The organism is Pseudomonas maioricensis (genome assembly GCF_022790535.1).
Classification (GTDB): domain Bacteria; phylum Pseudomonadota; class Gammaproteobacteria; order Pseudomonadales; family Pseudomonadaceae; genus Aquipseudomonas; species Aquipseudomonas maioricensis.
Genome location: NZ_LOHG01000007.1, coordinates 176,840 through 234,510 on the forward strand (window position 1 = coordinate 176,840; position 57,671 = coordinate 234,510).

The 57,671-nt window shown below is 56.0% G+C and carries 38 protein-coding genes, 4 tRNA genes and 1 riboswitch (1 of these 43 cut by a window edge); of the genes, 28 read left to right on the top strand and 14 right to left on the bottom strand.

What is annotated here, in order from left to right; genetic code table 11:
* Positions 1–91 precede the first annotated feature (91 nt).
* Complete coding sequence (locus AUC61_RS13290) at positions 92–601, bottom strand: 6,7-dimethyl-8-ribityllumazine synthase (protein ID WP_243246690.1); 510 nt, start codon at positions 599–601, stop codon at positions 92–94.
* Positions 602–727: 126 nt separating this feature from the next.
* Positions 728–873: riboswitch (FMN riboswitch) on the bottom strand.
* A gap of 181 nt (positions 874–1,054) precedes the next feature.
* Here AUC61_RS13290 and ltaE point away from each other — a divergent pair.
* The 7 genes from ltaE to AUC61_RS13325 all read left to right on the top strand — a co-directional run bounded on the left by ltaE (position 1,055) and on the right by AUC61_RS13325 (position 7,002).
* Positions 1,055–2,059 carry a low-specificity L-threonine aldolase gene (gene ltaE, locus AUC61_RS13295; protein ID WP_243246691.1) on the top strand — a complete coding sequence of 335 codons (1,005 nt, stop codon included), beginning with the start codon at positions 1,055–1,057 and terminating at the stop codon, positions 2,057–2,059.
* Between the two features lie 144 nt (positions 2,060–2,203).
* Positions 2,204–4,828 (top strand): alanine--tRNA ligase, encoded by a 2,625-nt coding sequence (gene alaS / locus AUC61_RS13300; protein WP_243246693.1) that lies wholly within the window; start codon positions 2,204–2,206, stop codon positions 4,826–4,828.
* 96 nt (positions 4,829–4,924) lie between these two features.
* Positions 4,925–6,157 carry an aspartate kinase gene (locus AUC61_RS13305; protein ID WP_122665721.1) on the top strand — a complete coding sequence of 411 codons (1,233 nt, stop codon included), beginning with the start codon at positions 4,925–4,927 and terminating at the stop codon, positions 6,155–6,157.
* A 169-nt stretch (positions 6,158–6,326) separates the two neighbouring features.
* Positions 6,327–6,515, top strand: a complete 189-nt coding sequence (gene csrA, locus AUC61_RS13310; RefSeq protein WP_002554426.1) for a carbon storage regulator CsrA — start codon at positions 6,327–6,329, stop codon at positions 6,513–6,515.
* 62 nt (positions 6,516–6,577) lie between these two features.
* Positions 6,578–6,668: transfer RNA gene (locus AUC61_RS13315), tRNA-Ser, on the top strand.
* A gap of 108 nt (positions 6,669–6,776) precedes the next feature.
* Positions 6,777–6,853 (top strand) — tRNA-Arg (locus tag AUC61_RS13320).
* A 72-nt stretch (positions 6,854–6,925) separates the two neighbouring features.
* A tRNA-Arg gene (locus tag AUC61_RS13325) sits at positions 6,926–7,002 on the top strand.
* Between the two features lie 43 nt (positions 7,003–7,045).
* Here the strand turns inward: AUC61_RS13325 and bamE are convergent.
* Positions 7,046–7,549, bottom strand: coding sequence for an outer membrane protein assembly factor BamE domain-containing protein (gene bamE, locus AUC61_RS13330; RefSeq protein ID WP_243246695.1), 504 nt, complete (start codon positions 7,547–7,549; stop codon positions 7,046–7,048).
* Between the two features lie 319 nt (positions 7,550–7,868).
* On the opposite strand from bamE, the gene mgtE reads away from it, so the two are divergent.
* On the top strand, positions 7,869–9,311 hold the full coding sequence (gene mgtE, locus AUC61_RS13335; RefSeq protein ID WP_122665719.1) for a magnesium transporter: 1,443 nt from the start codon (positions 7,869–7,871) through the stop codon (positions 9,309–9,311).
* 156 nt (positions 9,312–9,467) lie between these two features.
* Here the strand turns inward: mgtE and AUC61_RS13340 are convergent, their stop codons facing one another.
* The 3 genes from AUC61_RS13340 to AUC61_RS13350 form a co-directional block, all read right to left on the bottom strand.
* Entirely contained in the window at positions 9,468–9,797 is a 330-nt protein-coding gene (locus AUC61_RS13340; RefSeq protein ID WP_027900088.1) for an Arc family DNA-binding protein, read from the bottom strand.
* Positions 9,798–10,221: 424 nt separating this feature from the next.
* Complete coding sequence (locus tag AUC61_RS13345; RefSeq protein ID WP_243246697.1) at positions 10,222–10,407, bottom strand: PA3371 family protein; 186 nt, start codon at positions 10,405–10,407, stop codon at positions 10,222–10,224.
* Between the two features lie 56 nt (positions 10,408–10,463).
* Entirely contained in the window at positions 10,464–10,715 is a 252-nt protein-coding gene (locus tag AUC61_RS13350; RefSeq protein ID WP_243246698.1) for a hypothetical protein, read from the bottom strand.
* Between the two features lie 314 nt (positions 10,716–11,029).
* Between AUC61_RS13350 and AUC61_RS13355 the strand changes: the two genes are divergently transcribed.
* A tRNA-Arg gene (locus AUC61_RS13355) sits at positions 11,030–11,106 on the top strand.
* Between the two features lie 264 nt (positions 11,107–11,370).
* Here AUC61_RS13355 and AUC61_RS13360 read toward each other — a convergent pair.
* From AUC61_RS13360 to AUC61_RS13390, 7 genes are all read right to left on the bottom strand, one after another.
* Entirely contained in the window at positions 11,371–14,973 is a 3,603-nt protein-coding gene (locus tag AUC61_RS13360; RefSeq protein ID WP_243246699.1) for a hypothetical protein, read from the bottom strand.
* Complete coding sequence (locus AUC61_RS13365; RefSeq protein ID WP_243246701.1) at positions 14,970–16,946, bottom strand: hypothetical protein; 1,977 nt, start codon at positions 16,944–16,946, stop codon at positions 14,970–14,972. The genes AUC61_RS13360 and AUC61_RS13365 overlap by 4 nt, the downstream gene beginning before the upstream one ends.
* Positions 16,946–21,766 (bottom strand): DUF6603 domain-containing protein, encoded by a 4,821-nt coding sequence (locus AUC61_RS13370; RefSeq protein WP_243246703.1) that lies wholly within the window; start codon positions 21,764–21,766, stop codon positions 16,946–16,948. Before AUC61_RS13370 ends, AUC61_RS13365 begins: the two co-directional genes overlap by 1 nt.
* Positions 21,767–21,773: 7 nt before the next feature.
* On the bottom strand, positions 21,774–24,389 hold the full coding sequence (locus AUC61_RS13375) for a hypothetical protein (protein ID WP_243246704.1): 2,616 nt from the start codon (positions 24,387–24,389) through the stop codon (positions 21,774–21,776).
* Positions 24,390–24,510: 121 nt separating this feature from the next.
* Positions 24,511–27,645 carry an autotransporter domain-containing protein gene (locus AUC61_RS13380; RefSeq protein ID WP_243246705.1) on the bottom strand — a complete coding sequence of 1,045 codons (3,135 nt, stop codon included), beginning with the start codon at positions 27,643–27,645 and terminating at the stop codon, positions 24,511–24,513.
* A gap of 645 nt (positions 27,646–28,290) precedes the next feature.
* Positions 28,291–29,370 carry an alkene reductase gene (locus AUC61_RS13385; RefSeq protein ID WP_243246706.1) on the bottom strand — a complete coding sequence of 360 codons (1,080 nt, stop codon included), beginning with the start codon at positions 29,368–29,370 and terminating at the stop codon, positions 28,291–28,293.
* 73 nt (positions 29,371–29,443) lie between these two features.
* On the bottom strand, positions 29,444–30,283 hold the full coding sequence (locus tag AUC61_RS13390; protein ID WP_243246707.1) for a pirin family protein: 840 nt from the start codon (positions 30,281–30,283) through the stop codon (positions 29,444–29,446).
* Between the two features lie 246 nt (positions 30,284–30,529).
* Here AUC61_RS13390 and AUC61_RS13395 point away from each other — a divergent pair, with 246 nt between their 5' ends.
* Positions 30,530–31,456, top strand: a complete 927-nt coding sequence (locus AUC61_RS13395) for a LysR family transcriptional regulator (protein ID WP_243246708.1) — start codon at positions 30,530–30,532, stop codon at positions 31,454–31,456.
* A gap of 86 nt (positions 31,457–31,542) precedes the next feature.
* On the opposite strand, the gene AUC61_RS13400 is transcribed toward AUC61_RS13395, so the two are convergent.
* Positions 31,543–32,709 (bottom strand): MFS transporter, encoded by a 1,167-nt coding sequence (locus AUC61_RS13400; protein WP_243246709.1) that lies wholly within the window; start codon positions 32,707–32,709, stop codon positions 31,543–31,545.
* A gap of 94 nt (positions 32,710–32,803) precedes the next feature.
* Here AUC61_RS13400 and AUC61_RS13405 point away from each other — a divergent pair, with 94 nt between their 5' ends.
* Positions 32,804–33,697, top strand: a complete 894-nt coding sequence (locus tag AUC61_RS13405; RefSeq protein ID WP_243246714.1) for a LysR family transcriptional regulator — start codon at positions 32,804–32,806, stop codon at positions 33,695–33,697.
* Between the two features lie 66 nt (positions 33,698–33,763).
* Here the strand turns inward: AUC61_RS13405 and AUC61_RS13410 are convergent, their stop codons facing one another.
* Positions 33,764–36,166: a TonB-dependent receptor gene (locus AUC61_RS13410; RefSeq protein WP_243246716.1), complete on the bottom strand. Its 2,403-nt coding sequence runs from the start codon at positions 36,164–36,166 to the stop codon at positions 33,764–33,766.
* Positions 36,167–36,731: 565 nt separating this feature from the next.
* Between AUC61_RS13410 and AUC61_RS13415 the strand changes: the two genes are divergently transcribed.
* The 17 genes from AUC61_RS13415 to AUC61_RS13495 form a co-directional block, all read left to right on the top strand.
* On the top strand, positions 36,732–38,336 hold the full coding sequence (locus AUC61_RS13415; RefSeq protein WP_243246718.1) for a response regulator: 1,605 nt from the start codon (positions 36,732–36,734) through the stop codon (positions 38,334–38,336).
* A complete protein-coding gene (locus tag AUC61_RS13420; RefSeq protein ID WP_243246719.1) occupies positions 38,333–39,025 on the top strand; it encodes a sensor histidine kinase in 693 nt (230 codons plus the stop codon). The genes AUC61_RS13415 and AUC61_RS13420 overlap by 4 nt, the downstream gene beginning before the upstream one ends.
* A 308-nt stretch (positions 39,026–39,333) precedes the next feature.
* Positions 39,334–40,104, top strand: a complete 771-nt coding sequence (rfbF, locus tag AUC61_RS13425; protein ID WP_243246721.1) for a glucose-1-phosphate cytidylyltransferase — start codon at positions 39,334–39,336, stop codon at positions 40,102–40,104.
* Positions 40,086–41,159 carry a CDP-glucose 4,6-dehydratase gene (gene rfbG / locus AUC61_RS13430; RefSeq protein ID WP_243246722.1) on the top strand — a complete coding sequence of 358 codons (1,074 nt, stop codon included), beginning with the start codon at positions 40,086–40,088 and terminating at the stop codon, positions 41,157–41,159. Before rfbF ends, rfbG begins: the two co-directional genes overlap by 19 nt.
* Positions 41,152–42,474: a lipopolysaccharide biosynthesis protein RfbH gene (gene rfbH / locus AUC61_RS13435; protein WP_243246724.1), complete on the top strand. Its 1,323-nt coding sequence runs from the start codon at positions 41,152–41,154 to the stop codon at positions 42,472–42,474. Before rfbG ends, rfbH begins: the two co-directional genes overlap by 8 nt.
* Positions 42,474–43,166 (top strand): sugar phosphate nucleotidyltransferase, encoded by a 693-nt coding sequence (locus tag AUC61_RS13440; RefSeq protein ID WP_243246726.1) that lies wholly within the window; start codon positions 42,474–42,476, stop codon positions 43,164–43,166. The genes rfbH and AUC61_RS13440 overlap by 1 nt, the downstream gene beginning before the upstream one ends.
* On the top strand, positions 43,163–44,533 hold the full coding sequence (locus AUC61_RS13445) for a GHMP family kinase ATP-binding protein (RefSeq protein ID WP_243246728.1): 1,371 nt from the start codon (positions 43,163–43,165) through the stop codon (positions 44,531–44,533). Before AUC61_RS13440 ends, AUC61_RS13445 begins: the two co-directional genes overlap by 4 nt.
* Positions 44,530–46,446 carry an N-acetylneuraminate synthase family protein gene (locus AUC61_RS13450; protein WP_243246730.1) on the top strand — a complete coding sequence of 639 codons (1,917 nt, stop codon included), beginning with the start codon at positions 44,530–44,532 and terminating at the stop codon, positions 46,444–46,446. Before AUC61_RS13445 ends, AUC61_RS13450 begins: the two co-directional genes overlap by 4 nt.
* Positions 46,439–47,626, top strand: a complete 1,188-nt coding sequence (locus AUC61_RS13455) for an FkbM family methyltransferase (RefSeq protein WP_243246739.1) — start codon at positions 46,439–46,441, stop codon at positions 47,624–47,626. The genes AUC61_RS13450 and AUC61_RS13455 overlap by 8 nt, the downstream gene beginning before the upstream one ends.
* Positions 47,627–47,649: 23 nt before the next feature.
* Entirely contained in the window at positions 47,650–49,440 is a 1,791-nt protein-coding gene (locus tag AUC61_RS13460) for a thiamine pyrophosphate-binding protein (protein ID WP_243246740.1), read from the top strand.
* A complete protein-coding gene (locus AUC61_RS13465; protein ID WP_243246741.1) occupies positions 49,440–50,309 on the top strand; it encodes a sugar phosphate isomerase/epimerase family protein in 870 nt (289 codons plus the stop codon). Before AUC61_RS13460 ends, AUC61_RS13465 begins: the two co-directional genes overlap by 1 nt.
* A 16-nt stretch (positions 50,310–50,325) precedes the next feature.
* Complete coding sequence (locus AUC61_RS26495) at positions 50,326–51,381, top strand: Gfo/Idh/MocA family protein (protein WP_243246742.1); 1,056 nt, start codon at positions 50,326–50,328, stop codon at positions 51,379–51,381.
* Positions 51,374–52,213 (top strand): SDR family oxidoreductase, encoded by an 840-nt coding sequence (locus AUC61_RS13475; protein ID WP_243246747.1) that lies wholly within the window; start codon positions 51,374–51,376, stop codon positions 52,211–52,213. The genes AUC61_RS26495 and AUC61_RS13475 overlap by 8 nt, the downstream gene beginning before the upstream one ends.
* A 66-nt stretch (positions 52,214–52,279) precedes the next feature.
* Positions 52,280–53,359 carry an NAD-dependent epimerase/dehydratase family protein gene (locus tag AUC61_RS13480; protein ID WP_243246748.1) on the top strand — a complete coding sequence of 360 codons (1,080 nt, stop codon included), beginning with the start codon at positions 52,280–52,282 and terminating at the stop codon, positions 53,357–53,359.
* The gene (locus AUC61_RS13485) at positions 53,359–53,991 is read left to right on the top strand and encodes a class I SAM-dependent methyltransferase (RefSeq protein ID WP_243246750.1); all 633 of its coding nucleotides are present in this window, start codon (positions 53,359–53,361) and stop codon (positions 53,989–53,991) included. The genes AUC61_RS13480 and AUC61_RS13485 overlap by 1 nt, the downstream gene beginning before the upstream one ends.
* A 42-nt stretch (positions 53,992–54,033) precedes the next feature.
* On the top strand, positions 54,034–54,954 hold the full coding sequence (locus AUC61_RS13490; RefSeq protein ID WP_243246752.1) for a LicD family protein: 921 nt from the start codon (positions 54,034–54,036) through the stop codon (positions 54,952–54,954).
* Between the two features lie 144 nt (positions 54,955–55,098).
* Positions 55,099–57,671, top strand: the 5' portion of a protein-coding gene (locus tag AUC61_RS13495) for a glycosyltransferase (protein ID WP_243246753.1). The gene runs 886 nt beyond the window's last position; the window shows 2,573 of its 3,459 coding nt (coding positions 1–2,573); the start codon lies at positions 55,099–55,101; its stop codon lies beyond the right edge, outside the window.

The window sequence follows — 57,671 nt, forward strand, 5'->3', positions numbered from 1 at the left end:
TCGGCAGCTCCTACAGGTCTAGCGTTTGGCGCGAGACTGCGCGGCAGCTCCCACAGGTTCATCGCCAACCAGTGAGAGCGATACCAGTCAATCAGCCGACTTTCTTCTGCCCCTCAACGCGACGAATCGCACGTACTTTGGCGACGGTGTCAGCGCAGGTTTTCGCCGCTTCCTGGCCTTTGTGCAGGAAGTGCTCGAAGAAGAATTTCAAATGCTCTTCACCAGCATGGAAGTGGTGTGGGGTCAGGACGACCGAGAACACTGGCACTTCGGTTTCCAACTGGACTTGCATCAACGCGCTGACCACCGACTGGGCGACGAACTCGTGGCGATAGATTCCGCCGTCGACCACCAGCGCTGCGCCTACGATGCCCGCGTAACGGCCGCTGTTGGCCAGCAGTTTGGCGTGCAGTGGGATTTCAAAGGCACCGCCGACTTCGAAGAAGTCGATGTCCGCTTCGGTGTAGCCATGGTTAGCCATTTCAGCGATGAAGCCGATTTTGCTTTGATCGACAATATCCTTGTGCCAGCAGGCCTGGATAAAAGCGATACGCTCGTTCGCGTGATTCTTGGTTTTGCTATCGATTGCGGTGGGTTGCATCTGTTCTGTCTCCTGTCTATAAAAAAACAGGGCGCTTTGGATCGAATGGGAAGGTCAGGCTAAGCCCGGCAGTGATACGAACGAAATCCGGTCGTGACGATGCGCGATGCGTTGCGGTGGTGCCAATCCCGTTCTCTCTTCATCCGGACTATGACCGTCGGCCCTGGGATCACACCAGGTCTGCTGACCTCGCTTTCGCGAGCGCTCGCGGGCTAAACGCATTGCGCGTCATTACCGCCGGTGGGGAATCGCACCCCGCCCTGAGAACGTTGCCACCGAAACATTTCGGCGGCGGGCATTTTTTAACACAGTTTCTCTGAATGTGCTTGGACGTATTCCTACAGTTGCCCTGACTTTTTCTTATAAGTAAGCCTTGGAATTGCACATCAACGCCTTGATTATTCTCATTCCACACCTCACAACTGAGGTTTGTCCTTATCAGGGAGCTTTATCGTGACGGCTATCGACTTGCGCAGTGACACAGTGACTCAGCCAACGCCCGGCATGCGTGCCGCCATGGCCTTGGCGCCGCTGGGCGACGATGTCTACGGCGAGGACCCGACGGTCAATCGTCTTGAGGCCTGGATGGCTGAGCAGCTTGGGTTTGCGGCTGCGCTGTTTGTCCCGACCGGCACGATGAGCAACCTGTTGGGCTTGATGGCTCATTGCGAGCGGGGTGACGAATACATCGTCGGCCAGCAGGCCCATACCTATAAATATGAAGGTGGCGGTGCCGCGGTGCTTGGCTCCATTCAGCCGCAGCCGCTGGAAAACCAGGCAGATGGCTCGCTGGATCTGGATCAGGTGCTGGCGACCATCAAGCCGGACGATTTCCATTTTGCCCGCACCCGTTTGCTGGCTCTGGAAAACACCATGCAAGGTAAAGTGCTGCCGTTAAGCTATCTGGCGGCCGCCCGCAAATTTACTCGCAAGCATGGTCTGGCGCTGCATCTGGACGGGGCGCGTTTGTACAACGCCGCAGTCAAGCTGGGTGTAGACGCGCGGGAAATTACTCAACACTTCGATTCCGTGTCGGTCTGCCTGTCCAAAGGTCTGGGGGCGCCGGTGGGGTCGGTGTTGTGCGGTTCTCAGGTGTTCATCGACAAGGCTCGTCGCTTGCGCAAAATGGTCGGTGGCGGCATGCGTCAGGCCGGCATGCTGGCGGCGGCGGGGCTGTATGCGCTTGAACATCATGTTGAACGCCTGGCTGATGACCACGCCAATGCGGCGTTTCTCGGTGCTGCCCTGGCAGAGCTGGGCTACCCGGTTGAGCCGGTGCACTCCAATATGGTCTACGTGCAGGTCGGTGAACGTGCTCAGGCACTGAAGACGTTCTGTGCCAAGCGAGGGATCATGCTCAGCGCTGCCCCCCGTTTGCGCATGATTACTCACCTGGATGTTTCCCGCGAACAACTCGAGACGGTAATCACAGCATTTGCTGACTTTTCCCGCACTTGAGGTGCCGATAGTCCAGTAGCTTTGTTCTATCGTACAAACACACTGTACCGTTGACGCAACGCCTATATAATGCGGCCCTTTGCCGTCGCTACGTCACATGACGTTTTGCACTTGCCTCTGGCCGCAGTCTCCGTGGAAGAACCTATGAAAAGCGCAGAAATCCGTGAAGCCTTCCTTGGCTTCTTCGAAGAGCAAGGCCACACCCGTGTAGCCTCAAGCTCCTTGATTCCGGGCAACGACCCGACCCTGCTGTTCACCAACGCAGGTATGAACCAGTTCAAGGACTGCTTCCTGGGCCAGGAAAAGCGAGCCTATACCCGTGCAGTGACCAGCCAGAAATGTGTGCGTGCCGGTGGCAAGCACAATGACCTGGAAAACGTCGGCTACACCGCGCGGCACCACACATTCTTCGAAATGCTGGGCAACTTCAGCTTCGGTGATTACTTCAAGCGTGATGCGATCACTTACGCCTGGACCTTCCTGACTTCGGAAAAATGGCTGAACCTGCCCAAGGACAAACTCTGGGTAACGGTCTACGCCAGCGACGACGAGGCCTACGATATCTGGACCAAGGACATCGGCGTACCGGCCGAGCGTATGGTTCGTATCGGTGACAACAAAGGCGCGCCGTACGCGTCCGACAACTTCTGGACCATGGGCGATACAGGGCCGTGTGGTCCTTGCACCGAGATTTTCTTCGATCACGGTCCTGAAATCTGGGGTGGTCCACCGGGCTCGCCGGAAGAAGACGGCGATCGTTACATCGAAATCTGGAACAACGTTTTCATGCAGTTCAACCGCACCGCTGACGGCGTGTTGCACCCGCTGCCTGCGCCCTCAGTAGACACCGGTATGGGCCTTGAGCGTGTCAGTGCTGTTCTGCAGCATGTGAACTCCAACTACGAAATCGACCTGTTCCAGAGCTTGCTGGCCGCAGCAGCGAAAGCCATTGGTTGCAGCAACGACAATCAGGCATCGCTGAAAGTTGTGGCCGACCACATTCGTTCTTGCGGCTTCCTGATCGCTGATGGCGTGCTGCCGTCTAATGAAGGCCGCGGTTATGTGCTGCGTCGCATCATTCGTCGCGCCTGCCGTCACGGCAACAAGCTGGGCGCCAAAGGCAGCTTCTTCTACCAGATCGTCGCTGCGCTGGTTGCCGAGATGGGTACTGCGTTCCCTGAGCTGGTTCAGCAACAGGCGCACATCGAGCGGGTACTCAAGGCCGAAGAAGAGCAGTTCGCCAAGACTCTGGAACAGGGCCTGAAAATCCTCGAGCAGGATCTGGCTGAGCTCAAAGGCAACGTCGTACCGGGTGACGTAGTGTTCAAACTCTACGACACCTACGGGTTCCCAATGGACCTGACCGGTGACATCGCTCGTGAGCGTAACCTGACTCTCGACGAGGAAGGTTTCGAGCGCGAGATGGATGCTCAACGTGTTCGTGCCCGTTCCGCCAGTTCGTTCGGTATGGACTACAACAGCCTTGTCAAAGTCGACGTGGCAACAGAGTTCACCGGCTACACCGCAACTCGTGGCGAAGCCAAAATCGTCGCGCTCTATAAAGAAGGCCAGAAAGTTGAGCAACTGAACGAAGGCGAAGAGGGCGTCGTAGTCCTTGATAAGACCCCGTTCTACGCTGAGTCCGGTGGCCAGATTGGCGATGGCGGCTCCCTCCTCGCTGGCGCGACGCGTTTCGACGTTCGTGACACCACCAAAACCGGTGGTGCATTCCTGCATCACGGCGTTGTGGCTGCCGGCACATTGACGGTTGGCGCGTCGGTCGATACCGAAGTGGACGCCGAGGTACGCAACGCGACGGCGTTGAACCACTCCGCGACTCACTTGCTGCACGCAGCCTTGCGTCAGGTGTTGGGCGAGCACGTCCAGCAGAAAGGTTCGTTGGTTGACAGTCAACGCCTGCGCTTTGACTTCAGCCATTTTGAAGCGATCAAGCCTGAGCAACTGAAAGCGCTGGAAGACATCGTCAACGCCGAAATCCGCAAGAACACCGCAGTCGAGACGGTCGAAACCGATATCGAAACGGCAAAGGCGCGTGGTGCCATGGCACTGTTTGGCGAGAAGTACGGCGACAGCGTGCGCGTGCTGAGCATGGGCGGTGATTTCTCCGTCGAGCTGTGCGGCGGCATTCACGCCAATCGCACTGGCGACATCGCGGTATTCAAGATTGTCAGCGAAGGCGGCGTGGCCGCTGGCGTTCGACGCATTGAGGCAGTCACCGGCGCAGCGGCGCTGGGTTATCTCAATGCAGCGGAAGATCAGCTCAAGGACGCCGCGACACTGGTCAAAGGCAACCGCGAGAATCTGTTGGACAAGCTGACGGCTGTGCTTGAGCGCAACCGTCTGCTGGAAAAACAACTGGAGCAATTGCAGGCCAAGGCGGCCAGCGCAGCGGGCGACGATCTGTTTTCCTCGGCACTGGATGTCAAAGGCGTGAAAGTGCTGGCCGTGCGCCTGGACGGTCAGGATGGCAAAGCGCTGCTGGCGCTTGTCGATCAGTTGAAGAACAAACTCGGTCGCGCAGTGATCCTGCTCGGCAGTGTGCATGAAGACAAGGTCGTACTGGTTGCGGGCGTAACCAAGGACCTGACTGGCCAACTCAAAGCCGGTGATTTGATGAAACAGGCTGCTGCGGCCGTAGGTGGTAAAGGCGGCGGTCGTCCTGACATGGCGCAAGGTGGCGGTGTGGATGCAGGTGCGCTGGATGCAGCGCTGGCGTTGACCGTGCCTTTCGTCGAGCAGGGTATTTAAGTCGACCTTCCGGAGCTGCCGCGTACCGATGCGGCAGTCCGGCGCTTGGATTTAACGTTTAATGGGCGCCCTTAATCGGGCAGAGGCGGCTTTGAGATGGCTTTGATCGTACAGAAATTTGGAGGCACCTCGGTGGGCTCTGTAGAGCGTATCGAGCAGGTTGCCGACAAGGTTAAGAAATTCCGTGAGCAGGGCGACGACCTGGTGGTTGTGCTTTCTGCCATGAGTGGTGAAACCAATCGTCTGATCGACCTTGCCAGGCAGATCAGCGATCAGCCGGTTCCTCGCGAGCTGGACGTGATCGTTTCCACGGGTGAGCAGGTGACGATTGCCCTGTTGGCCATGGCGCTGATGAAGCGTGGCGTGCCAGCAGTGTCTTACACCGGTAATCAGGTTCGTATTCTGACGGACAGCGCGCATAACAAGGCGCGTATTCTGCAGATCGACGATCAGAAAATTCGTGCAGACCTGAAGGCTGGCCGTGTTGTTGTGGTCGCCGGTTTCCAGGGTGTGGACGAGAACGGCAATATCACGACCCTGGGTCGTGGCGGTTCGGACACCACCGGCGTGGCGTTGGCCGCTGCGCTGAAGGCCGATGAGTGCCAGATCTATACGGATGTTGACGGTGTTTACACCACCGACCCGCGCGTGGTTTCCCAGGCACAGCGCCTGGACAAGATTACCTTCGAAGAGATGCTGGAAATGGCCAGCCTCGGTTCCAAGGTATTGCAGATCCGTGCGGTGGAATTTGCCGGCAAGTACAACGTCCCGCTGCGCGTATTGCACAGCTTCAAGGAGGGTCCAGGGACCCTCATTACCATTGATGAAGAGGAATCCATGGAACAGCCGATCATTTCCGGCATCGCTTTCAACCGCGATGAAGCCAAGCTGACCATCCGTGGCGTGCCAGACACCCCGGGTGTGGCGTTCAAAATTCTCGGCCCAATCAGTGCCGCGAACATCGAAGTCGACATGATCGTGCAGAACGTTGCGCACGATAACACTACCGACTTCACCTTCACCGTACACCGCAATGACTACCAGGCTGCCTTGCAGGTGCTGGAAACGACTGCGCGTGAAATCAGTGCGCGTGAAGTGATTGGCGATACCAAGATCGCCAAGGTGTCGATTGTGGGTGTTGGCATGCGTTCTCACGCAGGTGTAGCCAGCCGCATGTTCGAATCGCTGGCCAAGGAAAGCATCAATATCCAGATGATCTCGACGTCGGAAATCAAGGTTTCCGTGGTAATCGAGGAGAAGTACCTGGAGCTGGCAGTGCGTGCACTGCATACGGCCTTTGAGCTGGATGCCCCTCGACAGGGTGAGTGATGTATCGGCCGGGGGCGCAGTCTGACTGCGCCCCTTGCGTTTTTACCGGGCGCAAACTGTTCTTTTGCTTTCGCCGGTCGATACTCTGGTTACAACCGCGATGAACTCGCGGGCGTCGCCTTTGGTTTGCAGACTGTTGTCCCTGAATGTATTGCTTGAGGAGAAAGGTATGCTGATTCTGACTCGTCGGTGCGCAGAGAGCCTGATCATTGGTGATGGAGAAATCACCGTGACCGTGCTTGGCGTCAAAGGTAATCAGGTGCGTATCGGTGTCAACGCACCCAAGGAAGTCGCTGTCCATCGTGAAGAGATTTACCTGCGCATCAAGAAAGAGAAGGACGAAGAACCAAGCCATTAATTTTTATTGAATTTTTGGTTTGCAAACGGGGAAAAGGGTGGTTATTATACGCCCCGTGTTGCGGAGAGCTGGCCGAGTGGCCGAAGGCGCTCCCCTGCTAAGGGAGTACACCTCACAAGGGTGTCGGGGGTTCGAATCCCCCGTTCTCCGCCATTATTTGCGTAGTACGTTTTATCTGGCTTTAATCGGTAAGTTGTTGAATTTACTAGAAAAAAGTTCTTGACCAAAAGATTAGACGGCCTATAATGCGCGGCAACAAATGCACTCGTAGCTCAGCTGGATAGAGTACTCGGCTACGAACCGAGCGGTCACAGGTTCGAATCCTGTCGAGTGCACCATTTAAGAGTTGTTTGCAGTAATGCAAGTGACTTTGTTGTAACCAGCGGTGATCTGGTTTATCAAGCGCTAATGCACTCGTAGCTCAGCTGGATAGAGTACTCGGCTACGAACCGAGCGGTCACAGGTTCGAATCCTGTCGAGTGCACCAAACACCAAAAAGCCCGTATCGTCTGATACGGGCTTTTTGCTTTCTAGCGTTTGCCCTTCACGCAATCATGTTCGTCAAAGGTCACCTGGCTGCTACGACCTTTCTTCTCGTGATAGACATATCGCGTCTCGCCATTTCTGCTCACCACTTTGTCAGGTCTGCCCAGTAAGCTTTCAACATCCTTGCGCGTCATGCCGGGTGGCGTCTGCTGATTGATGATCGCTCGTCGGCGCTGCTCGGCATTCAGGCGGTTGCCGCACCCGTCGTCGCGCTGGCCCACGACCACCAGTTCTTTCTCTCGTGCAGCCTGTGCTGGCTTGCGATTGGTGTTGTCGGGTTGTCCGGCGCCTGGAAGCAGGGGGATGACAGTGCCAGGCGGGGCGTTGTATGCCTTTTGCCATTGCACGTTGTGATCACTTGGGCAGCCCAGGGACGTGAAGGTAATGTTGCCATCCGCGTCCTCGCAGCGCTGAACGCTGGATGCCTGGATAAGCGCGGATGAGCAGAGCAGGGCGAACCCCAAAAGAACGGCGGACCTGTATCGCATTCTGGTGTCTTCCTTGACGGGGGTTGAACAAGCCTAGCCGAGTCATTTCACTGGATGACGTGTTTTCTTGGCGGGATGTGTCGTCCCAGCTCTATTGCCGCATCAATGATTAACTTTGTGTTGCAACCGCTTGTTCTAGCCAGAATTTTGTAGCGTGCAATGTGGCCAAGCGGTGTATGATTGCGCCCGTCAGCCCCGCCGGGGCTTATGGAATACCTCCATGGACTTACCCAGTAGTTACTCAACAGTTTCTTTCAGCAATCATGCATTAACTGATTGATCTCCCGGCGTGCTCCGCTGCTGGGAGTGGAGTTCGCCTATGTCCGAAATCGAAGTAAAAAAAACGCAGGATAGTTTGCAGGATCGTCTGGCTCAGGTTATCGAGCTCCTGCAGCGCCAGCGTGTTGTTGAAGATCTGACCCATCGTCAGGAAGGTCAGAATCAAGACCGTGTAGAAAATCTGGTTCACCGGCAGAACCTTGTCGAGTTGCAACGCAAGCTCGATGACCTTCACTCCGCCGACGTCGCCTACATCCTGGAAGCATTGCCACTCGAAGATCGTCTGACGGTCTGGCAGTTGGTCAAGGCTGAGCGCGACGGCGACATCCTTCTGGAAGTATCCGACTCCGTTCGGGAAACGCTGATCGCCGACATGGACGATCACGAGCTGCTGGCTGCTGCCAAGGAAATGGACGCCGACGAACTGGCCGACCTTGCACCCGAGCTGCCGCGCGATGTCGTCCATGAACTGATGGAGGCTCTGGATACCCAGCAGCGCGAGCGTGTCCGTTCTGCCCTGTCGTATGAAGAAGAGCAAGTCGGCGCCCTGATGGACTTCGAGATGGTCACCATCCGTGAAGACGTCAGCCTGGAAGTCGTACTGCGTTACCTGCGTCGTCTGAAAGAGCTGCCGGGGCATACCGACAAGTTGTTCGTGGTTGACTACGATGGCGTGCTGAAGGGTGTGCTGCCCATCAAGCGCTTGCTGGTCAATGACCCTGATAAACAGGTTTCGGAAATCATGGCCAATGATCCGGTGAGTTTTCACCCGGATGGCGATGCCTATGAAGCTGCGCAGGCGTTCGAGCGATATGACCTTATTTCCTCGCCGGTGGTGGATAAGAACGGCAAGCTGATCGGCCGTCTGACCATCGACGAAATGGTTGACCTCATTCGTGAGGAGAGCGAAACCGAAGTCCTCAACATGGCGGGTTTGCGCGAAGAGGAAGATATTTTCGCCTCCGTCTGGCGTTCGCTTCGCAACCGTTGGGCGTGGCTGGCAATCAACCTGATCACCGCCTTTCTGGCGTCGCGTGTCATTGGTCTGTTTGAAGGCTCTATCGAGAAGCTCGTGGCGCTGGCTGCGCTGATGCCGATCGTTGCCGGTATTGGCGGTAACTCCGGTAATCAGACGATTACGATGATTGTGCGCGCCATGGCACTTGACCAGGTCAATACCGGTAACACCAAGCGACTGCTGCGCAAGGAGTTGGGTGTGGGCCTTGTCAACGGCCTGGTGTGGGGTGGGGTAATTGGTGTGGTGGCCTATTTGCTCTACGGCAGCTGGTCGTTAGGCGTGGTCATGACCGCTGCAATGACACTCAACCTGCTGCTCGCGGCCTTGATGGGGGTGACCATACCGATGGCGCTTTCCAAATTCGGGCGCGATCCGGCGATGGGTGCAAGCGTCATGATTACTGCGGTGACCGACAGTGGTGGCTTCTTCATTTTCCTCGGCCTCGCGACAATCTTCCTGCTTTAGTTGCTTTTGCTGCATAAAAAAACCGCCCCTTGAGGCGGTTTTTTTATGATTCGCGGAAATGTCTTACAGCAAAGCACTACAAATAAAAAAGCAAATAAAAAGCCGCGAATAAAAAAAGCCAGCAATTATGCTGGCTTGAAAACTTCGATCTAGTGATCAGTCTTCGTTGTCAGCAGCCAGCTCGGTGTCGTGTGCAATCAGTGACACCAATGCGTTCTGTTGACGGTGCGACAGCTGACGAAAACGCTGCAGCAATTCACGCTCATGCAGTGACAGCTCAGGGCTATCAAGGCGCAGGCTAGGTTCGTCGCCCAGAGCACCTTCCTGAATCAAGCTTTGTTCGAGGCGAGCAATGATTTCTGAGTTCATGCTGCGATGGTGGTTTTTAGCTACCTCTTGCACACGATTACGCATGCCATCTGGTAGACGTACAACGAACTTGTCAGCCGTGCGGCTGGAATAAGTAGCCTGTTTCATAGGGCTCATATATTTAACCGGTTAGTTCAGGGGAGCGGTTCTTGCAAGTCGCCGCATGGATGTCAATCTGTGACAGCCGTTTTAACGAAATGTTCAACCGTATTCTCAAAGAGGCCAGCATCATGCCCCAATCTGCCGGATCCTTGGCGTCAATTCTGTGACAAATATTGACCCAGATAAAGGCGATTAGCCAGCACCGATTATCAGAATTGCGAACAAATTTGCAAAGTCCTTATCTGCCCGCTCATCTGTAAGATTCGAATTCGTGCCGATACTGCACAGGTGCAAACTGCCATGATGGCTATTTGTCAGCGTAGAAGGTTATCCGCGAAATACGAATGCTGGCCGACGGACGTCACGGGAGGCACGTCATGGCTGTTCAGGGCGTATCACAGAATTGCGGATCGAACGATCCGCCAGGAGGGTGCGCAGGTCAGCGCAGGACAGGATCAAACTTGAAGCGGCGTCCGAGAATCAGTGCTACCACGAACAAGACGCTGAAGATCCCGGCTACGATTTTTGCTGCACTGCTCAGACCTTCAGCGGTTGCAGGCAGCTGGTAATCGACCACTACAGCCAGCAGGGCCAGGATGATGAACGATAAAGCTGACTTGGACATGGCGATTCTCTTTTTCGTGGTTTCTTTGGGGCTAGAGGCTCAGAGAGAGGGGGCTTTTAGAAGACCCAGCGAGGCTCGGCTCTCACGTTGGCTGAGTTCGAGGCAGGTGCCTCGTTGTCGTTGGCGAGGGTTACCGCCTGGGGATGGCTGCTGCGGTCGGTCATGATCGCCAGTTGCGGAGCCTGACGTAGCAGGTGGTGTGGCTGAGCCTGCAGTGCTGTTTGCTCTGCTTTGCCGTCGTCTTGAAAATGAAAAGCCACCAGTGCAACCAGAGCTGCAGCATTCAACACTGAAAGGGCTATGTTCATTTTCAATTACCTCCGACGGAACTTTCTTTAAGAAGGGTCTCTAGCGCATGAGGTATTGCAGTCTGCATGCCAAGTCAGATGATATAAAAATCCCTTATAAATCAATGGCTTGAATTTGAATGTGTGGCTGCTGAGCATGCGTTTTGCAATGGTGGCCATGTGGTGCATTGCAAAATGCATGGTCGTGCAGGTTCCCTGCAAAATAAACGGATATGGACCACAGCCGTGTAAGCCAAAGACGACATGACAAAGTGCCCATGTGCCGTTAACATGCACGCCGTCCTCGCTGGCACCAATCGGTGTGCTGGCCCGTTGTCTCAGTAGCTCAATTGGATAGAGCATCCCCCTCCTAAGGGGAAGGTTGGCAGTTCGAACCTGCCCTGGGACACCATATTATTCAAGGCTTCCAGCGATACTGGCTCACGCCGTATACCTTAAGGGTGCAGTGTTGTCGGCTGAGCGTTTCCTCATCGCACCGGATGTGATGGGCCTGCCGACCCGTATCAAGGATGAGAACGGAAATCGTCCTTGGAACGAGGGCGTCTAAGGCTCGATCTTTAGCTTTATATGCTCCAGAAACGCCGCTCTGAGAGCGGCGTTTGTGTTTTTGACGATTCGCGTCATGCTTCGGGAGTATCTTGACCCTGTGTACGACCTACTCCTGGAGAGCGATCCAGCCGTCGATTATCTCCTGCCGAACGGGTTGTAATTGATCGTTATTGTTCACATTGCGTGAAAGCTGCTGCGTCGTGCTGTCAGCGGAATGCCAGACCCATTTACCATGCGTGGTATCGGGAAGCGTCAACGATAACTGGGCGCCAATCGCTTTCAAGAGGGGGCCGGTGCGCAGGAAAACTTTCATTCGACTCAACGCGCTGGTGAAGTGAACGGCAGGCAGCGTGATGGCCTTAACAGGTAAAACGCCGGTCGTGGCGTGCACTACGGCTCGCGGATCAATCAACATGGTCACGGTCACCGGTTGCTCTGCCTCGGCTCGTATTACCAGCGATCGCTGAGCGGGAGAGCCCGCCAACGCATGTGCTGAGACGTACGGTGCATTGAAATCGGTGACGCCGTTTGCCACTGGCCAGTAGTTCACCAAACCATCCTTGATGTGATCGGATGCGCCCAAATGAACAGGAAACTCCACGGCACGAATGCTCTCGTTCTGCTGGTTGACGGTGCCTTCAATACGGCGTCGCAACGCATCCCACGAATGATCGACTGCCGGGCCGCCTTTGAGCTCAAGTGCAATTGTGGCGCGCACCAAGGCCAAAGGGCGCCCCAACAACAGGGCGATGGCGTCATCAGCATTGTTCGAGTCAGGCTGGATCTTATGCAACTGTGCCTTGGTCTCTATACGAAACCTGCGGATGCCTTCCACGCCACTTTCGCGAAGTGTGTGTACGAACGCAGTTAGCTCAGGGTGAGCAGGCTTGAGGAATTCCTCTGGATCGTCGAGCAAACGGGCATTCGGCGGCGGTGATTGCCACAGCACCTGAGCATCTGCGCCAGCACTGCAGCGAAGTGTGCCCAATGACTCACCATTCTCTTGGAAGAAGGAAATACCGCCGTCGACATTGTCGAGTACCACCCAGCCCATGACGGGTGAAGTGGAGGGGTGGGAGTTGCTTTGTACGGTGCCTGACCTGGCGCTTATCCATCGAAACTGAAGCCTTGCGGGGCGCGTGATTCTGACGGGAAGTGAGGCGACAGGCAGGGCATCATCTGATTGTGTTTCTGGCAGCAGACGTTTGCAGATCAGAACCTCCAGCGAATCAGGATTGCAGGCCGAGTGATCCTGAAAGCGTCCGAATCGGTCAACGATTCGCAATCTCTGTAACGTAAGCGCACCCGCTCGTAACGGGTTCATCGGGTTGTCTTGCAAGGGAGCGAACCAGTTTTCCCTGCCAACGGCCTCGGCGATCTGACTGATGTCTTCACGGCGCTTGAGGGTGCCATCCGTATCCTGATAAGGGTCGTAGACCGGTAGTTGCCCGGAGGGCCTGATCATCAATAACCCGGCGCCGAAATCACTCATTGTCTGGGTGGCCAGTGGTAGTGTGCCAATCCAGTCAAGCAGGTCTGCGAGCCCCGGTGCGTCGGGTTGACGACTGAGCACTGCCTGCACTGTGTTGATTAACTGAAGAGTGCCATGGTGGGCGAGCATGCCAGTCCCCCTGTATTGCCAGGCCGGGGCGTCCTTGACCAGATCATTGTCGATACGGAGATCGTGCTCTTGGTTCCACCCAAGATGATCAATCAGCGCCGGCTGACCGAAAGCTTCCGCGCCGGGTTGCTTGAGACTGACTTCATACTGGAACTGCCAGGGAAGCCAGGATGTCCACAGTGTGCCCATCTGCTTGGGCGATTGGGGTGGTAATTTCGATCGAAAACTGACGGAAGCTGCCGTAGCGTTGAGCAAAAAGGCTTGGGCCTGCTCGCCAAACAGTTTAGAGGCCGCCTCAGCGAAGCCTGGTGTTTCACCTTGCTGCTCTGTCAGATGTGTACGAACAAGAGACGGAGCCTCGGAAGAAAACAAAACAGCCTCTGCTGCCAGAGCATCAATCGGTGCCGCCAGCTCCTTTGGCAGACCCGGGCTAGCCGCCAGTGCGAGCCATTGTTGAGTTTCAAGGTGTAATTCTTTCTCCTCAACGGACAAGGTAGCTCCGGTGACAATCTGATCGCCCAGGCGACAAGGCAGCTGTCGACCCTCCGTATAGTCGAAGGGAGTAGACAACGACCGGGTTGCCAGTTCATGGCCGAGCAGCATCAACGACGGGTCCTGAGCTCGCCAGAATCGCGGCGCGGCCTGGCTTTCCAGCCGATACCCGGAAGGCAATCGTTGCTTGATGTGTTGCATGCTTTCACGAAGCTGCGTTTTCTCCTGATCAACTTGCCGGGATTCGAGCAAGATCTGCTTCGCCTGTGCCATGAGCACGGGGAATATTGTCTCGGCACTCAAGTGGCCCGTCGGCGCGTAGAGGGCAAGCTGGTATGTGTGCCAATCCGCGTACAACTGGCGTCGCGCGCGGGTTAGTTCGCCGCGGCGGCGATCCAGTGCCTGCTGTTCAATGCAGAGATCATCCAGCAACCTGGAGATTTCCTCGGACAAAGAAGCGATGGTCTGTGTCGCGTTATCGGTTTGTTTGGGAGGGAGGATCGCCCACAAACTGCCGCCGGAGCTGCTGGTAAAACCCGCCTCGTGCATCTGATTGGCATAGATGTCCGCGCCGTCGGGGCGCTCGACAGACTCTTGCACCTGGCCAAATTGCAACGCATTGAGACCGCCCTCAAGCTCAGGGGTACTGGCTACTGTCGCCACCAATACAGACAGGGCTTCGGGTACCGATGTGCCAACCGAACAGCTCAGTGGCTGTTGTTTAAGCGTCTCGAAATAACGGTTTCTCAAATCCCACTCAACTTCCTGTAGCGCGCTGTTGCACAACATCTGGTGGGGACGTGCGTTTCCTTTTTCGTAGCCCTGCCACGTGCAAAAGCGTTTGATCAGGCCAAGCCCGGAATCCGTTGAAAGAGGGCTGCTGATTTCCGGGCTGTACCAACCCACTACGTGATAAGCGAGTTTGTTTTTACCGGCGGGCAGGCCTTTCACATCGTCATAGAAGCCAAATACGCTAGCGCTGTTGGGATAGAAGGATGCGAATGTCGGATCGCCATAACCCAGCGCGGTCAGCGGAGCGTAACGTTTAGCCCCCGTGGCCTCGCGCCAGTCGTCAGCTGGAAAATGTTGACCGATGTATTGATTGCGTTGAGTGCGCGTCGCCATGTCGACGGGTACTGACGGGTGGATGAGTCCAAGACCAGCAGGCGGCGCATCATTGAGGCGGTCACTTTCAACCACCCAGCGCCGCGACTCGCAGGTTCCGTCCGGCTTGAACAACACACGTGTGATCAACCAGCGGTTTGGCGTGTTCGGAAATCCGCCGCCCTTGCGGGCTTTCCCTGTCGGGGCCGCATCCTGCTCTGCATGACGCAGCGCCTCAGGCAAGGTCCAGTGAAGGTGGATGCCCACCAGTGCCCCTTTGCCCTGCGCAAAGGGGTGTCCGCTATCGAGCACGGACTGCGTGAGGTTTGGGCGTCGTTGGCCTGATGGTTGAGAGGGGCCGGATAAATACATGAAGTCATACGTCGGGCCCAGCACCTCGTACTTGCTGTCGAACTGCCCGACGCGCAGCAGTTCCAGATCCATGGGGACAATCAACGTAGATAGATTAGAAGTAGGATTGTCCTGGCTCATGCTCTCTGATCCTTGATTCTGAACGTGACGATGCCGTTATTAGTTGCGAGCCTGGCGGCGAAATCGGCTGCGTTTTGTGCGCCCAGGCATTTAGCCAATTCGGCGGCAGCCAGGACGGGACCGCGCAGTACAGGATTCTTCGGGAAATTGAAGCCTTGGCTTTCGGCAGGCTCGATCAGGTCAACGCGACGCATTTGGCCATCGAACAGACACAAAAGAAGGTCAGGCGTCAGGTTCTCCGCCCGAAGCAGGGGCAGCGATTCGGTACTGTCGGCTGATGAGAAGCCTTTGACCTCAATGCCAGGCCAGGCGGATACCACACGAGAGCGAAGGATGAAGCCACTGATGACATCCGTCGAGGTGTCGGAACCATCCTCGCCCGTGCTTTCGTCGATCAGCGAGCGCCGAATCTTGTAAACCTCTTGCAGCGCATTCTCGATCAAGACAGTGCGCAGGCTTTTCTCTCGAGCGGGATCATCGCCCCCCAGACTTAAAGCCCCATCCAGCAAGGCTCGGAGCCAGTTGCGATCAACCCTGAAACAACGCAGTGACTCCTGCGGCACCATCGCCGGCTCCGGAATGAGGTAGCCGAGCGGTACGCCATAGAGCAGGAGCCAACGGCTGAGCCAGTTCTGGACGATGATCTGATCCGCGCTGATGCCTTGTTCGGTACTCGCATTGGTCGGAGCGCGCAGCCAGCAACTGAGTTGTTTTGCATCGAATGTCACATCGTAGATATTCGCGGCTATCGAATATCGGGGCGAAGCTACATTGCTTGCTGTCTCGCCTGACTCCATGCCCGGCATCTGCGCAGGCGATTCAGTCGGCTGTGTCTGAAAAGCGCTGAGATCGGAGTTCTGATACCACTGGATTTTGCAGCGATGCAGGGCGTTGCTGAACGCCTTGTTCGCCAAGCCCAGGTGTCGGCCCAACTGCCAGGCCGCAGCGTATCCGGTATCAAACATGCCAAGCTCAGGGTCGTAGCGCAGCAGGGCGTCAGCGCTGTTGGTCGAGACGGCAACTTCAAGGGGATTGGCCCGTAATGGCAGCAGCGGCCCGCGATACCAGGAAACCGTGTTGATCCCATCGCGAAGCTGATGATCCAGCGCGCAGTACCCTGTGGCGTAGGACTCCTTGACCAGGCTGACATCTGGCGAGTCATCCGCTTGCGGTACGCTGACAGGCTGCGCCATTGGGCCGTGATCGACGTTCTTGAGCAGGCTGGCAAAATCGTGATCGTTGTCCGTACAACCAAAACTCCAGGACAACAAGCTTGATAATTCGACTTCACCGTCTTGTGTTTCACCACCCGGCAAGATCTTGCCAAGACCATTGAGCGCAACCAGGTGGACAACGTAACGGTGTCCGGTCTGACAGGGTCGGTTACCGACGACTACCGCATATTCGCTATCGGGCGAATCATCGCTGGCAGCCGCCTTATCGGAGATTGAAACCCGTCGCACATGTGCCAGCCAAGGTAGGTCATCGAGTGTCGGCGCCAGACTCTCGAACTGACTTCTTGAAAGGCTGATGATCTGTCCGGACGGTTTGATTTCGGCTTCGCCAGCTTCAGCTTTTACCGGGTTTTCAGGCACTGCAAGGCGTGTCAGAGGTGGCGGATCCAGTTCGTCGAACACCAACAGTGCGAGCCAGGGCGGGCTGTCAGGGCCGGGCCGGGCGTCGGCACTTAATTGCCAGGGCAGGGTTGCCTGATTCAACAGCACATACGGAAGCGTTCCTTCAAAACGCCCCTGATGTCCGTCCGGTGGGTAACAGGCGTGCACCCCTTGCGGATCGATCTGGTGTGTAAGCGTCTGCACGATGATGGTTTGCGAGCGTTCGAAAACTTCCAGTTGTTTGACCGATCCTCGCTTGTCCTTGACGGTTTGCCGAATGCTGATTGTGTGTGTGCCCGACACAAGCGTTGGCCGGATAGAGGGCAGGTAAACCGTTTTTTTCTTTGAATTGTCCATTACTGACTCCTCCAGCGGCATATGCGCGGTGCATCGACCAGCAGACGTGATGGCGTGGCGGCTGCGTTGTCCGCAAGGTTGGGCATCTTGCGCATCGGGATGCTGGCTTGCACGATGGCGCCTTCATGAGAGGCCCGTTCGGACAGGTCATTGGCGACCTGCTGATCCACAACGGCAATGGCTTCAAGCAGCTCCATGCGTCGAGTTCCAACGTTTGGTGCATGGATCGAATCAGTCAGTTGGCTCATGTCAGGGTTTGCAACGACAGGACGGCGCACGGGGCGTACCCAGAAGGCTTGCTTGTCGTGCTGGCAGAGATCGCTCACAACAACAGGTGCATGCTCGGCCGCAGGCATCTTTTCAAGCGTCAACAGTGCACCGGTAAGCAAATCTGCCAGGGTTTGGTCTTTGGGTAAGGTTCCGGGGGCAGGGCGGCCTGATGGATTCCACAAGCCTATCGCGACCGAAGTGAGTGTCGGGCAAACCACCCAGTGGCCGGCATTCGCTGTCTGTACCGTGACAACGACTTCCAGATCCTGCGCGGTGATGTTCATCGGGCCGATGCCGAATTCACGACCTGGCCCGTGTGTCTGCCCGTCGACATCAAGGATCCTGGTGGGAATGCACAACGTAAGATCAATCTCCAGCGTCCCTGGATCTACCAGCCAGTGGGCAGCAGCGCTTTGTTCGGCATTTGCATCCGGGCTGAGCGGCAGATTTGTGAGCGGATCGATTTTGCCCAATAGCCCGGAACGCGCGGTGAGTGTTATCAGGCTGTCAGTAACGGTCGTCGTCCCGGCCACCTCGGGCTTTTCATTTTGCCGTTCTCCAGCGTTGGCTAATGGCAGGAAGCTGCCGCGAAAATCGCTCCAGCTTACCTCGGGCAGGGCAAGAGCTTTAGATTCACCGATCAGAATGTCTTTGCTCAGTCCATAAAAACTGACCCTTGCCAACGCGCCAAAAGGAGGCCCCCAAATCTCCATGGACACCGCAAGATCCAGGGCCAGTTTAAGCGTGATGGGCCAGACTTCGACTTCTGCCTCTACATGCACGGCGATCCTGACATTAGCGGCGTATGCGAAGGGTTGGAAGAAGATGATGAAATCCGCCTGCGCCTTGAACGTTGCTGTGCCCCAACTGGAGCGATAGTCGACTTGCAACAGTCCGCCGGCCATTACCGCTGAAGGCGTGAGTGCGAAGTATTGCTCGCCTTTGATCTGTACCTGATCGGAGACTTGCCAGTTGAGCGCCAGTCGCCCTACCCGAGGGTAATGGGCCGGAATTTTGAAGCCAGGGTGGTACCCGCCCAAGGTCATTACGAAGTCGCCAGCGTACTGACTGGGCTGCATCCAGCAATACAAGGCGAAGCCACCACTGATGACCGCATCCTTGCTTAGCAGGAAGGAGCCGGGCGCAAGCATCCCGTCGACCTTCAGCTCGCCCACTGCAGGGTGGTACTGGGCCTGCATCAGGATCTCAGCATGCACAAGGGGCGTGAGACTTAAACCAGCGGTTTTGGCCGGGGGGAAGTTGAGGTCAAGCTTGGCCATCACATTGACCTGGGTTTGCTCACTCAGCGACAACACCAACAGTCCCTTGCCCTCGAGGATCTTGAACGAGGTGAACCTGACACCGACTGCCACCCAGTGGTCGCCCCTGGAAGGACTGCTGATTTTTTCAAAACGGTCGATGGCGCTGCTATCGACGGTGCCGCTTTCCAGGGCGGTAATCATTGGGTGGGTGGCGACCTGCGCCAGACTCACGTTCTTCCAGTCTCGGTTGTAGCCAATACCGCCGGCCAGTCCGGTCACGTAAAACATGGGCGGACCGCCCAAGGGCGTGTCGAGTACGGTAAAAATGGCCACGTGAGTCGTTGCCGGTTCCTTGTCAGTGGCCGGTGTCTGGCAGTAGGAGCCGATTGCGCTGAGTGTGACTTGGCCGAAACCGATCATCACAGTGCCCGCGTAGTCGTTCTCTTGCCTTTTCACCAGCCCGCCGGACACCCTCAAGGCGTCGGTCGTGCAACTGACTGTCATCCCTCTGAGGTCCCAGTCTGGTTTTATCGGCAAACCGATCCGGGTTTTCATCTCAAGACCCAGCAATCCCAGTTTGAGCGGGCCGAGGCGGGCGGAGGCATCAAGCATGAAGCTGACGCTCGCGATATCAGTCGCAATCCCCAGACGCTCGAACGTGACGGGTCCCAGGTTTCGCCCCAATGGCAGCCACCATCCCCGGTCGGCTCCCACGGGTGGCGCAAACCCCGGGGCTGTGACGGATTTTGATGGATTGGTGGGTATCTCCGGGTCCGGCAGGGCAGTGGCTGGCGTTGCCGATACGACGGGCACTTTCGCAGCTTTGTTCTCTGGTACAGGGGGCAACGATTCTGACGGGGGCTTTTCTTTCACCGCGGGGTAATCGATCACTTTTTTGTAATCGATCAGCGTCAGATTCGCCCGCACTGAAGCTTTGCCTCCCAGCTTTTTCGGGGCGGGAAACACGTGGTCGTCGAGTCCTTTGAACAAGGTACCGAGTTCGACGTCGTTGCAAGTGCTGGACAGGCGCAAGCTCAGGTCATCAATGGCGGCCACATCGACCTTCTCAGCCTCCTGAGTGATGGACCGAACTGCGTGAGTCGCCGCTTTCATCGGGCCACCCACCAGAGGCAGCTTGAACAGATCCAGGGTAGGCACATCCAGTTGCAAGAAGTGTTGCCAAACAGTCGTCGCACCGTTTTCGGCAATCGGCTTGGCCGCGATCAACACCAGCGAGTATCGGGCGTCATTGATATCGACTTCGCAACGAATCCCCAAACGAGTGCCGGCTTTTCCGAGGCGGATGTCGAGGTAGAGTGAGCTGACCGTGACCGTGCTCTGTCCCAGCGGTGATTGGAAGCCAATCTCGCTCGCCATGTCATTGAGCAAGGCAGCCAGGTCGATGCGGGTTTTGATATCGCCGGTCAGGTGCCAGGTTCCCGCCTGGTAGACAAGGTCGAGGTCGGCACTCGTTTCACCTGTCTGGATCGCGGCCTTACCGTTCAGCTCGAATGAATGACTCGGGTTTCGCGTGTAATTGACTTCAAGGCTTTTCAAATGGACGGCGGCACCGCCTATCTTCACGACGGCATTTGAAGTCGCTGAGAGCTTGAATTGGGTATCAGCGCCAATACTCAGGCTCATCATAAAAGCGTTGATTTGCGCGTCGGCGAGTTCAGCGGGCAATTCGATCTTGAAGAGATCGTTGGCCAGATCCGAAAGAAACACGCTTGGAATTTCGACCATGAAATTCGCGGTCTTATCGAAGTGTGCCGACAGCAAGAACGTATATGGACCGATGGCCAGTGTGGCCTGAAGTCGGCTGTACCAGTGCCCATCATCAATCTCGAGCGCCAGCTCGACATCTCCCACCTCAAACGCGCTGTCATTGATTTTGAATGCAAGAAACCCCATCGTCAGGATTTCCAGCGAGAAAAACTTATCCCTCACACTGCCCTCAAGTTCCAGATGCGCAATGTGCAGCGTTTCCTGATCTTGTCGAAGCGGGGAGAGCAATTGAGTGATCTTCTCGGGCAGATGCAGCGTGCAGCCAGGGGCCAACGCCATGTACGCATCACCCACAGGTAAGGTAATTGAAAGGTCGAATACGGCTTCATCATCCTCCGGGCCGATGATCCACTGGCTGTCCAAAACAATCTGGGTTCCCTTGGCCGTGAAGTCCGTGCGCAGTATGAGAGAGGGTTTCAGATTGACCATCCCGTCGAACAGAATGAGATCGTCGTTGAAGCCAAGTTCGATGGTCGCCGAGGTGCGTTCTTCGCCTTTGATGGGTTGGCGAGTGTGAAAACTCCGCAAGTTGGGTATCCAGCCCTCAGCCCCTGCTGTCAGACTGCTTAAATCAAGGGCGAAGTCCGGGATTAGGCTTGTTAGCCAACCTTTACAGGGGTGGTCGGGGCTCTCTGTGTCGATGAAGAGATCCAGCATTTTGCCGTTGCTTGAGATATCCAGCGTGACATTGGCTTTATTGCCCTCGACCTGCAATTCACCCATCAACGAAAACTGCAGCACCGGCAGGCTGTCAGCCTCATCGAGACCACTGGCTCTTACGCGCAAAGCAGTCAAACTGGCTTTCAATTTTCCACTGAGCATCGAATACTCGAAGGTCCTGATCCTTCCTTCCAGCTCAATGAATACCCCATCTTCGTCAACGCCGACAGCGCCATTGACCCGCAGGTTGTCACTCAGCCCGAAGTGCTGGCGCACCTGCTGATCAAGGGAGTCTAGAAGCGTCGCGCTCGCAGTGAAATTGACCCCGGCTCGCATTAATCCGAGCTCAGTTGGCCAACCGCGTGCTATGTCTTGAGCCCACGATCGAACCAGCAGCCTCTCGTCCCTGGATCGTGCGGACCAGCTTTGCGCCTCAAAATCCACAGAGGAATACCAGAGTTTGATATCCGTCAACCCAAGCGCTGAGGCCAGAACGCTTTCATCGCAGTCGATAACTGGATAGGCCGATTTGGGTGTCCATCCAGCAGGCGCCTTGCCAAATTCAATGACCCAGTCAACCACGTCAGGGTCGGACGGGTCGCAGTTGAAGAGTCGAATGAACGGGGCATCGAAGAATGAAATACTTGAGGCCAGGTCTCGAATAAGCTCGCAGTTCTCATCCATAAGATTGTGAGCACGCAAAAATGCATCATCAAGGCCACTGTGTTCAGTGGGGAAGTCAGGAAGATGTGCAGTATCCAGAAATTTAAATTCCATTTTTGCTCCCCCAGTAGCTATTGCCGTCGACTGAATAAATACCTTGAATCTGTTATTGGTCACACGTTGGCTACGTTAAGTGTTTCTGTTTTGATCTTTTTTTTGCCGTTGATATTTTGGTTGAGTATTTTGTATGGGTTGTTTTTGTTATCTTTTCTATGGTCTTTTTTCCAATTTTTTTGTTTTCAGTCCCATCGGTCTTGCGAGGGCGATTACCTCCCGCATCCATGTCGGTTTCTTCAGAGACAAAATCAGATTCTTCGATGTCTTCGTATTCGTTGAGTTCATCCTGATCGTCTTTGAGAGCGGTACTAATGAGCCAGCGTGTAAGTCGATACTCATTGACATCAAACTCGTCACGCATGGCATCGACCACATAGTCGATTTTGCGGACTCTCCCAACGAAAATGCGATACCTGATAAAAGCAGCGGCAGGAGGGTGTAGGTAGTATTGACTGCTGAGGTCGTCAAATACGCTTCTTAGCGCATTTTTAATAATGACGTTTTCATATTTCTTTTCAAGGTAATAATTAAATAAATGTTCACCGGTGACCTCTTTTCTTCCTCGACGCTGCAGCTCTCCCAAAATGGCATGGACAAACTCACATTGATCGTTGTTTGTGTTGGGTAGAGGTTCGCCGTACATTATTAATTTGTAGAGATTTTCGGGCAGAATTGAATCGCTTTGCATCTTTGTTTTATCATCTTTTTCCTCCTCTATCGCATTTTCATTTTCATTTTCATTTTCATTTTCCATTGCATCAGTTTTTTCTACTTCCATAGGAGCGGTGTTGGCGTTTTTTATCTCAACGGCATGGGGAATTTGAGCCCCTATGTTCAAGGGAGAATGTTCTTGAAGGTAGCTATTAAGCTCCCCCGTGGGAAAAGACCTTACCCATAGTTCGTTTGGCACGAGGTAAGCAGTGATTTTTAACCCGATCGAATCGTAGTATTTACTCGCACGGATAGCACTTTCAATTGCGCACTGCTCGGTATTGGCATGGTAGCTGCCTGCAACCAGATTTTTGGCGCTGTTGTTTCCCAAACTGTCTTTATGAGCAATGAGGTGGCACCACTCTTGATCGGCGCTCGGGAAGTCGGGAAAAATATCCGGCACCGTTCTGAGGCACTCAGTTTTATACGCCTGATAAAAGTCTTTCGCTACAGGAATAGAATAGGCGTGTCTAATCATATTCGTAGCACTTAGTTCCTTCAGGTGATCCCCTAGTTCGAGAAGGCTCTCACGGATGATTTTGCTGAGATTTACACTTTCTCGAGCCCTGTCCAGATATTCAAGGGCGACTTCACGTTTCTGGGTGTGCCTGTCTATTGGTTTTTGCCGGGCAATGTGAGCATGTGCTTTGTTTAAAAAAGCTCGCACGCCGATAGCGTCATCCTTGTAATTATGGCTTGGAAAAGAGGGCAAGGGATTATCCGTTGGTTTGTTTCTTCTTTTGGCTGAAACGGAATTTTTTGCATAATAAATGAGCGTGTGGCGTGCTTCGTTCTGTAGGTCGGTTTCGTAGCGTTTAATTCGCGTCGAGTCGGTCAGGAAATATTCAAGGTTTGGTTTTGTTCTGAGACGGGTGAGAATGTCTGCTCGATCATGGGGCGCTTCATTTGGAAAAATGCTGTGGCCTATGTAAGTATCAAGATCGCGGATTGTTTCGTCATCCAGTCGACAAAAGTTATCTCTGCTTATTTTCAAATCCTTCGGAAGATCATCGAAACTTCGCGAAAAAAATCGATATTCGACCTCCTCTAAAGGGTCAGCCCGGCCTATAAGGTTGAAACCTCCACCCTTGTTCATCACGGCAGCGGGCATCAAGAAACTCTCGATTGTGTTTTTTTTTAAACGTAAAACTTCTAAAAAAGTGGGGCCATTTTCACTGGATATTATAGAGGGGCGGGAGGCATGCTTAATGGGGTCGTAATGTTGGCGAGATTTTGGCTCGTAAGTCAGAAAATTATTAAGGAATAGTCTGAAGGGCTTTTCGTCTTGTTCTTTATTGTCCGATATATAATCTGACTTCAGCTGAATTTTGTTGCCCTTGACAGCAAACAGTATCGGGCAATTTCCAACGTTTAGTTTAAGGACGCCATTTTTTTTGAGGCCTCTGATGTTTTCACGATTAAAAATATCAAAAACCTTAAAGCCAGATCCGTTAAGCCCCATTAGACCGTAGAATGGAATGTGTACAATGTTTTCAGCGTTAAATGAGGACGGATTGTTTGCACTCATTTGAGTGATAAGGGTCATGCGACAGGCTTCGATGCTGGCTTTATAATGATCGTCAACTTCTTTTGCTATTTTCGCAAAAAGCGTCAGTAAATCGCCTTTATTACGTTTGGAGGGAAATGTTAATTTTACAGGTGTATAGGCGTACGGAAAATCACTGGTGCAGTATGCTCTTGTCGCATTGTCGAGCTTTTTAGCGAGTATCCAGGTGCCGAGCGGATCACTGCAGTTGATTTTCAGTGATGTCAATTTTGAATTAAGATCACTTGTATCGTCAGGGGCTTTTAGTTTGCAGCTTTTGTACAGGGCTGATATGTCGTCTGCCCATAAAGAATCATGGCCAGAGCCCTTGTTTTCTTTCTCGCCTTCGCGAAGTATAGGTTCGTCTGTTTCCTTATCGAGCACGCGCCTCAGACAATCTATAATGGTTTTAGCCTCGTACTCCATGGCACCCCCTGGTTATCTTTACTTATTGATCGCCGCACTCTATTTTCTGCGTTCCTGTCTGCGATTCTCTGGCTAAGTCTTTCACTCCTGGTCAAATTTTTTAAGCAGCGAATTGTCGTCTTCAGAATCGACTGCCCAGCCTGAGCATCAGCGCATGAGATCTGGATTCGTCACCCATCCCGTAAGAGCCTTGATAGGTAAAGCCAGTCGTTATGCCACCGGGCAGGGCGAAATCAGCTCCCAGTGCAACGGTCATCAGGTTCTCGCTTTGCCCCTGAGTAGAAACGCCGTAGGTGGAGTCACTGATGTCGACGTAACCCATTCTTGCCGTACTGTCACCGCTGAAGGTGTGGCTGTATTCGATGCGACCGCGCAGGGTCACTTCGGCAGGCTTCAGCGACAGGCCATATTGCCCCCGCAGACCACCGCTTCCGGACATGACGGTCATGCGTTGTTCGGCATACGCCAGGTTGAATGCGCCGCTGCCGGACTCGCGGAAACCATCGAGTTTTGTCGATGAAACATCGACACGGCCATAGGGAGCGACGCGCCAGGCTTCTTCTCTGAACTCATAACCCGAACTGAGCGAGCCGAACAACTGATTGCCGTCACGCGAGCCCTTGGCGTATCCGCCGTTATCGGTGACGTAGCGGCGGCTGTCGAACGACAGGTTGCTGTAGCCGAGCAAACCATCGATGAACACGCCTCCCGGGTGAAAACTGCCGTATAGGGCGCCACTGAAGGAATCGCCCTTGCTGTGGCTGCCTTCGGAGCCGATATCGCTGGAGTCCCTGCCATAGCCAAAGCCGATGCCGGCGGTGAACGTGTCGAAGAAGCGATAATCGACACCGGCACTCATGCCGACCATGGTGCTATCGAGTTTTACGTCGTCACGGCGGGTATCGCTGACGTTGACGTAGCCACCGCTCCAGAAAGACAGATTGTCGTCTCCCAGCCAGCCGGAGTCGGAAACGGGTGCTGCGGATAATTGCGGGGAGGCTGAACGATCGGAGCCACTGAGTGACGACAGTGCCTGATACATGTCCGACGCGCTGGTATTACCGATGCGAGATTGGCGCGATTGCGGCAAACCGAGTTGCAGGTTGAAGTTGCTGCCGCGGCGACGCTGATTATCGTGCAGTTGTTCAAGGCGATCATTGAAGTTGTCGATCTGCGCGCGAGCAAAACGTGCGGCACTTTGTGCCTGGGCGCCGAGCATACCGACCACTTCCTGGTCATTGCTGGGATCAGAACGCCCCGCAACCTGAATTGTCAGGGTGATGGGTTGCGAGGCGCCCGAGGTATTGCTCAGGGTGTAGCGGATGATTGCTGCACCCGAAGCTTCTGCGGCTGCCACGAACGTCAGACTCGTGCCGCTAAGAGTGGTTTGACCCATGGATCTGGAAGGTATATCCAGCAAAGTCGCGCCAGTGAAAGGCCCTGCGCTGATGCCATCGGCCAGTTCCACGGTGACGGTCTGTCCAGCATACAAGGCGGCGCTGCGAGCGGCGCCGTTTGGCAGTGTGCCTGCGATGCTCAGGTTGTAGGTGACATCGAGCGTTGCACTGGAGGCGTCCCTGATCTGCACCGTAAAGGTCGCCGACCCGGCATTCGAAGGTATACCGGAGATCGTTCCGGAAGAGGCGTCAATGTTCAGCCCCGACGGCAGACCGGTGGCATTGAAACGATAGGGGCTGCTTCCACCACTCACGCTCAGCGCTTGTGCATAGCGCACACCGACCGTTGCCGCCGGTAACGAACCTGGGACAGGAGATACGACGAGGGAAGGGCTAGAAATCGTGATGTTGACCGTTGCTGCTGGCGAGGTGCCCGAGGCGTTGCTGGCAGTGTAGGTGAAAGAGTCTGTGCCTGAGTAACCTGTCATGGGTGTATAGGTAATGGTAGTGCCACTGGCGATCGCTGAACCATGGAGCGGGGCAGAGGCAATAGCAACCGAGCTGGCGGCCCCCCCAGACAGGGCCAGAGTCACCGGCGTGCTTGCGTTGGCAGCAACTGTGGCAGACACAGCACCTGCAACGGGCAACGCCCCTGCGGCAATATTGACCGAATAGGCCGTACTGCCCGTCGCGCCGTGATGGTCAGTCACTGTAATTGTGAAGTTGTAGCTGCCGACGCTGGTGGGCGTTCCGTTCAACACTCCGTTGGCTGAATCGAAATTCAACCCTGTTGGAACTGTGCCCGAACTCGCGTAGCTGTAAGGTGCAGTTCCGCCTGCTGCGCTGAACGATTGACTGTAGGCAGTGCCAATCTGGCCGCCAGGCAAGGTCGAAGGTGTTAATGCCAGCGTTGGCTGCGTCACGGTGATAGAAACTGTCGCGGGCGAAGAACTGCCCGTCGCGTTACTCGCCGTGTAAGTAAAGCTGTCTGTGCCCGAGTAACCTGCGGTCGGTGTGTAAGTCATTGACGTGCCGTTAGCCGTAGCGACCCCATGCAAGGGGCTGGATGCGACGGCGACGGATGTTGCTGTCCCACCGGTCAGCGCGAGCGTGATCGGGTTGCCGGAACTGTTGGCGGCCACGGTTGCGGTTGCATTGTTCGCACCGGGTGCAGCGAGCGCCCGGGTGACCGTGATCGTGTACAGTTGGGTAGTGCTGCCGTCCTGGGCGGTACCTGTCACGCTTATCGTGTTCTGGCCAGTAGTTAAACTGATCGCTGGCGATGTGGCGCCCGAGGCGACGGTGATTCCGTTGACCGTAATCGTCGCGTTGCTATCGCTGGCAGTCGGCGTAAAAGTGATCGACGATACGTTGCTGGCGACCGCCACACTGTAGGTGCTGGTGCCCGATGAAAATGAAGGCGAAAGCGTGCCGGATGACGCGATCAAGTTAGACAGAGTGGCATCACTGGAGACTGCTGCACCGCAGTTGATGGTCACTGTGCTGAGATAGGTGCCGACCTTGGTGCTGATGAACAAGCCATTGGTCAGATTCGCAGCCGAGGCACTGCCAGCGTGGCTGCCCGCGCTGCCGGTGTTGCTGCGGTAATCGAAATAAGGCGTGAACGTGGTCGGATTGCGCATGAGCACGCTATCGGCAGACAACGGATTGTTGTTGCCTACGTTGCCGCCGTTATCACTGAACGTCACCGAGACACTTTCACCGGCGGCGAAGGATCCAGCAGCAAAGGAGCGGGAAAAGCTGCCCGAGCCACTCAATCCATTAAGCGTCGCACAGCTCGCAGACAGCGCATAGGCTGTAGACGTGTCGAACAGCAGGCCGCTGATCGCCAGCGCCATGAACACGAAATACCTGGAAAACCTGGATGAAACGGATTGCCTATTCAGTGCAGTTGTTTCGCAGGCAAGCTTTTGTGCAGGGTACATTCAGTGAAACCGTCCTTAGAAGCGAGGTGCTGTTTAACCGAGCACCGACAACGCTGCCCGCTCTGGCCACTTATTCGTAATCGACTGAGCAGGCGGATTCTTTAAGTGGATGATTTTTTTCGGCGGACTTAGGGTGGTTTCGGCTGGTGTAGGCAGGTTTTGGGTGAGATGGAGTGTTGGACTTGCCTCGGTTCTATCTATGCGAGGTGCCCGATTTCTAGCCGATATTCTCCATCCCCAACAAGCGCGTCCTGGACCTGCAAAACGCACGTACGTTTTTAGGAGAACGACTGAGCATGCTGCTGCACGACCAGTATTATTTCAGCGACGAGAAGTTCTTGGAGACACAGGTTCTCTAGAGTGGCGCTTTTGACAAACAGAGCACGTGTGCAACCCTTGAAATATGCGCATCCAACCCACGCTGAGCATTTGCAGGCCAGTTACCTTTGGGTGAGGTCTTTCCAAAAAATGGATGGGTTTGACGAACCAGTCAGCGATTGCCTCTCGAGTTGCGAGAGGCAATCGCCGACGGTTTTTTTCCGACTGCAACGTTGGTTTTTATCCGAGTTCAGCCAGCGTCGGATAATCCGTATAACCGCGCTCTTCACCCTGATAGAAGGTTGTCGGGTCTGCCTCATTCAGTGCTGCACCTTGTTTGAGTCGCTCCACCAGATCCGGGTTGGCGAGGAACGCTGTGCCAAATGACACCAGGTCAGCATTTCCTTCCTGAAGCGACGTTTCTGCGCGTTCTGCGTCATAGCCTCCGTTGGCGATGTAGGTGCCTCCAAAACGACGCTTCAGTTCTCTGAAGTCGAATGACCCTGCACCGAGTTCAACGACGTGGAGATACGCCAGGCCATAGTGGCTGAGCATTTTCGCTGTGTAGTTGAAAATCGCCTGGGGATTGCTGTCGCTCATGGAGAAGTAATTGAAGATTGGCGACAGACGAACACCCACGCGGCTGGCTCCGAATACTTCGATGACCGACTCCACCACCTCTTTAAGAAACCGGGCGCGGTTTTCTACAGAGCCACCGTAAGAGTCGGTTCGGGCATTGGTGCCATCGCGCAGGAACTGATCGATCAAGTAACCGTTTGCAGCGTGGATTTCCACACCGTCGAATCCCGCGCGTTTTGCGTTTTCAGCAGCTTGGCGGAAGTCAGCGATTACCGCAGATATTTCATCCTGAGTCATGGCCCGTGGTAGCTCGTAGGGCTTAAGTCCTTCAGGCGTGTAGATTTCGCCGTCGGCCTTGATCGCTGAGGGGGCTACCGGCAGTTGATTATTGAGCTGCACCAGAGAGTGGGACAGACGTCCGACGTGCCAGAGTTGGAGAAAAATTCGTCCGCCTTCTGCATGCACGGCGTCGGTCACGTCTCTCCAGCCGGCGATTTGTTGGGCCGTGAAGATGCCTGGTGTCCTCATATAGCCTTTGCCTTGAGCTGAGATTTGAGAACCTTCAGTAATGATGAGGCCGGCACCGGCACGTTGGCGGTAGTACTCGACCACTGTGGCCGTCGGAACATCACCTTCCCCGGCACGGCTTCGCGTGAGCGGCGCCATGACCATGTGATTTTTAAGGGGGAGGCTGGCGATCTGTGCGGGGGATAGAAGAAGCTTGAGATTGCTAGTGGTCATGACGTGTCTCGGTAGGAGTCGGAAGTGTTGGGTAGCAATTGTCGAAACGATTTTTGCGCTGGGTTAAGCGCTACTACTTGAGTCGTCCCTGCTGTCGAAGGCGAGCGCCAATCTGCTGTATTTCTGTTTCGCCCTGCGCCAGCGCAGCCTTGCTCGTGTGGACCGAGTAGTGGCCCGTCACCAGGTCATACGGATGTTTTACCGCCGAGCCCATCACGAAAGTGCAATCGCCTTTCGCGATGAAGTTGATGGGTTGCTCCGACTCTTCAAACACGGCGAGTTCGCCGGTATCTATCACTGCACCTGCGTCCACACTTCCTGAACTGACAGCCAGCCATGCAACGGTGTGAGCGGGCGGCGGTGTGTAGCGCCAGTGCTCACCGTCTTCCAAATTCACGGCGAGATAGTTCATGTCACTCGGTGCTTCAATCTGGCTTTGAGCATCCCCATAGCGCCCCAGAAGCACACGGGCCGGGCCTGATTCTGGAACTTGGGAGGGCGCGAGATAGATACTCATTGCTGGCGCGTTTTCCAGCGATGGGGGCAATGCGACCCAGAGTTGGAATCCCTGAATTGAGGAATCGCTCGCCAGCGTAGCGTCGTGCCACACTCCATTGCCGGCCTGCATCCACTCAACACCCCCGGCTAGCAATAAGCCTGTCGCGCCGGTGGTGTCTTCATAAGACACATCGCCTTGGGTCATGAAGGTAACGGTTGCGATCCCTGAGTGCGGATGCATGCCGAAACTCGACTTACCACCCCCGGCGTTCAGACTGAAAATATCCAGGAAAATAAATGGCTTCAAAAGCTCTCCTAGATCACCTGGGCTGACAAGTCGCGTGATGGGGCCGTGTGTGCTGCCTTCGGTACGATGGACAATGCTGCGTGGTCGAACTGCGGTGGCGGCGGTCATATGTTTTCTCTCTGAATTTCGAGCACCATCGCCCGCAAGGTAACGTCGTCAAACAGGGCTTCGTTTGCCCGGGCCGATGCGTTTAATGAGTGAAATGCTCTCGTTGTTGCCGGACTGGGGGTTAACTCAGGGATCCGGTAGTTGGAGGTCAATCTCAGCAATGGCTCAAGGATATGTGTCCTTTGATTCCTTTATTAGATGGCATAATTGGATTGAACTGATCCATTTTTAAGGGGTGGCGATTACGTGATTGACCTGAATGACGTCGCGCTATTTGTACAAGTAGTACGCAGTGGCAGCTTCGCTGAAGCAGCTCGACAGCTTGGAATGCCCTCCAACACCTTGAGTCGGCGGGTTCAACAACTTGAGGGACAGCTCGGCACGAGGCTTCTGCAACGCTCCACGCGCAAGCTGACACTTACCCATTCCGGCGAGGCTTTTCACGAGCAATGCCGTGGGGCAGTGGACGGTCTGATTGATGCCGGGAAGCAGTTAATGATGGGAAGTCTGGAGCCGAGTGGCACCGTTCGCATTGCGGCGATGGCTGATTTCTTCGACTTCTTCCCCATGGAATGGGTGGCCGATTTTCTCGACGCGTATCCACGGGTACAGCTCGACTTCGTACTGAGCGATGCGCGCGCCGATTTGATTGCTGACCGGATCGACATTGCGTTTCGCGGTGGCGCATTGCAGGACTCAGGCTATGTCGGTCGTCAACTTCTTGGATCGGGCAACGAGGGGATGGTTGCCAGCCCCGGTTACCTCAGGAAAAGAGGCGTGCCCGCTACCCTTGAAGACCTCGTCAATCACGACTGTGTGAGTTTTGCTCACCCAAGCGGCGTCACCACCTGGCTTCTTCATGGGCCAAGCGGTGCAGAAGAAGAGGTGCGAATCACTAGCCGCTTCAATGGCAACACCGCCCAGGCCTTGCGTAAAGCAACCCTGGCCGGACTAGGCCTTGCCTTGCTGCCTTCTGCCATGACTAAGGCTGATCTTCAGCAGGGTCGCCTCGTGTCAGTGCTTCCCCAATACCACCGCACCGGGTACGGCCTGCATGTGCTTTACCCCAGTCGGCAGCATTTGCCGTTAGCGGTATCCGCATTCATCGGGTTGGTGATGGAGAAGCTGGAAGAGCAGCAATTCCCTGCGGCGGCGTTAGTGGATGAACGCTGATGAGGCATCCCACGAATAGCCGCCGCTGTAATCCTTGATCCGCTGCTGGTGGCCACTCATCAATGGCGACCAGCCGCCTTGCATCCTCACGCTGCCGCAGTTGCAATCGCTCTCGAACGCCACGCAAAAGCCAAAACCATGAGCAGTCCAAGGCCTGCCATTGCCGCGCCAGCCAGGGAAATCGCTGGATAACCCAGCCCGGCATTGATCACCGCTCCGCCCAGCGCCGCACCGATGGCGTTGCCGAAGTTGAAGGCACCGATGTTCACCGCCGAGGCCAGGTTGGGTGCGTCCTTCGCCGCTTCCATGACACGCATCTGTAGTGGCGGCACTAGAGCGAAGCTGGCAATACCCCATATCAGGATGGCAACGGCGGCAGGCAGCGGCCAACGCATCAATACGGTGAAGGCCAGCAAGACGACAATCAACACGCTCAGCGAAACGATCAGGGTGCGATCTATCGAGCGGTCGGCGGCTTTGCCGCCCCACATGTTGCCCAGCGTCAACCCCACACCGAACAGCACCAGCATGGCGGTGATGTACGCGGTAGAGGCGTGAGTCTCGCTGCTGAGGATTGGCGCGATGTAGGTGAAGACGGTAAACATTGCACCCGAGCCGACTACCGTCAGGGCCAAGGCACCCAGCACGCGGCCGCGGCCCAGTACCCTGATTTCGTCCATCACACTGACGCTTTGCGGTGCTGGCAGGTTGGGCAGGGCAAACCACAATGCGGCCATGGCCGCTACGCCGAGGCCGGTGATGCCCCAGAACGCGGTGCGCCAGCCGAACAGTTCGCCAAACCATGCGGCAAGTGGCACGCCGCCGATGGTCGCCAGGGTCAGGCCCATGAACATTGCCGCAACCGCACCGGCACGTTTTTCCGGGGCGACGACGCTGGCGGCGACGATGGAGCCAACGCCAAAGAACGCGCCGTGGTTCAGTGAAGTCACCACCCTGGCGACCATTAGGCTGTAGTAATCGGTAGCCAAAGCAGACATCAGATTACCCAGAGTAAAAATCGCCATGAGTCCGATCAGCAGATAGCGTCTTGGAATCTTGCCGGTGGTCAGCGTCATCAGCGGCGCACCGAGCAGCACGCCCAGGGCGTAAGCACTGACCAACAAACCGGCGGCAGGAATGGATACGCCGAGATCGGCAGCGATGCCCGGCAACATGCCCATGGGGGCGAACTCGGTAACGCCGATGCCGAAGGCACCAATGGCGAGTGCAACAAGGGGTGGGTTTATACGCATGAAAGGCTCCTTATCTATGCCGCCAATGCTACGATCTTCATTTTTCACGCGGTAGATAGTGTTTTTGGCAATCACCTTTGCGTAGGAAGCACAAATGGATTTTCACGGCAGGTCAGGTGAGATGAGCGTATTCACCATGGTGGCGCAGGAGGGCAGTTTGTCGGCAGCCGCACGTGCGCTGGGGCTGACACCCTCGGCGGTCAGCCGGATCATCGCGCGTACCGAACAACGTCTCGGCACCCGCCTGTTGTTGCGCACCACCCGTGCGATTACCTTCACCGCCGAGGGTGAGGCTTTTCTGCGCGGCGCCCGGCGTATCCTGGCCGATATGGCCGAGGTCGAAGAGGCCATTGCTGATCAAGGCGTGCCAAGGGGGCGATTGCGGGTCAGCGCCGCTCTTGGTCATGGGCGTCAGGCCATCGTCCCGTTGGTGGCAGCATTTAGCGCCCGTTACCCGAATATCGTTGTCGATCTCACTCTCGGAGATGAGGTGGTCGATATTCTCGGCGGGCAGGCCGATGTGGCGGTGCGCTTCGGCCATCTGCCCGACAGCCCGCTGACTGCGCGAAGAGTCGGCGATACCGGCCAGATAGTGGTGGCATCTCCCGAATATCTGCAGCGCCATGGCATTCCACAGGAACCGGAAGATTTGTTACGGCACAACTGCCTGCGCTTCAACTTCCGGCGTGCCGAACCCAACTGGCCGTTCCTCCGCGATGGAAGAGAGTTTTCCCTGAAAGTCAGCGGCAACATTGAATGCAGCAGTGGTGAAGCGCTGGCGCAATTCGCGCGAGTAGGTGCAGGCATCGCGCGTATCGGCGAGTTCAGCGTGAGAGAGGATCTGCTGCGTGGCGATCTGATACCGCTGTTGGAAGCCTGGAATCCTGGCGATCTGGAACCGATTCACGCGGTTTTCGTCGGTGGCCCGGCAATGCCAGCGCGGGTGCGATTGTTCGTGGACTTCCTGCTGGAACATCACCGGATGTGAGGTGGCCTCAGCTGAGCTCGGCCGCTACTCGGTGCCCATCCCTGGGCACCCCATAACACCAATCGCTTAAAACCCGATCGTCGCCGAAACCAGGTACGTCCTCGGCGTAGACAGCGTCAAGCCCGGTTCGCTGTCGTCCGACGCGCCTGCTGAGCTCCAGAAGCGTTTGTCCATGACGTTTTCGATGTTGGCGCGCAGGGTCACGGCTTTGTCGTCGACCTTGAAGGCATAGCGCGCGCCTACGTCAAACCGTTCCCAGGAGTCGATCTCCTTGGTGTTCGCCTGGTTCAGGTATTGGGAGCTGGAATAGATCCCGCGGCTGGTCAGGGTCAGCCCTTGAACATTCGGCACGTCCCATTCGGCGCCCAGATTGACGTTGTATTCAGGCGTTGCAGGGGCGCGTTTACCGTCGAATGCGCCGTTGATGGTGTCGGTCAGCTCGCTGTCGATGTACATCACGCCACCCAGCAGGCGAAAGCCTTTGAGGGGTTCACCGAACATGGTCAGCTCAATGCCGTTGTTCTCGCGCTTGCCGTTTGGACCAAAGACTCGCGTCGTAGCGTTGGTCTCATAAGCAGGTTGCTTGATTCTGAACGCGCTGGCGGTAAAGGCGAAGGTGCCCAGGTCGTACTTGGCGCCGACCTCAACCTGACGGCTGATGAAGGGCGGGAAGATCTCGTCTTCGTTCAGGGAAGTGGACGGTGCGACTTTGCCCTGGCTCAGGCCTTCCATGTAGTTGGCATATACCGACAGTTGATCGGTCACTTTGTACAGGATGCCGCCCGAGGGTGAGATTTTTTCCTCGTCGTAGGCCGTGTCACCTTTGACGTTGTTGGTCCAGTCATCGACCTGAACCCGCTGCCAGCGGGCGCCCAGGGTCAGCAGCAAGCGGTCATCGAAAAAGCCGAGTGTGTCGGACAACGCCAGGCCGCTGTAGCGGTTTTCTGTGTAGACCTTGTCATCCAGGCGGGTGGGGTTGCCGGGAGTGGGTGTCGCTACCGGGTTGAACAGGTTGCTGTTGGCTGGCGCATAACGAGCGCCGCCATTTTCGAAGTCCATGTAGAAGTAGCTGGCAGCCAGATTGACCTCATGGCTCACGGGGCCGGTCTGGAACCAGTTACGCACGCCCGCAGTCGCCGTGCGGACATTTTCGTCACGGGTAAAGTCGCGGGGCTGGACGCTGAAATCCCCTGCGTTGTTGGTGATTGAAACCGCGTGGCGAAGGAAGTCGTGATTACTTTTACGAGCGCCTACGCCGCCATACACCATGACCGAATCGTTGACGTCATACTCGGCATTTACTGCGCCGAACGTATCTTTGGTCCGCGCCTTGCTCCAGGCCTGCGCATAGTTGCGACGCACATCATTGGCACTCGGCACATTGGCATTTGCGCCGATCTGGACGCGTTCCTGCGGCGCATCGGTGTCGCGTTCGGTGTGCCCTATATCTGTCGAAAGCCGCAGGCGTTCGCCACGAAAATCCAGGCCCAACACGGCCATCTCGCGGTCGACGCTCTGGTGATCCCATTCGGTGTCGCCTGACTGTTTTACGCCATTGAAACGGACGCCGAATTTGCCCTCGTCACCGAATCTGCGACCGACGTCGATTGCGGTGCCTAGTTGATTATTTGAGGCGTAGCTGCCGGTGACTTCGGTGATGGGTTTGTCGGTGGCGCGCTTGGGCACCACGTTGATGCCGCCACCGACGGCGCCTCGCGGTGAGATGCCATTGATCAACTGGCTCGGGCCTTTGAGGATGTCGACCCGGTCGGCCATTTCCATGTCGATGGTGTAGGTCGGCAAGATGCCGTAAAGGCCGTTGTAAGAAACATCGCTGTTGAACAGGCTCAATCCACGGATGGTGAATTGTTCGTACCGACCGCCAGCCGGGTTGGTTGCGCGCACCGATGGGTCGCTGGCAATCAGATCGCCCAGGGTTCTGGCCTGCTGGTCCTTCACCGTCTGGCTGGTGTAGGTGGTCATGCTGAATGGCGTGTCCATGAAGTCCCGCGAGCCGAGCAGTCCTTGCGAGCCTTTGCGGGCAACCTGGCCTCCGGCATAAGCCTGACCATCTGTAGAACCTGCGGCACCCAGAATTGAGGTGGGCGCCAGTTGCAGGCTGCTGCCTTCCGGAGCCGGGATCAAGGTATAGGCATGATCCGCCACTGGCACCAGTTGCAGGCCGGACCCTTGCAGCAAGCGCGAGAAACCTTCCTCTACCGCATAGTCGCCCGATAAACCGGCGCTGGTACGACCGCTCACGAGGGCGGGATCGACCGACAGGTTAACGCCAGCCAGACCTGCAAAGCGGGTCAGCGCAGCACCCAGGCTACTGGCGGGTACCTCGTAAGTGCGACGATCTTCGTCTTGCGCCCAACTGGAAGAGGCGAAAAGCGGACTGGAGCTCAATGTCAGCAACAGGCTGAAATGCAGCAAGGGGCGCAAACGATAAGGCGACGCTGGGGGCATGGAAGTAAGCTCTCATATTTTGTTCACTTACCCGGGATGACCAGTGAGATGAAAAAAAGGGACAGGGTTTACGCAATTTTTTTACAGAAAGCATTTTTGAACGCCAGCCTTCTGTGAAAGCCCGTTCTGTAAGAGCTGACGAGCAACGCGAGGCAGCGATAGCGATATGTCAGGCAAACCTCAATCGCTGCCTCGCGTTGCTCGTCAGCTCCTAGAAAATGTGTGTTTGTGACATTTACTATTTGCTGCTCAGGTTTGTGGCCTGGCAGCGCGCTTATCCAAACACGTCACCAGACATAATTCTGGCTCCAGAAAATTGACAGGGTGCCGATAAACGTTGTGTCGGTGAAGCCCATTGAGTCCCCTGCGATGTTGAAACGTAGAGGACGGGTTGGCTCTCAACCCCCCGATCAGAGCCATGGAGCAGGGCTTTGGTGTAGAATTTGCTTAATGGCGTAGTGCTATTAACTGGTTTTTGCGCGCCAAAAAAAATGGGCAGCGAAGCTGGACCCGTCTATATGTTTGCCTTTGGGCTCATCTTCTTTCTTCCCTGACAGGACCCCTGATGCTGGCGTACAACCAAAAGAGTTTTCTGATTGTCGATGACTTCTCCGACTTCCGCAGCTCGGTGCGCTCTATGTTGCGCGAGTTGGGGGTGAGGGATGTGGACACCGCCGACACCGGAGAGCAGGCGCTGAAGATGTGTTCGCAGAAGCGCTACGATTTTGTTCTGCATGACTTCAACCTCGGTGACGGCAAGAAAAACGGCCAGCACGTACTTGAAGACCTGATGGTCGACCGCTTGCTGAGCCATGAAAGCGTGTTCGTCATGGTCACGGCTGAAAACAGCCAGGCGATGGTGATGAGTGCCCTTGAATGGGAACCGGATGCCTATCTGACCAAACCGTTCAACCGCGCAGGTCTCGCCCAGCGTCTTGAAAAGCTGGTACAGCGTAAAGGCTTGCTCAAGCCAATCCTGCAAGCGCTGGACCGCGGCAAGCCTGCTGAAGTGCTTGCCGCCTGTGTCGCGCTGACCAAGCAGGACCCGCGTTACGCACCGTTGTGCTTGCGTTACAAGGCCGATGCGCTGCGTGACCTTAAACAATATGAACCCCTTGAGGCATTGCTCAAATCCATTCTTGCCGATCGCCCTGCGCCTTGGGCGTATGCCGCACTCGGCAATTTGATGCTCAAGCGCAACAAGCACGCTGATGCGCAGGCGGTCTTCGATGCTGCTGTGAAAGCTTTTCCCGGCATGCCGATCCTTTACGACGGCCTGGCCGAAGCGCTGGTTGCGCGTGGCGATGTAGTCCGTGCACAAAAGGTGCTGGAAGACGCCGTGAAGATTTCGCCGCTGGCGGTGCGTCGACAGACGCTGCTTGGCAAGCTGGCGCTGGACAACAATGACTTCGAAGGCGCTTCCAAGGCCTATCGTCAGGCGGTCAATCAGGGCCAGTTTTCGCGCTTCAAAAACCCTGAAACCAACCTTGGTTTTGCTCAGGCATTGATTTCCCGTGGTGGCGATCAGGGGCTTGATGCGCGCGCACGTGTGGAGATCAACCAGACGCTCAGTGAGGTCGCCAAGGAAAACGGTACTGACCAGGGGCTTCAGGTCCGCACGAGGCTGATGAAGGCCGCCAGCGTGAAGCATTCAGATCCAGAGATGGCGGCCAAGCTGACCGCTGACGCCGTCGGCCGGTTGCAGGATATGGAGCAGTTCCTCAGTGCTGACGCGGCACTGGCTGTCGCCTCACAGTTGCAGAATCTCGGTCAGGCCGAGGCGGGTGCCAGCGTGCTGAAGAGTTGCGCCGAGATCTATGGTGATGATCCTCTGGTGATGAAAAACATCGCCAAACAAACGGATGATCCGACGATTCTTGGGGCCAACAAGGCTGCCATCGAACTCAATATTCAGGGCGTTCGCACTTACAAGGCTGGCAATCTGGACGAGGCACAGGACCTGTTCCGTCGAGCATTGGCGCTGCAGGCCCAGAACATCAGTATCGCCTTGAACCTGGCGCAGGCATTGCTCCACTCCATGGCTTCGTCTCCCAGCGCGGCGAAGCTGGAAGAGTGTCGCGGTTGCCTGAAAATGGTCGGCAAGATGCCCGAGAGTGATCCGCGTTTCGAGCGCTATCAAAAACTGCAGAGCAAGGCGTTTGGAGCATGAGCGAAAACGAAGCGAGTATGGATTTCTCCATGGTCATTGCCTCCACTGTGCATGACATGAAGAACTCCCTGTCGACACTGAGCCAGTCTCACAACCGGTGGCTCGAACAGTTGACCGATGCGCAGCGCGATACACCCGAGCACGGAGTCATCGAGTATGAGTTTGCCAGGCTGAACGGCATGCTCGTGCAATTGCTTGGCCTCTACAAGCTGGACGTCAATCAGTTGCCGTTGCGTCCTGATTATCATGAGATGGACGACTTCATCGAAGGCCAGCTGGCTCATCATCAGGAAGTGCTGAACAGTCGTGGCATCGTCGCCACCTGTGAAGTGGATGCGCTCATCCCGCTGGGTTTCTTTGATCGTGAACTGATCGGCACGGTGGTGGGCAATATCACCGTTAACGCCATACGTTATGCGCGCAAGACCATTGCCATTACGGTCAGCGAGGAAGAAGGGCAACTGTGCATCGTCATCAATGACGATGGCTCAGGCTACCCGGCCAGCATGATCGAGAAACAGGCCGACTATGCACTGGGCATCAACCAGGTCAGTGGCAGCACGGGGCTGGGCCTTTATTTCGCCGCGCGGATAGCCGAACGCCATCAGCGTAACGGTGTGCATGGGCGAATCGAGCTGGCCAATGGTGGCCCATTGGGCGGAGGCGTGTTCAGTCTGTTTCTGCCTTGAGTGTGCGTCATGATGCGGTGAAAAAAGGAAGAGCAGGCGCTCTTCCTTTTTTTTTGGGCGCGATTTTTCTCTTGGGGCAAACGGTACTTTGATCACCGCTAAACAACTGACCTCAATAAGTTTTTTTTGCGCTGCCGGTTTTCCGACAGCGGCTGGAAGGTACCGAATCTAAAGGCTTTTCGTGATGGTATGGATATTGCTTTTACCCTTTGTAACAGCGCTGACATTCCTGAACCGCCGAGTTATTGGCGTTCTGTATGCAGCCGTTCGAGGGTGTATTGGCAGTTCGGACTTTCTGAGAGAAGCGCATGAAGGCAGTAATTCTGGCGGGAGGGTTGGGGACTCGGATCAGTGAGGAATCACACCTCAAGCCCAAGCCGATGATTGAGATTGGTGGTAAGCCAATCATCTGGCACATCATGAAAATGTACTCGCATTACGGCATCAACGAGTTCGTGATTTGCCTGGGTTACAAGGGCTACGTCATCAAAGAATACTTTGCCAACTACTTCCTGCACATGTCTGATGTGACCTTCGACATGGCTGAAAACAGCATGCACATCCATCAGCGGCATGCCGAGCCCTGGCGCGTCACGCTGGTTGATACCGGTGAAGCCAGTGCCACGGGCGGACGCTTGCGCCGGGTGCGTGAGTACCTGGGTGACGAGACTTTTTGCTTCACCTACGGTGACGGCGTTTCGGACGTCAATATTCCTGAATTGATCGAATTTCACCGCCAGCACGGCAAACAGGCCACCGTCACCTCAGTACAGCCACCGGGGCGTTATGGCGCGCTGGATATTGAAGGCGACTGCGTCAAAGGCTTTCAGGAAAAACCTCAGGGCGACGGCGGCTGGATCAACGGCGGCTTCTTTGTGCTTGAGCCATCGGTGATTGATAGCATCGCTGACGACAACGTTACCTGGGAGTTCGAGCCGATGCGCAATCTGGCAGCCCGAGGTGAACTGATGAGCTTCACGCACCTTGGTTTCTGGCAGTCGATGGACACCCTGCGTGATCGCGTCATGCTCGAAGAGCGCTGGGCCAGCGGAAAAGCGGAATGGAAACTCTGGCGTTGAACGGATTCTGGGCAGGCAAAAAAGTACTGCTGACTGGCCACACCGGTTTCAAGGGTGGCTGGCTGGCGCTGTGGTTGCGCCAGTTGGGTGCTGAAGTCCAAGGCTTTGCGCTGCCTGCCGCCACGACGCCTGCATTGTGGCAAGTGGCGGGCGTGGAAGGCGCGGTGGCCAGCGATCTGGGCGATATTCGTGATGCCCAGGCGGTCGCCCGTTCTCTGCGCGCGTTCGAACCCGAAGTGGTGCTGCATCTGGCAGCGCAGCCACTGGTTCGCGAGTCTTATCGCACCCCGGCTGAAACCTATGCGACCAATGTGATGGGCACCGTCAACGTGCTGGAAGCGGTGCGTCAGTGTTCGAGCGTTCGCGCAGTGGTGGTGGTCACCACCGACAAGTGCTACGAGAACCGTGAGTGGCTCTGGCCTTACCGAGAGCAGGACACCTTGGGCGGTTTTGACCCATACAGCAACAGCAAGGCGTGTGTTGAACTGTTGTGTTCGTCGTACCGTAATTCCTTCCTGCAGGAATCCGGCGTTGCCTTGGCAACGGCGCGCGCGGGCAACGTTATCGGTGGCGGTGACTGGTCGCCGGAGCGCCTGGTGCCGGACATCTTCCGCGCCTGGCAAAACAATGAAGAAGTGACCCTTCGCTACCCTCAGGCAACCCGTCCCTGGCAGCACGCACTGGAGCCCCTGATGGGCTATCTGCTGCTGGCGCAGGCATTGGTCGAGGATGGCGAGAAACATGCCGGTGCCTGGAACTTCGGCCCCGAGAGCGGCAATGTCGCCACGGTGGAAAAGCTGGTTCGCACGCTGGCCGAAATGTGGCCACAGCCGGTGCGCTGGTCCGTGGATGCTCAGGTTCAGCCTCATGAGGCTGGCTTGTTGGCGCTGGACTCCAGCAAGGCTCGACAGCTGTTGGGCTGGGCGCCGCGCTGGTCATTTGAAACCACGCTTGAACGTACCCTGAGCTGGCATCTGGCCTGGCAGCAGGGGCGTGATATGCACACCTTTACCCGCGCGCAGATCGCGGATTACCAAGGCGATATCCATGAGTGAGAACACCCCGGAGCAGCTGCGCCAACAAATTGTCGAGCTGGTTGGTCGTTATGCAGAGCTGCAATATGCGCCGAAACCGTTCGTGGCAGGCCAGAGCGTTGTACCGCCGTCGGGCAAGGTAATCGGCGCTGGCGAACTGCAATCCATGACCGAGGCCGTACTGGATGGCTGGTTGACAACCGGGCGTTTCAACGACGCCTTCGAGCGTCGTCTCGCCAAGTACCTGGGTCGTCGTGCGGTGTTGACCACCAACTCTGGCTCATCCGCCAATCTGGTCGCGTTTTCCGCCTTGACCTCGCCGCGGCTGGGTGATCGGGCGATCAAACCCGGTGATGAAGTGATTGGTGTGGCCGCTGGCTTCCCGACGACCGTTAACCCGATCTTGCAGTTTGGTGCGGTGCCGGTTTTCGTCGATGTCGATCTGGTGACCTACAACATTGACCCTGCCAAGGTTGAAGCCGCGATCGGCCCGAAAACCAAAGCCATCATGCTCGCTCACACTCTGGGCAATCCCTATGACCTCGGCGTGATTCGCGCCCTGTGTGACAAATACAAGCTGTGGCTGATCGAAGACTGCTGCGACGCTCTGGGCGCGACCTATGACGGCAAAATGGTCGGTACCTTTGGTGATATCGGCACATTGAGTTTTTACCCGGCGCACCACATCACCATGGGCGAGGGTGGCGCGGTGTTTACCAATAACCCGTTGCTCAAACGCATCATGGAATCGTTCCGGGACTGGGGACGTGATTGCTATTGCGAGCCGGGTCAGGACAACACCTGCAAACAGCGTTTCTGTCAGACGCTGGGCACCTTGCCGGAAGGTTACGACCACAAGTACACCTATTCGCACTTGGGCTATAACCTGAAAATCACTGACATGCAGGCGGCCTGCGCGCTGGCGCAGCTGGATCGTCTGGATGATTTTATTGCGGCCCGCAAGCGCAACTTCAACTGGCTGACCGAGCGTCTGGCCACGTGTGCCGACTTTTTGATCCTGCCTGAGGCAACACCTAACAGTGATCCGTCCTGGTTCGGCTTCCCGCTGACCCTGCGCGACGGCTGTGGCTTCAAGCGTCTGGATCTGGTGCGCTATCTGGACAGCCAGGCGGTGGGTACGCGTTTGTTATTCGCCGGTAATTTGATCCGTCAGCCATACATGCTCAACCGCAACTATCGCGTGTCCGGTGACCTCACCGTTACCGACAAAATCATGAACGACACCTTCTGGATCGGCGTCTGGCCGGGCCTGGGCGAAGAGCATCTGGAACACGCCGTGCGTAGCATGGAAACCTTCTTCGGGTTGCGTAAGTAATGCGTGCCTACATCCTTTGCGGTGGCTTTGGGACTCGTCTGAGTGCCGTGCTTCAGGGCGGGCAAAAAGCGGTGGTCGACGTTCATGGTCGCCCGTTTCTCGCACTGGTCCTGGCGCAGCTCAAGCAGGCTGGCGTTGAGGATGCGGTGCTGTGCGCTCATTACCGGGCTGACCAATTGGCTGAATTATTGCCGGTCCTGGCGGCTGAGTCGGGCCTGAATCTGCAACTGGTGGTCGAGACCGAGCCGATGGGAACTGGCGGTGCTGTTTTGCACGCCTTGCAGGAAGTACCACCGGGGGGGCGTTTTCTGGTGCTCAATGCTGACACCTGGCTGGATCAGCAGGCGTATCGCCTGGCGTTCGCGGCGAGCAACGATGCAATTGTTGCCGTGCTGGTCGAGGATCGCTCGCGCTACGGCAGCCTCGACTGTTCGCAAGACCTTGAACTGCTGGCGCTCAATGAGAAGGGCGCATCAGGCCCAGGTCGCGTGAATGCGGGTGTGTATGCCTTTGCGGAAAACTCGTTGGGCGAGTTTGCCGTCCAGCCGTGCTCCATGGAAAAAGAGATTTTGCCGCGTTTGATTGAGCGTCGGCAGTTGTTCGCTTGCGAGTACTCAGGGCCTTTCATCGATATCGGAACGCCAGACTCGCTGGATGCCTTCAAGTCAGGGCTTCAAGGGGCTGATAAATGAATCGACTGGTAAAGAAACAAACGGTGTATGTCGATCAGACCATTCTTGACGCGGTTGAATGCATCGAGTCCGGTGACTTGCAGATCGTGTTCGTGGTCGATGATCAGGAATGCCTGGTAGGCGTGATCACCAACGGTGACCTGCGCCGCTACCTGTTGCAGGAAGGTGCGGACACTGATGTACCGGTCACGGCCTGCATGAATACTCATTACCGTTCGGTGCAGGTCGGTGCTTCTCGCGAAGAACTGCTGAAGATTTTCGACCTCAGCTTCAACGCTATCCCGGTGGTGGATGCGGCGGGTTGTCTGGTGGATGTGGTGACGCCTGCGTTGCTGGCTGCCAATTCCGAGGTCCCTGTTCTGGCCCGTGCCCGTGCACCGGTACGGATGAGTTTCAGCGGTGGCGGCTCAGACCTGACGTACTACTTCGTTGATAACCCTGCTGCCGTACTCAGTTGCACGTTGGGTTTGTATTCCCACGCGACATTGATCCCGCGCACCGACGATGTGATCCAGATTTTCTCCGAGGACCTGGGCACTCACGAGCGTTACGAGTCCATTTACGACCTCGCGCGTCATGCGGGCAAAGGCCTGTTGGCGACCATCGTTTCTGTTATTCAGCCTAACTACGGCCTGGACCTTTATATCCGCTCCGACTTCCCGGTGGGCTCCGGTCTGGGCGGCTCTTCGGCGGTGGCGACTGCGGTTATCGCAGCGTTCAACGAATTGCGCCGTGACCGCTGGAGCACCTATGAGGTAGCCGAGCTGGCGTTTCAGGCCGAGCGCCTGTGCTTTGGTATTGCGGGTGGCTGGCAAGACCAGTACGCCTCGGCCTTTGGCGGCTTCAACCTGATCGAGTTCAAAGAGGGTCGTAATCTGGTCCATCCGATTCGCCTGACCGAGTCAATCTGGAATGAGCTGGAGGAGTGCCTGGTGCTCTGCGATACGCAGATTTCCCATGACTCGGGCAAGCTCCACGAGCGCCAGCGCGAAGAGATGTCCAGCAAGGACTCCAAGGCGCCGCTGATCACTGAAAGTGTTGAGCTGTGTCGGCATATGCATCACCACCTGATACGCGGCGAGCTGCATGATTTCGGACGTTGCCTGCATCAGGGCTGGATGCTCAAAAGGCAATTTTCCAATGCCGTCAGCGATGGCGTGCTGGACCAGATCTATGATTCGGCCCTGGCCGCAGGTGCCCTCGGTGGTAAGCTGCTGGGTGCCGGTGGCGGCGGGTTCTTCCTGTTTTTCGTGCAGCCTCAGCATCGACGTGCCGTGACCGACAAGGTCCGGGAGCTGGGCTGCCGTATCACCGATTTCCGTTTCGAATCCAACGGTGTCACCTCCTGGCGGACCAAAATCCAATGAATGAGCAAGTTTTTTCCATCGATGGCGCTGTCATCGGCGGCGACCATGTCTACGTCATCGCTGAAGTGGGTAACAACCACAACGGTTCGGTGGAACTGGCCAAGCAGCTGGTGGATGCGTCTATCGAATCCGGCGCCGATTGCGTGAAGTTTCAACTGCGCAACCGCGACGCGCTGTATCGCACCAAGGCCGATGGCTCGCGCGCCGAAGACCTGGGCGTCGAGTACATTCAGGACTTGCTCGACAAGGTCGAACTGACTGTCGATGAGCACCGGCAGATTCGCGAGTACTGCAAGCTCAAAGGCATCAGCTACATCTGTACGCCGTGGGATGAGCCAAGCGTGGATGTACTGGCTGGCTTCGATGTGCCCGCGTTCAAAATTGCCTCGGCTGACCTGTGCAATCCGTACCTGATCGCCAAGGCCGCTTCCCTGGGCAAGCCGTTGATTCTTTCGACGGGCATGTCCCATGAGCATGAAATCGTTCGGACCATCGAACAGCTCAAAGGCCTGGGTGTGCCGTTCGCGCTGCTGCATTGCAACAGCACCTATCCGGCACCCGAGAGCGATATTCAACTGGGCTACATTGCCCGTCTGAAAGAACTGCACGGCATGATCGGTTATTCGGGGCACGAGCGCGGCACGGCGATTACCCTCGCAGCCGTGGCTTTGGGTGCCAAGCTGGTCGAGCGTCACATTACGCTGGACCGTGGCATGGAAGGGCCGGACCACCTGGCCAGCCTTGAGCCACTGGAGTTCCGCCAACTGGTCGAAGGCATTCGTCAGGTCCAGAAGGCATTGCCATGGACCGGTCCCGGCCGTCACGCCAGCCAGGGCGAACTGCTGAACCGCGAGAACCTGGGCAAGAGCGTGATTGCCGCCCGGGCGATCGAGAAAGGTGAAGTGTTCGAGCAAAACATGCTGCGCGTAGCCAGCCCTGGTCAGGGCCTGGCGCCTTATCGCCTGAGCGATCTGCTGGGCAAGCCTGCGGGCCGCAAGATCGAGCAGGGCGATTTCCTGTTCGACAGCGACCTGACCGAGCAAGAGGAAGTACGCCGAGAATACGACATGCCAATCCTCTGGGGCGTGCCGGTGCGTTACCACGACTTCCAGCAATACAACGAGTGGATCAAACCCGACCTGTTCGAGTTTCACTTGTCATACCGCGACTTGAGCGTTGCGCCTCAGCCGTTCCTCAGCACTGTCGAGTGCTCTCGTCTGGTGGTCCACGCCCCGGAGCTGTTTGAAAACAGCGAGCTGCTGGATCTGGTGTCCGATGACCTGGAGTACCGCCAGCGTTCCATCGTCAATCTGCAACGTGTCGTTGACGCGACCTTGCAGATGGCCGAGTTCTTCCCGAAAGCCGACTCGCTGCTGATTGTTGCCAACATTGGCGGCTTCTCTGCTGACGCACCGTTGCCATTCAGCCAGCGCACAGAGTTGTACGAGCGCTTCCGTGAGTCATGTGCTCAGATCGATTTCGGTCGTACCGAACTGATCCCGCAAAACATGGCGCCGTTCCCGTGGCACTTCGGCGGTCAGCGTCACCAGAATATTTTCATGATGCCCGACGAGCTGGCCGAGCAGGCCAAGCGTCTTGATCTGCGTCTGTGTCTGGACCTGTCGCATCTGCAAATGACCTGCTTCCACTTCGAACTGGACTTCCAGGCCGCACTGAAACTGCTCCTGCCGTACTCCGCTCACCTGCACGTGGCCGATGCCAAAGGTGCGAACGGTGAAGGCGTGGTCATGGGCACCGGTGACGTGGACTGGCCTGCGACCTGGGCGCAGCTCAAGCAGTATCCCACTGTCAGTTTCATCCCTGAGGTCTGGCAGGGCCACAAGGATCATGGTGCCGGTTTCTGGTCGGCACTGGAGTTCCTGAACTCACTGGAAGGTGATGTACATGAATGAGCAAGCGATCAGTGCACGTCTGGATCTTTTATTGAGTGAGTCGCTTGACTCGGCTCGTCAGCGTCAGCAGCAAACCCTGTTTGATGCTATGGGGGATGCCAGGAAACCCTTCGTTCTGTTTGGTGCCGGAAATCTTGGGAAGAAGGTCGCAGCAGTATTGCTGAAAATGGGCATGGTTCCAGAGGCCTTCATCGACAACAATGCAAGCCTTTGGGGCACTTCAATCCTGGGCATTGAGGTCCTCAGCCCTGCTCAGTTGGCAGCGCGAGAAAGTCGAGAGTTGCCGGCCATCATTGTCACCATCTGGTGCGGCGAAGCCACTGATACGATGGTTGAGCGTCTGGCCCCATTGCGTGCACTAGGGTTCGACCGAATTGCACCATTCGGTTATCTGGCCTGGCGTTTCCCTGAAGAATTTCTGCCGTATTACAGCCTGGATCTACCGGAAAAAGTGCTGAAGCAAGCGGGTCAGATTCGCCAGGCTTTCGAGTTGCTTGCTGATGATGCATCGCGTCAGCTGTTTGTTGACCATGTTGAATGGCGCCTGACATTCGATTACGACCTGCTGCCACCGGCTTCTACCACCGAGATGTATTTCGACGACCAGTTTGCCAATCGAAATGATAATGAAGTGGTGTACGACATTGGCGCATTCGACGGTGACTCGATCCATGGTTTTATCCGCAGTGGGCGGCAATACCGAGAGATCCATTCCTTTGAGCCCTCGGCACGCAATTTCTTGAAGCTTGAAGCCACCCTGGCAAGCCTGGCCGACAAACATTCCGGTTTGCATGCTCATGCCCTTGCTGTGGGTGACAGCACGGGTGAAATTCTGATCGAGGACGCCAGTGGCGCAGCATGCCGAGTCGGCATGGGCAGCGAAACCGTGCAGATGACGACTCTGGATGAATTGAGTAAAAAAATCGCTCCGGCGACATTCATAAAAATCGATATTGAAGGCTTTGAACCTCAATGTCTGGCTGGCGGACGTCAACTCATCAGTGAGTTGCATCCTGTGCTGGCGGTCTGCGTATATCACCTGCAGGACCATCTCTGGAGCATTTTGCTGCAGTTGCATGAATACCACGAAGGCTATCAGTTCAGCCTTTGTCAGCATTTGGCTGGCGGATGGGATCTGGTGCTTTACGCCGTGCCGGCCGACCGCGTCCTACCTCATTAACCCAGAATTTCAGGCGATTTCGTATGCGTGTTGCAGACTATGTCTTTGACTTTATTGCCCGCCAAGGCGTCGGGCACGTTTTCTTCCTGCCGGGCGGCGGGGCGATGCACCTCAACAATGCCTTGCTTCGCCAGCCAGCGCTGACTGCTGTCAGTATGCTGCACGAGCAGGGCGCAGCAATTGCAGCTGAAGGCTACGCACGTACCTCGGGTAACTTTGGTGCATGCATGGTTACGTCCGGTCCTGGTGCGACCAACGCGATTACCGGGCTTGCCGGTGCGTGGTTTGAATCGACGCCCGTTATGTTCGTATCAGGTCAGGTCAAGCGAGCTGACCTCAAAGGCGATACGGGCCTTCGGCAGTTGGGTACCCAGGAGCTGGACATCGTCAGTGTCGTCTCTCCAATCAGCAAATACGCGGTTTGCCTGCTTGATCCGAAGCAAGTGCGCTTTGAACTTGAGAAGGCTCATCACCTCATGATGAGTGGGCGCAAAGGCCCTGTCTGGATCGATATACCGCTGGATGTGCAGGCAACTGAAATCGATCCCGATCAACTGCCGGGCTACGTAGCCGATGACCGTCTGCAACTGGCATTGCCTGATCGCGCTGCCCTGCAGAGCCTTGCGGGACGTTTGCAAAGTGCACAGCGTCCAGTGTTGTTGGTAGGTAATGGCATCCATGGTGCTGGTGCTCAAGACGCGATGCGCGCGCTGATCGAGCGTCTGGGTATTCCGACCATGACCACCTGGATCGCAGCGGACCTGCTGGAGTACGAACATCCTCTGTATTTCGGACGCTGCGGTACCGTTGCTTCACGCGGTGCCAACTTCACGGTGCAGAACGCTGATCTGGTGATTGCGATTGGTTGCCGCATGGATTTTTCCATCACCGGTTTTGACCGTACTCAGTTCGCCCGTGCCGCTGAAATCGTTGTAGTCGACATCGACGCAGCTGAAATTGCCAAACTGGGCGATATGCCCGATCAGAAGTTTGTCTGCGACGCCGGAGCGTTCATTGACGGTTTGGCAAAAGCCGCAGAGGGCCACAGCTTTGACTACAAAGCCTGGCGCGAACGTTGCACAGACTGGAAGGACAAATATCCGGTTGTGCTGCAGGAGTACCGCGACAAGACTGGCTTCGTAAACAGCTATGTATTTACTGAAATGCTCTGCGATGCGTTGCAAGGTACCGACATGATTATCCCGGGCAGCTCCGGTGCGTCTATCGATACTTTCTGGATATCGGCCAAGTTGAAACGCGGGCAGCGTGCGGTTGCCACGGGCGGTCTGGGTTCAATGGGTTATGGCTTGCCAGCCTCTATCGGCGGCTGTCTGGGGAGCGGCGGACGCCGGACCATATCGGTGGATGGCGACGGTGGTTTCGTGATGAACATTCAGGAGCTGGAAGTTGCCAGTCGCCTGAAACTGCCGATCAAATATTTCGTTCTCAATAATAATGGCTATGCGTCGATTCGTGCATCGCAGAGCGGTTACTTCAAGCAGACCATTGGTTGCGACTCCACGTCAGGTCTGACCTTGCCGGACATCGGCGCACTGGCGGCCGCATTCGGTCTGCCTGTACTGCGTGTGAGTGATCAAGCCTCGCTACCGGAAGTCATCGCTCAGACTCTGGCTACTCCTGGCCCGGTGCTCTGTGAGGTGATGGTCGAACCTGATCAGGCCATTGGCCCGCGTATTACTTCGCGCATAGGTGAAAACGGCGTGATGGTTTCCGCCCCGCTGGAGGACCTGTTCCCGTTCCTGGATCGTGAAGAACTCAAGTCCAATATGTTGATTCCGCTGGTGGGTGAGTGATGAGTGCCGAATATTTGCTGCGCTACGCCGATAGCGGCTTCTACACCATGCAGGGACGTTTGATTCCGCCGCAGGATGGGCGCTTTCAGTCGTTCCCGCGTGGTCAATGGCGTGAAGAAATCGCGAACGCGGTGGTTGCCGGATTACGCGGTATCGAGTGGATCTACGATTTATACGGCGAGGGTGCCAACCCTCTGGAAACCGCACAAGGCCGTGCCGATCTGAAGGTTTGCCTGAATGAATACTCCATTTCAGTCGTGTCGATCTGCGCTGACTACTTCATGGATTGCCCATTTGTACGGTGTTCCGATGAAGAGCGTGCTGAGCGTGTCGAGCGTCTGCAATGGTTGATCGGTATCTGCCCGGAACTGGAGATCGGCCGAATCGTTATTCCTTTTGTGGACAACTCACGCATCGCAACTCCCGAAGAACAAGCGCTGGTCGTTGAATGTCTGCAACAGGTTTTGCCGATAGCACAAGCTCACGGCATCGAACTGCACCTTGAAACTGATATGGGGCCGCAAGCGTTCAGCGATTTGCTGGGGTTGCTTGATCATCCTCTGATCAAGGTCAATTACGACGCAGGTAATAGCTCGTCGCTAGGCTATGCGCCAGCGCAAGAGTTCGCAGCCTATGGTGCACGAATTGGTAGCTTCCATATCAAGGATCGACGCCTTGGTAGCACCACCGTGCCACTGGGGGAGGGGGACGCCGATTTCGCCAGCCTGCGTGAGCAATTGATTCGTTACGACTACCAAGGCGATTTCGTCTTGCAGGTTGCACGTGGCGTGCCTGGCGAAGAGCCCCTGTGGCTCAAACAAATGAGTGAGCTGTCAGCCGACTGGCTGCGCGGTAAACGTCTGGTCTGAATGAATCGAGGTTTTTGTGCGGATTTTATTTTGTGGTCTGGGCGGCATCGGACAGCGTCATTTGCGTAATCTGCGCACGGTGCTGGGTAACGAACTTGAAGTTCACGCCTACCGGGTGAGGGGGCAGCGGATCAAGTTGCAGGACAACCTGACCGTGGAGCAAGGCGCTGATCTGGAAACAGACTACGGCGTGATCGTGCACGCCGATCTGGATGCGGCTTTGGCAACGCAACCTCGGGCCGTCTACATCTGCAATCCAAACGCCCTGCATGTGCCGATTGCTCTGCGATGCGTCCGTGCAGGTGTGCCTGTCTTCATGGAAAAACCCCTGGCCAGCGATATGGAAGGCATAGAGGAGTTGCAGGCTTTGGTCGAGCAGAAAAGCCTGCTCTTCTACGTTGGCTACAACTTCCGTTTTCACCCGGGCCTGCAGCGCTTCAAGGCGTTGGTGGACAGCAAGCACTTTGGCAATATCATTCGCGTCAGCGCCGAAATCGGTGAATATTTGCCGAACTGGCACAAGTACGAAGACTACCGCCAGATGTACGCTGCCCGTGCGGATCAGGGCGGCGGCGTAATCCTGTCGCAGATCCATGAAATGGACCTGCTGTACTGGTTTTTCGGCCTGCCGAAAAGCATCCTGTGCCGTGGCGGCAAGCTGAGCAACCTGGAAATCGATGTGGAAGATACCGCCACTTCGTTGATGCAGTACGACGGTGAACACGGTTCATTCCCTATTCACTTGCATCAGGATTTCGTGCAGCGTCCACCGGTGCGTGTTTTCAAGATCATCGGTGATGCCGGCAGCGCAGAGCTGGATCTCATCAACCTGAAAATGAACGTTTATGACGCTGAAGGCCAAGTGTTGGAGCACTCAGCCTTTGAAGGCTTTGTACGCAACGACATGTTCCTTAATCAGGCGCAACATTTCATCGACTGCGTAACGGGCAAGTCGACCCCTCAGGTCACGCTCTTCGACGGCCTGCAGAGCCTGCGTCTGGCCCTGGCTGCCTTGGCTTCGCTGAAAAAAGGCGTGGAAGTCAACCTCGACGAGGTCACCGTCAATGGCTAATACCGGCGCGATGCAGCAGTTGTTCGACTTGACGGGCCGAGTGACGATCATTACCGGCGGCGCAGGTTTGCTGGGTTATCAACATGCCGTGGCGGTGGCTGGGTTGGGGGCGATTCCGGTGCTCATTGATGTCAGCCAGCCCGCGCTTGAGGTGGCTCGGGCCCGCTTGCTGGAAGAGACGGGCGTCGAGGCTGACACTTATGTCGCGGATATCACCCAACTGGATGCGCTGCAGCGTATTTGTGATGAAGTGCTCGCTGCGCATGGGCACATCGACATTCTGATCAACAATGCTGCCCGTAACCCCAAGGTGGAAAGTGCCGACGGCAAGAACTTCTCCCGTCTGGAGAATTTTCCCTGGGAGCAGTGGCAACTGGATCTGGATGTTGGTCTGGGTGGCGCTTTCAATTGTGCCAAGGTATTTGGCAAGCAAATGGCGCAGCAGAATAAAGGCGTGATTATCAACATTGCGTCTGATCTGGGTGTTATTGCCCCGGATCAGAGACTGTATCGCGTCGATGGTTGTGAGGCTAATCAGCAACCGGTCAAGCCGGTGACCTATTCAGTCGTCAAGCATGGCCTGATCGGGCTGACCAAATATCTGGCCACTTACTGGTGTGATCAAGGCGTACGTTGCAATGCAGTGTCGCCCGGCGGCGTGTATGCCGGTCAGAAAGACGTGTTCGTCAGTAAACTGACCCAGCTGATTCCGCTTGGCCGTATGGCCAGGGAAGATGAGTACCGAGGCGCGATTGCTTTTCTCTGCTCTGACGCTTCCACGTATATGAATGGTTGCAATCTGGTTATGGATGGTGGGCGCAGTGTCTGGTGACCGGGAGAGTACCGATGCGGTTTGTCGCACATGGTCGTTTTCAGGCCTGCATCGGAGTATCTGAATATGCAGGTTAACCTTCACGTTGCTCAGGTTCGTTCCGGTTTGGAGCGGGTCAGCCCGTTTCTGCCAGGTCTGGAGATCCTTCGCGGCAGCCACATCCTGATCACCGGTGCTACCGGCTTTTTTGGCAAGTGGCTGTTGGCATTGGTCGATCTGCTTAATGAAGGTGGGGCGCAGATCCGGGTGACTGCTGTCTCTCGATCACCTGAAGCGTTTCTCGACAAAGAGCCTTATTACCGCGATTCAGACTGGCTTCGTTGGATAAAGTCAGACACCTGCGAGCTTAAGCCTCTGTCGGAACATTTCGATTACTTGCTTCATGCCGCCACCGAGACTTCTGCAGCGGCTCATCAGGACCCTTTGGCGCTTTTTGACAGCATGCTTGAAGGGGCGCGGAACGTGCTCGAAGTGGCTGTGAACTGTGGTGTCAAACGCGTGATGCTTACCGGGTCCGGCGCGCAATACGGTGCACTACCTTCGGGTATGGAATGCTTCCCTGACGACACGTCGTTGTCTTGCGACAGCACCTCGCCGGGCAGCGCCTACGGGGAGGCCAAGCGAGCCCAGGAAACACTTGCTGCCTTGTACGCCAGGCGCCATGGCATTGAGGTGGTATTTACCCGTTGTTTCGCATTTGTTGGTCCAGGATTGCCTCTGGACGGGCATTTCGCTGTCGGCAACTTCATCCGGGACGCGCTGTGGCACGGACGGCTGGCTCTGAACTCTCGCGGCGAGGCGTTACGCAGCTATTTGTATGCTGCCGATCTCGCCGTCTGGCTGCTGGGTATTCTGGCGGTCGGGCAGTCCGGTCAGGCTTACAACGTAGGGTCCGATGAGGCGCTGAGTATTGCGCAATTGGCGATTCGCGTGGGCGGATGGCTGTCCCCGGACAAGCCCGTACTCATCGCGGACGCTCCAGCCAGTGGTCCCCGTTCGGTTTACGTCCCCTCCATCACGAAGGCGCGGGTGCTGGGGCTGGATGTCTGGACAGATTTGGAAAACGCGGTCAAAGAAACTGCAAAGTGGGCCGATACAAGTGGTTCAGGCGCGCGTAATGAAATGAGCGGTATTGAGGATAAATGATGAGCCAAGCAGAAAAGTCGAGCTATTGGGATGCGTTTTACGGTAGCAAGAAGAAAGGTGCTCCGGCCTATCCATCACAGTTTGCAGCGTTCGCGATCAACGAGCTGACCGATGTCGATGGAGTGATCGAGTTCGGTTGTGGCAACGGCCGTGATAGCGAATTCTTTGCGGCCTACGGTTTTGACCTCCTTGGCGTTGATGCTTCGGCTGAGGCTATTGAGTTGTGCCGCTCCAGAAGCATTCACGAACACGCGAACTACATGCAGTGTCAGGCGGCTGCTGCACGAGATCAAATAACTGCCTTCTTGGCCGGCAAGCGCAAGATTGCGGTCTATGCCCGCTTCTTTCTACATGCTATCGACGAAGCCGAGGCGAATGCTTTCCTCGATTTGCTCGGTACTTTGCTGCCCTCCCAGAGTCAGGTGCTGTTCGAATATCGTACTGTTGACGACGCCAGTCAGGACAAGACCTTTGGTACCGATCACTATCGACGGTTTCTGGATCACGCGGTTGTTCTGGAAAACATTGAGCGTGCGGGTTTCACGGTGACCTATCAGATTGAAGGGCGTGGTCTGGCCAAGTTTCGGACGGAAGACGCCAAAGTTGGCCGTTGCGTAGCGCACAAAATTTAAGTCGCCACCGTCAGCAATGCAGGCGCACCCGGGAGTTACAACATGCGGAATCTGGAAGGCAAGAAACTGGTTTTATTCGGCGCAGGCAAAAGCGGTGGGCTGTTCATTGAACAGAACCCTGGCCTGGATATCGTGGCAATTGCCGACAATGATCCGGCTAAACACGGCGCGCAGTTCTGCGGTTATCCGATTATTTCGGCCGAGCAGATAGCTGCCAGCGGGTGTGAGTTGATCGTTATCACCAGTGTCTGGTCAGACAGCATTCTTGCTCAGTTGGAGACGCTGGGCTTGTCGCATATACCGTCCATTATTCCCGGAAAACGTGAGATGAAAGGGATGCGTGATATTCATCCCTTCTCCCATCCACGCACTAAACAACTGGCCACAGAGGTCGTCCGTTTTTTTTCATCAATGGCCGAGTCTGCCGGGATCGATCTGTATCTTGATTTCGGGACGTTACTGGGTGCGTTGCGCGAAGGAGATTTTATCGCCTGGGACGATGACATCGATTTCTCGGTGAATGAGCCGCAATTTCAGGCAATGGTGAAGCTCGTACGTGACAATCAACAGCATTTGCCGACGCTGGAAGGCGTGACTTGGAACATCGAGTTGATTGCTTCCCATAATGTTGATTTCGCCATCAGGGTCACGTGTGGAAACGTCGAGGGTTTTGATCAGATCATCCCGTTCGAGACGGATATAGCCAGACGGGTGATGCGCGACGGATCATCGGTAATGATCGGCGCCATGCCTGAATGGTTTTGCCCGCAGAAGCACTTCGAAGGTTTTGACAGCATTGAGTTGTTTGGCACGACGCTCAAGGTTCCGACGGATGCCCATGACTATTTGCACTTTATCTACGGCGAATGGCGTGAGCCGAAAAAAGACATGACCTTTGCTGATTACAACAACGGTGGTGAAGTCCACTTTGAACAGTATGAAAATTCGGTCAGGCCTTTGTAAGGCTGGTTTTTGATTAAGCATCGTGGCAGCAGATACCGGGGAGGGTAACGCTGCCTTGCCGCTCCGGGCGATGTGTCATAGCTGATCGAACACGCCGAGTTAATGTGCTTCGGCCTCTAATAAACTATGTGCCGGGAGCCTTAGATGGTCCGTTCGCTGTTCGCCAAACGTCCGCATCCCTACTACATCATGGCGCCGGCTTATCGGCGCAACTCGGCGGGCATTCGTGTATTGCACATGCTGTGCGATGCGCTTATTCGCTCGGGTCATGAAGCCTATGTGACCACGACCGGTGTCCCCGCACACTTGATGACTCCTGTTCTGACTCAGAACACCATGGGTGAGCACAAGGCTGCCGGGATTGAGCCCATTGTGGTCATACCGGAGGTCATCGACGGCAATCCTCTTAACAGTAATGTCGTCGTTCGTTACCTTTTGAATCAGCCTGGTTTTCTGAGTCCCGTCAGCGATTATGAGCCGACAGATATTCAGTTTGCTTATACCAAGGCTCTGTTGCCGCCGGGGCATCCGGAAGATCACGTGCTGTATTTGCCCCCTGTCGACTTGAGTATCTTTCGTTTGTCAGACAACCCTGCGAAGCGTATCGCGGGCAAGGTAGCGTACTTTCGCGGCAAAAGCGGCAAAGGCTATATCGATCCTGATTTGCTTCCTGCTGGCGCCGTTGAAGTTACTTTGCTGAGCCCTGGGTCCTGGGAGGAACTCGCCGACCTGTTTCAACAGTGTGAGTATTTCTACTGTACCGAGGCGACTGGGATAGGGGCAGAGGCGGTGCTCTGCGGTTGTATAACCGTTGTTCTTCCCAACGAAAGGGCTCCATTGCAACTGGCTGTGCATGAAAACAAAGGCTATGGCGTGGCATGGGGCAATACTCCAGAGCTAATAGAGCGTGCCCGTGAAACCCTGCCGTTGTTCCGTGCAAGTTTGTTGAAACACCAGGAAGCCTTCTGGCTTGCACTGGATAACTTCATCGAGGTAACCCAGAAAGCAGCGCAGGACTTCACCGCCAGAAACCGGCGATTCGAAGTACTGCCCTGGTTGGCTGACCGTGCGCTATCGGCTCCTCGGCAGGCCTTGATCGATCAACAGTTCGCAAGTGTTCCAGTACCCGTTATTGGCGTGGTGGTCCTGGATCCTGCGGGCGACGCGGTCAAACGTTCAAAAACACTGGATAGTCTTGCCCGGCAAGCGCCCGCTCACGTCGAAGTGCGGCCATTGGTGTTGAGCAGCGCTGAAGGTGTTGGCGAATTCAGGTTTGATCCCGAGACGTATGTTGCAAGTATCAACAGCGCGCTTCATGAACTCGTATGTGACTGGTTCATGGTTGTGCAGGCTGGCGAAGAGTTCACATCGAGTGGACTGTTTGCTACCGGGCTGGAGTTGGCCTGTCAGTCCGGGCATCGTGCAGTTTACGCAGATGAAATCGTGCTCAAGTCTGACGGTCAGCGTGAGTTTCTGTTACGACCGGATCTGAACCTTGATCTGTTGCTGAGCAGCCCGGCCATGCTGATGCAGCACTGGATTTTCCGTCACGAAACCTGGAGAGAGCAGGGCGGCTTTGTCAGTGACTGCTTCGGTGCGTTTGAGCTCGAATACATTTTGCGCCTGATTGAATCGACTGGCTTTGAAGGCTTGGGGCATATCAGTGAACCGCTGGTGATCAGCGCGCCAACAGTCCTGGCTGATGATCCGCAGCAAGTGCAGGTGATCGAGCGCCACTTGCGGGCTAGAGGCTTTGCTCAGGCGCAGGTCAACTCACTATCGGCGGGATGCTATCAGATTGATTACGGGCAGCCGCAGACCGCCGGAGTGAGTATTCTGGTGCTGGTCGATGGCCGTCTCGCTGCTGCGCAGCGCTGCCTGGAAAGTCTGCTGGAAAACACCACCTACGGTAATTATGAGTTGCTGGTGCTGGACGGCGGAAATGACGACCCGGCTGTGTCGGGCTGGCTCGAAGGCATCGAACAGCTGGGCGTCGCGCATATCCGGGTCTTGCGCTATGGCGCCGGCCTTACGTCTGAAAGCCTCCTGAGCATGGCGGCCCAGGATGCGCAGGGCGAATTCGTACTGTTTCTCGATTCGGGCGTGGGCATCGTTGGCCAGGATTGGCTGCAGCAGATGCTCAATCATGGCCTGCGACCAGAAGTAGGCAGTGTCGGCGCGAAGCTGGTGAATGGCGAGGGCAAGTTACGCCACGGGGGCCTGTTACTCGGATTAAATGGGCCTGCCGATGTACTCTTCAAAGGTTCAGAAGCCAGCAGCCCGGGCTACATGCAACGACTGCAGGTGGAAAGCGACTTCTCTGCGTTGAGCGAGCAGTGCCTTTTGGTCAAGCGTGAATTGTTCCTCGCGGCAGGTGGCTTTGATGAGCAGATGGCCCCTTGGGCCCATGTTGACCTGTGTCTGAAAATGCAGCAGGCGGGCTATTTGAACGTACTCACGCCTCGAGTTCAGATGCTGATCAGCGAACCTGACAGTGTTGCGCCGACTGTGCAGGAGGAAGACCGCTTCTACGCCCGCTGGTTATCACAGCTGGCCGCCGAACCTGCTTACAATCCGAATTACTCCTTGAACCCTAAACGCCTCTTCAAAGTGGTCGAGAGTTCGCTCACCTGGCGGCCACTGGCAGGTCTGAGCGATTTGAAACGCGTCCTGGCGCAGCCGGGAGTGGAAACGCGTAGTCATGAATACCGGTTGGC

Coding starts and splice junctions, on each gene's coding strand:
- AUC61_RS13290 (WP_243246690.1), bottom strand. CDS start 601: ATGCAACCCACCGCAATCGATAGCAAAACCAAGAATCACGCGAACGAG.
- alaS (WP_243246693.1), top strand. CDS start 2,204: ATGAAAAGCGCAGAAATCCGTGAAGCCTTCCTTGGCTTCTTCGAAGAG.
- AUC61_RS13305 (WP_122665721.1), top strand. CDS start 4,925: ATGGCTTTGATCGTACAGAAATTTGGAGGCACCTCGGTGGGCTCTGTA.
- csrA (WP_002554426.1), top strand. CDS start 6,327: ATGCTGATTCTGACTCGTCGGTGCGCAGAGAGCCTGATCATTGGTGAT.
- bamE (WP_243246695.1), bottom strand. CDS start 7,549: ATGCGATACAGGTCCGCCGTTCTTTTGGGGTTCGCCCTGCTCTGCTCA.
- mgtE (WP_122665719.1), top strand. CDS start 7,869: ATGTCCGAAATCGAAGTAAAAAAAACGCAGGATAGTTTGCAGGATCGT.
- AUC61_RS13340 (WP_027900088.1), bottom strand. CDS start 9,797: ATGAGCCCTATGAAACAGGCTACTTATTCCAGCCGCACGGCTGACAAG.
- AUC61_RS13345 (WP_243246697.1), bottom strand. CDS start 10,407: ATGTCCAAGTCAGCTTTATCGTTCATCATCCTGGCCCTGCTGGCTGTA.
- AUC61_RS13350 (WP_243246698.1), bottom strand. CDS start 10,715: ATGAACATAGCCCTTTCAGTGTTGAATGCTGCAGCTCTGGTTGCACTG.
- AUC61_RS13360 (WP_243246699.1), bottom strand. CDS start 14,973: ATGAGCCAGGACAATCCTACTTCTAATCTATCTACGTTGATTGTCCCC.
- AUC61_RS13365 (WP_243246701.1), bottom strand. CDS start 16,946: ATGGACAATTCAAAGAAAAAAACGGTTTACCTGCCCTCTATCCGGCCA.
- AUC61_RS13375 (WP_243246704.1), bottom strand. CDS start 24,389: ATGGAGTACGAGGCTAAAACCATTATAGATTGTCTGAGGCGCGTGCTC.
- AUC61_RS13380 (WP_243246705.1), bottom strand. CDS start 27,645: ATGGCGCTGGCGATCAGCGGCCTGCTGTTCGACACGTCTACAGCCTAT.
- AUC61_RS13385 (WP_243246706.1), bottom strand. CDS start 29,370: ATGACCACTAGCAATCTCAAGCTTCTTCTATCCCCCGCACAGATCGCC.
- AUC61_RS13390 (WP_243246707.1), bottom strand. CDS start 30,283: ATGACCGCCGCCACCGCAGTTCGACCACGCAGCATTGTCCATCGTACC.
- AUC61_RS13400 (WP_243246709.1), bottom strand. CDS start 32,709: ATGCGTATAAACCCACCCCTTGTTGCACTCGCCATTGGTGCCTTCGGC.
- AUC61_RS13405 (WP_243246714.1), top strand. CDS start 32,804: ATGGATTTTCACGGCAGGTCAGGTGAGATGAGCGTATTCACCATGGTG.
- AUC61_RS13410 (WP_243246716.1), bottom strand. CDS start 36,166: ATGCCCCCAGCGTCGCCTTATCGTTTGCGCCCCTTGCTGCATTTCAGC.
- AUC61_RS13415 (WP_243246718.1), top strand. CDS start 36,732: ATGCTGGCGTACAACCAAAAGAGTTTTCTGATTGTCGATGACTTCTCC.
- AUC61_RS13420 (WP_243246719.1), top strand. CDS start 38,333: ATGAGCGAAAACGAAGCGAGTATGGATTTCTCCATGGTCATTGCCTCC.
- rfbF (WP_243246721.1), top strand. CDS start 39,334: ATGAAGGCAGTAATTCTGGCGGGAGGGTTGGGGACTCGGATCAGTGAG.
- rfbG (WP_243246722.1), top strand. CDS start 40,086: ATGGAAACTCTGGCGTTGAACGGATTCTGGGCAGGCAAAAAAGTACTG.
- rfbH (WP_243246724.1), top strand. CDS start 41,152: ATGAGTGAGAACACCCCGGAGCAGCTGCGCCAACAAATTGTCGAGCTG.
- AUC61_RS13440 (WP_243246726.1), top strand. CDS start 42,474: ATGCGTGCCTACATCCTTTGCGGTGGCTTTGGGACTCGTCTGAGTGCC.
- AUC61_RS13445 (WP_243246728.1), top strand. CDS start 43,163: ATGAATCGACTGGTAAAGAAACAAACGGTGTATGTCGATCAGACCATT.
- AUC61_RS13450 (WP_243246730.1), top strand. CDS start 44,530: ATGAATGAGCAAGTTTTTTCCATCGATGGCGCTGTCATCGGCGGCGAC.
- AUC61_RS13455 (WP_243246739.1), top strand. CDS start 46,439: ATGAATGAGCAAGCGATCAGTGCACGTCTGGATCTTTTATTGAGTGAG.
- AUC61_RS13460 (WP_243246740.1), top strand. CDS start 47,650: ATGCGTGTTGCAGACTATGTCTTTGACTTTATTGCCCGCCAAGGCGTC.
- AUC61_RS13465 (WP_243246741.1), top strand. CDS start 49,440: ATGAGTGCCGAATATTTGCTGCGCTACGCCGATAGCGGCTTCTACACC.
- AUC61_RS13475 (WP_243246747.1), top strand. CDS start 51,374: ATGGCTAATACCGGCGCGATGCAGCAGTTGTTCGACTTGACGGGCCGA.
- AUC61_RS13480 (WP_243246748.1), top strand. CDS start 52,280: ATGCAGGTTAACCTTCACGTTGCTCAGGTTCGTTCCGGTTTGGAGCGG.
- AUC61_RS13485 (WP_243246750.1), top strand. CDS start 53,359: ATGAGCCAAGCAGAAAAGTCGAGCTATTGGGATGCGTTTTACGGTAGC.
- AUC61_RS13490 (WP_243246752.1), top strand. CDS start 54,034: ATGCGGAATCTGGAAGGCAAGAAACTGGTTTTATTCGGCGCAGGCAAA.